The 54,347-nt window shown below is 31.1% G+C and carries 49 protein-coding genes, 1 pseudogene and 1 riboswitch; of the genes and pseudogenes, 49 read left to right on the top strand and 1 reads right to left on the bottom strand.

What is annotated here, in order from left to right; translation table 11 throughout:
* Positions 1–531: 531 nt before the first annotated feature.
* Positions 532–759: a hypothetical protein gene (locus JJD95_RS05625; protein WP_291641203.1), complete on the bottom strand. Its 228-nt coding sequence runs from the start codon at positions 757–759 to the stop codon at positions 532–534.
* 291 nt (positions 760–1,050) lie between these two features.
* On the opposite strand from JJD95_RS05625, the gene JJD95_RS05620 reads away from it, so the two are divergent.
* The 49 genes and pseudogenes from JJD95_RS05620 (at position 1,051) to JJD95_RS05380 (ending at position 54,283) form a co-directional block, all read left to right on the top strand.
* The gene (locus JJD95_RS05620; RefSeq protein WP_291641201.1) at positions 1,051–2,685 is read left to right on the top strand and encodes a dockerin type I repeat-containing protein; all 1,635 of its coding nucleotides are present in this window, start codon (positions 1,051–1,053) and stop codon (positions 2,683–2,685) included.
* Between the two features lie 48 nt (positions 2,686–2,733).
* Positions 2,734–3,684, top strand: coding sequence for a cohesin domain-containing protein (locus JJD95_RS05615; protein WP_291641199.1), 951 nt, complete (start codon positions 2,734–2,736; stop codon positions 3,682–3,684).
* A 23-nt stretch (positions 3,685–3,707) separates the two neighbouring features.
* Positions 3,708–5,246, top strand: a complete 1,539-nt coding sequence (locus tag JJD95_RS05610; protein ID WP_291641197.1) for a S8 family serine peptidase — start codon at positions 3,708–3,710, stop codon at positions 5,244–5,246.
* Between the two features lie 315 nt (positions 5,247–5,561).
* Positions 5,562–6,056 carry a DUF6241 domain-containing protein gene (locus JJD95_RS05605; protein WP_291641195.1) on the top strand — a complete coding sequence of 165 codons (495 nt, stop codon included), beginning with the start codon at positions 5,562–5,564 and terminating at the stop codon, positions 6,054–6,056.
* A 41-nt stretch (positions 6,057–6,097) separates the two neighbouring features.
* Positions 6,098–7,267 (top strand): hypothetical protein, encoded by a 1,170-nt coding sequence (locus JJD95_RS05600; RefSeq protein WP_291641193.1) that lies wholly within the window; start codon positions 6,098–6,100, stop codon positions 7,265–7,267.
* A 249-nt stretch (positions 7,268–7,516) separates the two neighbouring features.
* Positions 7,517–8,503, top strand: a complete 987-nt coding sequence (locus JJD95_RS05595) for an LCP family protein (protein ID WP_291641191.1) — start codon at positions 7,517–7,519, stop codon at positions 8,501–8,503.
* Between the two features lie 148 nt (positions 8,504–8,651).
* Entirely contained in the window at positions 8,652–10,493 is a 1,842-nt protein-coding gene (asnB, locus tag JJD95_RS05590) for an asparagine synthase (glutamine-hydrolyzing) (protein ID WP_291641190.1), read from the top strand.
* Between the two features lie 114 nt (positions 10,494–10,607).
* Positions 10,608–12,023: a LysM peptidoglycan-binding domain-containing protein gene (locus tag JJD95_RS05585; RefSeq protein WP_291641188.1), complete on the top strand. Its 1,416-nt coding sequence runs from the start codon at positions 10,608–10,610 to the stop codon at positions 12,021–12,023.
* 42 nt (positions 12,024–12,065) lie between these two features.
* On the top strand, positions 12,066–12,518 hold the full coding sequence (locus JJD95_RS05580) for an LCP family protein (protein ID WP_367114784.1): 453 nt from the start codon (positions 12,066–12,068) through the stop codon (positions 12,516–12,518).
* Between the two features lie 110 nt (positions 12,519–12,628).
* Positions 12,629–13,168, top strand: a complete 540-nt coding sequence (locus JJD95_RS05575; RefSeq protein ID WP_291641186.1) for a DUF6241 domain-containing protein — start codon at positions 12,629–12,631, stop codon at positions 13,166–13,168.
* A gap of 206 nt (positions 13,169–13,374) precedes the next feature.
* Positions 13,375–13,456, top strand: a riboswitch (cyclic di-GMP riboswitch).
* A 79-nt stretch (positions 13,457–13,535) separates the two neighbouring features.
* Positions 13,536–14,801 (top strand): bacterial transcriptional activator domain-containing protein, encoded by a 1,266-nt coding sequence (locus JJD95_RS05570; protein ID WP_291641184.1) that lies wholly within the window; start codon positions 13,536–13,538, stop codon positions 14,799–14,801.
* A 206-nt stretch (positions 14,802–15,007) separates the two neighbouring features.
* Positions 15,008–15,283 (top strand): hypothetical protein, encoded by a 276-nt coding sequence (locus JJD95_RS05565; protein WP_291641183.1) that lies wholly within the window; start codon positions 15,008–15,010, stop codon positions 15,281–15,283.
* Positions 15,232–15,528, top strand: coding sequence for a hypothetical protein (locus JJD95_RS05560; protein WP_291641181.1), 297 nt, complete (start codon positions 15,232–15,234; stop codon positions 15,526–15,528). The genes JJD95_RS05565 and JJD95_RS05560 overlap by 52 nt, the downstream gene beginning before the upstream one ends.
* A 21-nt stretch (positions 15,529–15,549) precedes the next feature.
* Entirely contained in the window at positions 15,550–15,729 is a 180-nt protein-coding gene (locus JJD95_RS05555) for a hypothetical protein (RefSeq protein ID WP_291641179.1), read from the top strand.
* 19 nt (positions 15,730–15,748) lie between these two features.
* Complete coding sequence (locus tag JJD95_RS05550; RefSeq protein WP_291641177.1) at positions 15,749–15,877, top strand: hypothetical protein; 129 nt, start codon at positions 15,749–15,751, stop codon at positions 15,875–15,877.
* A 295-nt stretch (positions 15,878–16,172) separates the two neighbouring features.
* The gene (locus tag JJD95_RS05545; protein WP_291641175.1) at positions 16,173–16,484 is read left to right on the top strand and encodes a zinc ribbon domain-containing protein; all 312 of its coding nucleotides are present in this window, start codon (positions 16,173–16,175) and stop codon (positions 16,482–16,484) included.
* Between the two features lie 52 nt (positions 16,485–16,536).
* Positions 16,537–17,244, top strand: a complete 708-nt coding sequence (locus tag JJD95_RS05540; RefSeq protein ID WP_291641173.1) for a hypothetical protein — start codon at positions 16,537–16,539, stop codon at positions 17,242–17,244.
* Between the two features lie 24 nt (positions 17,245–17,268).
* A complete protein-coding gene (locus JJD95_RS05535) occupies positions 17,269–18,966 on the top strand; it encodes an ATP-binding protein (RefSeq protein WP_291641171.1) in 1,698 nt (565 codons plus the stop codon).
* Positions 18,963–19,577 carry a response regulator transcription factor gene (locus tag JJD95_RS05530; protein ID WP_291641169.1) on the top strand — a complete coding sequence of 205 codons (615 nt, stop codon included), beginning with the start codon at positions 18,963–18,965 and terminating at the stop codon, positions 19,575–19,577. The genes JJD95_RS05535 and JJD95_RS05530 overlap by 4 nt, the downstream gene beginning before the upstream one ends.
* Before the next feature lie 64 nt (positions 19,578–19,641).
* Complete coding sequence (locus tag JJD95_RS05525) at positions 19,642–20,445, top strand: hypothetical protein (RefSeq protein ID WP_291641167.1); 804 nt, start codon at positions 19,642–19,644, stop codon at positions 20,443–20,445.
* 41 nt (positions 20,446–20,486) lie between these two features.
* Entirely contained in the window at positions 20,487–21,689 is a 1,203-nt protein-coding gene (locus JJD95_RS05520; RefSeq protein WP_291641165.1) for a signal peptidase I, read from the top strand.
* 264 nt (positions 21,690–21,953) lie between these two features.
* On the top strand, positions 21,954–22,760 hold the full coding sequence (locus JJD95_RS05515) for a SipW-dependent-type signal peptide-containing protein (RefSeq protein ID WP_291641164.1): 807 nt from the start codon (positions 21,954–21,956) through the stop codon (positions 22,758–22,760).
* A gap of 104 nt (positions 22,761–22,864) precedes the next feature.
* The gene (locus JJD95_RS05510; RefSeq protein WP_291641162.1) at positions 22,865–23,587 is read left to right on the top strand and encodes a SipW-dependent-type signal peptide-containing protein; all 723 of its coding nucleotides are present in this window, start codon (positions 22,865–22,867) and stop codon (positions 23,585–23,587) included.
* A 118-nt stretch (positions 23,588–23,705) separates the two neighbouring features.
* Positions 23,706–24,875 carry a DUF5305 family protein gene (locus JJD95_RS05505; RefSeq protein WP_291641160.1) on the top strand — a complete coding sequence of 390 codons (1,170 nt, stop codon included), beginning with the start codon at positions 23,706–23,708 and terminating at the stop codon, positions 24,873–24,875.
* A 329-nt stretch (positions 24,876–25,204) separates the two neighbouring features.
* A complete protein-coding gene (locus JJD95_RS05500) occupies positions 25,205–26,251 on the top strand; it encodes a LacI family DNA-binding transcriptional regulator (RefSeq protein ID WP_291641158.1) in 1,047 nt (348 codons plus the stop codon).
* Positions 26,244–27,185: a ribokinase gene (gene rbsK / locus JJD95_RS05495; RefSeq protein ID WP_367114782.1), complete on the top strand. Its 942-nt coding sequence runs from the start codon at positions 26,244–26,246 to the stop codon at positions 27,183–27,185. The genes JJD95_RS05500 and rbsK overlap by 8 nt, the downstream gene beginning before the upstream one ends.
* Complete coding sequence (rbsD, locus tag JJD95_RS05490) at positions 27,185–27,583, top strand: D-ribose pyranase (protein WP_291641154.1); 399 nt, start codon at positions 27,185–27,187, stop codon at positions 27,581–27,583. The genes rbsK and rbsD overlap by 1 nt, the downstream gene beginning before the upstream one ends.
* A 12-nt stretch (positions 27,584–27,595) precedes the next feature.
* Positions 27,596–29,092, top strand: a complete 1,497-nt coding sequence (locus JJD95_RS05485) for a sugar ABC transporter ATP-binding protein (RefSeq protein WP_291641152.1) — start codon at positions 27,596–27,598, stop codon at positions 29,090–29,092.
* A complete protein-coding gene (locus JJD95_RS05480) occupies positions 29,085–30,053 on the top strand; it encodes an ABC transporter permease (RefSeq protein WP_291641150.1) in 969 nt (322 codons plus the stop codon). The genes JJD95_RS05485 and JJD95_RS05480 overlap by 8 nt, the downstream gene beginning before the upstream one ends.
* Before the next feature lie 67 nt (positions 30,054–30,120).
* Positions 30,121–31,086, top strand: coding sequence for a sugar ABC transporter substrate-binding protein (locus JJD95_RS05475; protein ID WP_367114781.1), 966 nt, complete (start codon positions 30,121–30,123; stop codon positions 31,084–31,086).
* 41 nt (positions 31,087–31,127) lie between these two features.
* Positions 31,128–31,769 carry a deoxyribose-phosphate aldolase gene (gene deoC / locus JJD95_RS05470; RefSeq protein ID WP_291641148.1) on the top strand — a complete coding sequence of 214 codons (642 nt, stop codon included), beginning with the start codon at positions 31,128–31,130 and terminating at the stop codon, positions 31,767–31,769.
* Between the two features lie 270 nt (positions 31,770–32,039).
* Positions 32,040–32,893, top strand: a pseudogene (gene galE / locus JJD95_RS05465) (UDP-glucose 4-epimerase GalE).
* Positions 32,894–33,235: 342 nt separating this feature from the next.
* The gene (locus tag JJD95_RS05460) at positions 33,236–33,880 is read left to right on the top strand and encodes a sugar transferase (RefSeq protein WP_367114783.1); all 645 of its coding nucleotides are present in this window, start codon (positions 33,236–33,238) and stop codon (positions 33,878–33,880) included.
* Between the two features lie 35 nt (positions 33,881–33,915).
* Complete coding sequence (locus JJD95_RS05455; protein WP_291641144.1) at positions 33,916–35,274, top strand: nucleotide sugar dehydrogenase; 1,359 nt, start codon at positions 33,916–33,918, stop codon at positions 35,272–35,274.
* 2 nt (positions 35,275–35,276) lie between these two features.
* Positions 35,277–36,386: a glycosyltransferase gene (locus tag JJD95_RS05450; RefSeq protein ID WP_291641143.1), complete on the top strand. Its 1,110-nt coding sequence runs from the start codon at positions 35,277–35,279 to the stop codon at positions 36,384–36,386.
* Positions 36,325–37,506: a glycosyltransferase family 4 protein gene (locus JJD95_RS05445; RefSeq protein ID WP_291641141.1), complete on the top strand. Its 1,182-nt coding sequence runs from the start codon at positions 36,325–36,327 to the stop codon at positions 37,504–37,506. Before JJD95_RS05450 ends, JJD95_RS05445 begins: the two co-directional genes overlap by 62 nt.
* Complete coding sequence (locus tag JJD95_RS05440; protein ID WP_291641139.1) at positions 37,503–38,708, top strand: hypothetical protein; 1,206 nt, start codon at positions 37,503–37,505, stop codon at positions 38,706–38,708. The genes JJD95_RS05445 and JJD95_RS05440 overlap by 4 nt, the downstream gene beginning before the upstream one ends.
* 2 nt (positions 38,709–38,710) lie before the next feature.
* Positions 38,711–40,036 (top strand): O-antigen ligase, encoded by a 1,326-nt coding sequence (locus JJD95_RS05435; RefSeq protein WP_291641137.1) that lies wholly within the window; start codon positions 38,711–38,713, stop codon positions 40,034–40,036.
* Between the two features lie 16 nt (positions 40,037–40,052).
* Positions 40,053–41,435, top strand: a complete 1,383-nt coding sequence (locus JJD95_RS05430) for a phenylacetate--CoA ligase family protein (protein ID WP_291641136.1) — start codon at positions 40,053–40,055, stop codon at positions 41,433–41,435.
* Between the two features lie 7 nt (positions 41,436–41,442).
* A complete protein-coding gene (locus JJD95_RS05425) occupies positions 41,443–42,573 on the top strand; it encodes a sugar-transfer associated ATP-grasp domain-containing protein (RefSeq protein ID WP_291641134.1) in 1,131 nt (376 codons plus the stop codon).
* 9 nt (positions 42,574–42,582) lie between these two features.
* On the top strand, positions 42,583–44,262 hold the full coding sequence (locus JJD95_RS05420; RefSeq protein WP_291641132.1) for a hypothetical protein: 1,680 nt from the start codon (positions 42,583–42,585) through the stop codon (positions 44,260–44,262).
* A 5-nt stretch (positions 44,263–44,267) separates the two neighbouring features.
* Positions 44,268–45,299: a glycosyltransferase gene (locus JJD95_RS05415; protein ID WP_291641130.1), complete on the top strand. Its 1,032-nt coding sequence runs from the start codon at positions 44,268–44,270 to the stop codon at positions 45,297–45,299.
* Positions 45,296–46,756: an oligosaccharide flippase family protein gene (locus JJD95_RS05410; protein WP_291641128.1), complete on the top strand. Its 1,461-nt coding sequence runs from the start codon at positions 45,296–45,298 to the stop codon at positions 46,754–46,756. The genes JJD95_RS05415 and JJD95_RS05410 overlap by 4 nt, the downstream gene beginning before the upstream one ends.
* Before the next feature lie 114 nt (positions 46,757–46,870).
* Entirely contained in the window at positions 46,871–48,955 is a 2,085-nt protein-coding gene (locus tag JJD95_RS05405) for an alginate lyase family protein (RefSeq protein WP_291641126.1), read from the top strand.
* 34 nt (positions 48,956–48,989) lie between these two features.
* The gene (locus JJD95_RS05400) at positions 48,990–49,676 is read left to right on the top strand and encodes a Wzz/FepE/Etk N-terminal domain-containing protein (RefSeq protein WP_291641125.1); all 687 of its coding nucleotides are present in this window, start codon (positions 48,990–48,992) and stop codon (positions 49,674–49,676) included.
* Positions 49,670–50,344, top strand: coding sequence for a CpsD/CapB family tyrosine-protein kinase (locus tag JJD95_RS05395; RefSeq protein ID WP_291641123.1), 675 nt, complete (start codon positions 49,670–49,672; stop codon positions 50,342–50,344). Before JJD95_RS05400 ends, JJD95_RS05395 begins: the two co-directional genes overlap by 7 nt.
* A gap of 1 nt (position 50,345) precedes the next feature.
* A complete protein-coding gene (locus JJD95_RS05390) occupies positions 50,346–51,350 on the top strand; it encodes an LCP family protein (RefSeq protein ID WP_291641121.1) in 1,005 nt (334 codons plus the stop codon).
* Positions 51,351–51,578: 228 nt separating this feature from the next.
* Complete coding sequence (locus tag JJD95_RS05385; protein ID WP_291641119.1) at positions 51,579–52,706, top strand: betaine/proline/choline family ABC transporter ATP-binding protein; 1,128 nt, start codon at positions 51,579–51,581, stop codon at positions 52,704–52,706.
* A complete protein-coding gene (locus JJD95_RS05380; RefSeq protein ID WP_291641117.1) occupies positions 52,706–54,283 on the top strand; it encodes a glycine betaine ABC transporter substrate-binding protein in 1,578 nt (525 codons plus the stop codon). Before JJD95_RS05385 ends, JJD95_RS05380 begins: the two co-directional genes overlap by 1 nt.
* Positions 54,284–54,347 lie beyond the last annotated feature (64 nt).

Here is a 54,347-nt window from a genome sequence, read left to right as displayed (position 1 = left end):
GCTTTGTACAAACATGAGAGATTTGAAATAATAAATTGCTGATAATCAGCATGAGTGCTCCAATTTTTAAGCATAAAATAATCCTCCTTTTAAAACATGTCTCTAGGAGGGATTTTTCGAATTTTTACAGACTTGTCAAGCGTTTTATGCAGAAAAAATGGGGGAATCAACAAAAATTAATGATACTAGAAATGAGTAATCATAGGAGCTAATGAGTTTCCGTGAAAGCTCTATTACAAATAGGGGGCTAGAATTTAAGATAAGTATTTGCTACAAAACCTTGGATAATAACTTGTTTTTAAATATAAGCAATAAAGATCTACCAGTCAAAAGGAATGCTAAAAACAGAAACTACAATAAAATACGGCAAGTTCTCTTTGTACTTAACTTTATACCATTCCCCTAAGTCATCAACAATACTGAAACAATCATACTGGTGTAATTGAGTTATTGTATTGGATATATTTTTTTGATTCGGAGTTTTTCTTAAATTTAATGATTCACCAGTAACTATCCCTAAACCTAAAGAGGTCAACTCAAAGACTTACAGACCTTTGTCAGATCATAAATAGCCACTATTGAATCTTCATTTAAATCATATATTGTGTTGCTTGTATTGTATTCTTTAGCCATAGAAGATAAATCAAGTATGTCCACAACACCATCCTTGTCGAAGTCTTCAGCTAAGACCTGTGCATAACTGGAAATAAACATGTAAAATAGTACGGTTAAGGATATAGTTGTAATTATTCTCTTCATAGTACTTCCCCTAGTGTGTTTTGAACTAATTCATACAATTAAACTTAGTAAATTAGCTTGTACACATAATCATACACGGTTTGTATTATATTACAATGAATACGCATTAATGGGTGTTAATTAATGTGATAGTAGATTTAATACAGTATTATGCAAATATAATATGATCTTTGTATTCAGAAGTCATATTTTTGAACGATAATCATAGAGTATGTCTAATAAAATTTATAATATTGTAAGGAAATTGATAACTTACTTAAAAAATAAACTAAAATACAGAGGAGTGTTTTAATGTATAAAGTAAAAAAAACTAATGGTATTATTAAAAATGCATTTAGGGTGGGGTCCATAATTGTATGCATAATTTTAATAAGTTATAATCTTCCTAATTCACAAAAACTAGTTTTTGCAGATAATGGAGATACAAAAATAGATTTAAACAATGATGGCAAGGAAGAGATAGTAAAGTTTAATGGCGGTGAGCTTAAAATTTATAATTCCGATGGAAAGCTTATTTTTCAAAAGGATGAAGATAAAAGTGTTTACAGTAATATGAGTTTTATTAAAGATAAAAAAATTGACGATACAAAAGTATTAATTCAAAATAAGACAAAAGACACTTCTGGTACACTATCATATTACATATACAAAATGGATGATGGTGAAATGGTGGAAGTTGTTCATAAGGAAAACATCTATAAAGGTATTATAACTGTAAAAGATAATGAAGAAATTTTAGAGGAAATTCCTATATATGTAGAAAATGATTCTAATGCAGTCCCATCAGATACTGTTAAAAATTATTTTACTTTAGAAGATAATAAACTTGTTCTTATAAAAACAGAAAAACTTAAATATACTCCTAGCAAAGATGCTTCCATCTCTGAATATTATAACAATCCTTCTTATGCTGAAACAGAGAAAATGTTGGAAAGTATTGCCAATGAAAAGGGAATACCCACAGTAATATTTAAGGCGATTGCTTACCAGGAGTCAACTTGGAGGCAGTTTAAAGATGGACAACCATTAATAGGGTCTGACCATGTAGGAATAGGAATAATGCAAGTTTCGGATTATGGCTCCACTGATACAACTTATATTAATAGACTTAAATATGATATAGAGTTTAATATAAGGGAAGGTGCAGACATTCTTCTTAAAAAATGGGCATTACAGACTTATGATGGAGCAACTTATAAGATACCAAGAGTTGGGAATGCATCGCCAAATTATTTAGAACATTGGTATTATGCTATATGGGCTTATAATGGTTATAGCGTAAGAAATAATCCTAGAGCTAATACAGTTGACCCTAAAGGTTACCCTAATGCAACTTATCAAAAGCTTGTTATAGGACATGCTAATAATGTCTTCAAAAATCCTATGCTAGATTTATATGTGTATAACCCTAACTTGTTTCCTGTAGTACAATTACCAATAAATTTAGCGGTGAATTTACCAAGGACGGATATAGCAGAAATAAGTGGTAAACATGCTGGAAATCTTAAAGTCAAAGAAAAAAACTATAAATATATGACTACCACAAATCTAACTATAAGGGATGCTAATATGGTGGCAACTTCTATATATTATATTGAAAATGACATTGTAACAATAAAAGGTGAACCTATAATAAAGGATGGTTACGTAAACTATTATGTTGAAGGTAGCACTAAAAGTGGTTATGTGAGAGGAAATTGGTTAAAACCTGTTGGGGATACCAATGGAGATGGACAAGTAGATATATATGATTTCGTAAAGCAATCTAAGAATATCAATGGGCAAGGAACAGTTGTTAATGACACTAATAGGATATCCATTGGAAACAGCGATGTAAATGTGGACGGAATTATTGATATAAAGGATATCGCACTTACGGCTTTAAATTATAATTTTTCCTTATATAGAAGCGATATAAAAAATTAAGAAATTATTTTATTGTGAAAGCGGTGGAGAGGATAGGTATTAGATAATATGAAAAAAATAATTGCATGTTTTTTATGCTGTATATTATTTATATATGGAGGAACTGCTAAAGCTGAAGGAACAGCATCTCTAACTGTGAATGTAAAAGGAAAAATGGAAATAGGACAAACTATACAGATACTAATTAATATAGAGAACATAGATAGTCTTTATGCTGCAGCAGCTAGCTTAAAGTATGATCCTAAGGTTTTGAATATTATTAGTTTTGAAAAAGGCGATTTAATCACTAAAGATGGGACAAATACCTTTGATGTGGAAAATAAAATAGATAATATAAATGGAATAGCAAGCTTTGGAGGGTTCTCATGTTTAGGAGAAATTAATGGGTTTTCGGGTTCAGGAACTTTACTAAAGATAAATGTTGAAGTTTTAAAAAAAGATAGCTTCCATATAAAGAGTAAACCTTTTTTAGCTAGTCCGAATGATATTGATAATCTTAAGATACAGCTTTGCGACAAAAACATTAAAGAACTTACATATGGATTTATTGGATACGAATTTAATGTTAGTAGTAATAGCAGAGTTGAAGAAGTTGAGGAGGAAAGAACGAAGGTGCAACCATATACCAATAGTACTGCAAAAACTAGTACTGATTCTATTGTTATTAAAGAAAGTGAAAAAGAACAGGAAAGTACTGTTGTAAATCCAAATAGTAACACAAAAGCTAGTACTGATTCTTTAAATAATAATGAAAATGAAATAGAACAAGAACAAGAGGCTTCAACAGGTCTTTCAAACAGTAATATGGCTGATGACAAGGATATAGTGATGGCTAATAAAAGTGAAATCGTTTTTTCTGTAAAGAATGAAAATTTAAATAAGACTGGGAAAAGTCAGAGGTGGCAAAAGGGAGCGTTAACTTCTGTTGTAATTATAATAGTTTTTGCAGTTTTAGGCGGAATATATTTTCTTAGAAACAAAAACAAGAGGAAAAGTTAGTGATTATTAATTTGGAGGTATTTATGAAAAAAAAGACTATAAGTAGACTATTTATCATTTTATTTATATTTAATATATATGGATATCATGTACAAGCTACTCCGAATAATTATTTAAAAACTACTCCTCAAATTGATAAATCAAGTGCAAAATTAAAAATAATGAGTAATTTTAAAAATAATAATGGGAAGATAAAATTCAAAGAAGGCGAAATTCTAGTAAAAGCTAAAATCTCATCTATTGAGACTATAGAGAAAAAATATAGCGTTAAATCTCAGAATAATTTAAATAAGCAAGTAGATATAGTTAAATTTGATAACAATAAATATTCAATGGAAGAAATGTTATTAAATTTAAATAATGATTTAAACATCGAATATGCTGAGCCGAATTATGTTAGCAAGTTATTTGATTTGCCTGAGAATGAACCGGGGTTTAGCGATATGTGGGGACTAAATAATATTATATCTAGCGGAATAGATATTAATGTAAAGACTGCTTGGGGTATTAATACAGGAAGTCCCGATGTAGTGGTTGGCGTAATTGATACTGGAATAGATTATAATCATGAAGATTTAAAAGAAAATATTTGGATTAATGGGAGTGAAACCCCTAATAATGGAATAGATGATGATAACAATGGGTATGTGGATGACTATAATGGATGGGATTTTGCAGATATGGATAATGATTTGTACGATGATCATGGTCATGGTACTCATGTTAGTGGAATAATTGCTGCATCATCTAATGGTATTGGGATAGTAGGGGTTGCACCAACTATTAAAATAATGCCTATGAAAGCGGCTGATTTACAGGGTAATATGTATACTAGTGATATAATCAATGCTATTCAATACGGAGCCAGTAAAGGTGTGAAATTGTTTAATTGTTCTTTCGGTGGCGATGCTTTTTCTCAAGCTCAATATGATGTAATGAAAAATACAGATGCTTTATTTATGTGTGCTGCTGGGAATGGTGATATTAATGGAAATGGATTAGATAATGATAGTTATGTTAAAAGTTACCCTGCAAGTTTTGATTTACCTAACATAATTTCAGTAGCTTCAATGGATAAATACGGATACTTATCTACGTTTTCAAACTATGGTCAAGTTTCTGTGGATATTGCAGCACCGGGAAGTAGTATTCTTAGCACGGTACCGGGTGGATATGGTTATAAAAATGGTACGTCTATGGCCACTCCTTATGTTACTGGAGTAGCAGCACTTGTTTTAAGTGTTAATATGGATTTATCGTCAATTGAAGTGAAAAATTGTATTTTGAAAAGTACTCATAAGTTACCTCAGTTAGAGGATAAAATTGCTACAGGAGCTATTGTAGATGCTTATGGAGCCATGGCTGTAGCAAAACCTTCAATAGTAGTTAATATTACAGATGTGGACGATAACGGAACTACTGACATTATGGATTTAGCATTAATAGGGGTAGCCTATAATTCACGTATAGGGGAATCAAAGTATAAAAGAATATTAGACATCAATAATGATAGCATAGTTGATATTTATGATTTGGTTCTTTTATCAAAAGCTATTCAATAAGGGGACTAAATCATGCTATTTCTCGTTTATCCCAATTTTTATAATGATAAGTCAAATATCTTAAAAATAATAATGATGACAGAATTTATGGTACCAGAAAGTTTAATCACTGCACGATGAATATTATGAGTTTTTTTAGAGGAAATCATAGTAAAATAGAGCATAAAATGTTATAGTTTAATTGTATGTATTTGTATTTAGGTAGAAGGTTGATTGGTATGAAAAATAACATAGTAAGTTTATCTATAATTCTTATTATAGTATTGATAGTTGTAAAAAAAGTTAAAGAAGACGAAAATAAGGTCGATGATATCAATGAAGAAATTTATTAAAAGGGGAGCTATTGGATTAGTTATTATTATGTTCACTGGTGGGTCCATATTCCTACTTAGCAAATTTATAACTTATAAGATAGAAACCAAAGTACCAGATGGTAATGAATCTGTAGAACAAATTGTAGAAAAAAATAAGGATGATTTAGATAATACCAAAATAGATAAATCTAAAATAAGTAATTCTGAGGATATTTACGCTATGGTACACCAAATGGCAAATACTCTAATAGTTGCAGAAGATGGTTTGATAATTGGAGAGAAACCTATAAATGAAGAAAGCATTAATGAAGCTATGGTTATTGTGAAAGATACAGATTTAATATATAATGAAGAAACAGAAGTATTCTTAAACATATTGCAAGAGTGGAAGGACAACGATTATAGCCAAGGTGTACAAGCTCATAACTATGCGTGGAAATTACTCCATGGAAATATGGGTAGAGCTAAAGAACTAAGAAGTGAATATTTGAAATAATAAATTTTTACTACAATAATAACATTAGGGGGAGTTAACAAGTGAAAAGAAGAACAGAAAAAGGAGCTAAAGCCAAAACTACAAAGAGAATAGTAATAACAACAGTATTAATAGCAGTGACGCTTTTAAGTACAAGCGCTTGGATAATTACAAGTAAAGCAGAAGAACAAGCTAAAAATGAAGTTATACTTGCAAATAAAGAAGTAGCCTTAGCGGCAGTTTCTAAACAGAACAGTATAAATACTACTGCTTATAAACAAGAGGTAGTACCTAAGGAATTATTAAGAGCTGAAAAGATAGATAATGAACTAGAGGCTAAAAAAGCTAAAGAAAAAGAAGCTAAAGAAGCTAAAGAGAAAGAAGAACTAGCAAAAAAAGCAAAAGCTGATAAACTGGCAAAGATTGCCGCAGATAAAGTGAAACAGGCAGAAGCTAGCAAACTGGCAAAGATTGCTGCAGATAAAGCTAAACAAGAGGAAATTGATAGAATAGCCGCTAATAGGGCGAATAAGGCTAAAATAGATGCGGAATATAAAATAGCAAAAGCGGCATCTGATAAAGCGGAAAAAGAGAAAGAAGACAAATTACTTAAAATTGAGACAGAAAGGCTTGCTAAAATAGAAGCAGATAAGGTAGCAAATGAAGGAACACAGGTAGGGGATATAGATGAAGAGGAAGCGGCTAGACTAGCTAAGGAAGAGATAGATAGATTAGCTAAGGAAGAGGTAGACAGACTTGGAAAATTAGGGATTAAACAAACAGCAAATGGAGCAAAACTTTCAGCATACTTAAGATCAGCAGCTAATGTAACTAGTGTATTAAACGAGGCGGTTAGATTGCACAAATTATATCTTCCAGGTGACCCATATCCAGAAAAAAATAATTGTGTCTACTTTTCAAGTGAAGCAATGAGAAGGATAGGTGTAAATGTTCCACTTAGAAAGTGTAACACGGGGCAGTATTTAAGTTATCTTAGAGGAAATGGGTGGGTATCCTCTTTTAATATCAAACATCTTACACCGGGAAGTATTTGTTTTACAACTAATACTGGAGCAGGATATCCAACACATACCTTTGTATTTATGGGATGGGTTAATAGTGGGAATTATACTCTAGCATATGTTGCAGACAATCAAGGAAATGCGGTTCATGTAAGAAACATGGGAGCGACTAGAGAAACAGATGCATTTGCTTTCTTTATGCATAACTAATAGATAAATAAACTACAATTTAAAGTGAAATCAGATATTTAATAAGATATCTGATTTCTTATTGCCTAAAAAATGTAGATATATTTATAATGTATTTATGATAAATAATATTCAATATGATATAATGATATCAGTGCAATTGGGGGAACTAGCACGAATAAAAGCTTATACACTAAAAAAAAGAACGAAAATACATAGATTATAATTTAGTAGCAAATGATGCTACTTGGGATGGGAAGGTAAAAAAACATGAAAAGAAGAAAAATGAAACTTTGGAAAAAAATTATTATAGGTTTATTTGCTATTATTGTATTTGCAATTGGAGGAACTCTTGGTTACACATTTTGGCAACTTGACAAAATGGACACTACAACAATATCGAAAACAGATGAGGATTTAGGTATTAAGACTAAATCAGTTGAAGAAGAAGCATTAGAAAGCAAGGTAACAAATATTGCATTATTCGGTGTAGATAGAAGAAATAAGAATGAACCAGCTCGTTCAGATTCTATAATGATACTTTCTATAGATGAAAAGAGTAAAAAGATAAAAATGTCTTCAGTTATGAGAGATACCTACGTAAATGTAAATGGTCATGGTAAAACAAAGATAACCCATGCTTATTTTTACGGTGGACCACAGCTTGCTATAAGAACTCTTAATGAGAATTTTGAAATGGATATTAGAAATTATGTTACGGTTGATTTTTTTAATCTTGAAAAAATCATAGATGCTATTGGTGGAGTAACTGTAGACGTTCAAAAGAATGAGGTTGGTTATATAAATAGCTATATGAGTGAAACGACTGGAATTCAGAATAAATCAATAACTAGAATTACAAATTCGGGATCACAGAATTTAAACGGAATGCAGGCTGTTGCATATACTCGAATACGGTATACTGCTGGAGACGATTTTGCGAGAACTGAAAGACAAAGAACCGTATTATCAGCTATGTTAACAGAGATTCAGTCGCTAGGGGTTGCGGAATTTCCATCAGTTGTTTCCGAACTTTTACCATTGACTGAGACAAGCATGAATAGTATAGATATAATTAAACTTGGTACAAAAGTGTTTACTTCAGGTATAAAGACTTTGGATCAAGAAAGATTCCCAATAGACGGTTATTGGGAAGGTCAAACTATAGACAAGATATGGTATTTAGTTGCTAAAATGGATGCTACTGTAGACCAACTTCATAAATATATATACGAAGACATAAAGCCAAACAAGTAAGCTATGTTTAAGTTTTCAATTTAATAATTAAAAAGGGAAAGATCCTTGCTTAAGAGCTCTTAGCTTTTGTAAGGATTTTTTTGTGCGCAATTTCAGTTAAATTGCATATTATAAGGATGAATGTTTTTTAATTATAGGAGATGATAAAATGTGCGGTATTGCAGGGTGGGTTAATCTGTATGCTAATATTGAAAGTGAACGTGAAATTTTATATAAAATGACGGATACCTTGAAAAAAAGAGGACCGGATGATACCGGTTTTTATTTTTCAAAGCATGCGAATTTAGGTCATAGACGTCTGGTTGTTGTGGATCCAAAAGGTGGAGCACAGCCTATGACAAGAAAAATAGGGGATAATACCTATACGATAGTTTACAATGGTGAATTATATAATACAGAGGAAGTTCGGAAAACCTTAAAAGATAATGGATTTAGTTTTTCTTCCTATTCTGACACTGAGGTGCTTTTAGTGGCCTATATTTTCTGGGGTGAAGAGTGTGTTAAGCATATAAATGGTATTTATGCTTTCGGAGTTTGGAGTGAAAATCAACAAAAACTATTTTTAGCAAGGGATCCACTTGGAGTTAAGCCTCTTTTTTACACAATTAATGATAATTCATTAATCTTTGGTTCTGAGATAAAGACTCTTTTAGCTCATCCAAAGGTACAGCCAATTGTTGATAAAAAAGGTCTAACTGAGCTATTTGGTTTTGGACCTGCAAGACCACTTGGTAGTGGTATCTTTAAAAATATAAGTGAACTGCCACCTGCTTTTATTTTAAGCTACGATAAAGATGGCTTTAAAACAAAGGAGTACTGGAAGCTTAATGCAAAGGGACATGACGAGAACTTATCTACGACTACTGAGCACATACGTCATCTTTTGGTGGATTCAATTGAAAGGCAACTAGGTGCAGACGTACCAGTGTGTACTTTTTTATCAGGTGGGCTTGATTCGAGTATTATTTCAGCAGTAGCTTCCTCTTATTTTAAGAGGAATAATATGAGTAATTTAAATACCTATTCTATAGATTATGCTGATAATAAACAGTTTTTTAAACCTACAGAGTTCCAACCTAATACAGATTCTGACTGGGTCTATAAGATGGTAAATTATATAGGATCAGATCATCATAATATAATTCTTAATACACCTGAGCTTGCATCAGCACTTAAGGATGCTGTTATTTCTAATGATTTGCCAGGAATGGCGGATGTGGATTCTTCATTATATTTATTTTGTAAGGAAGTAAGAAAAAATTCAACTGTGGCGCTTTCAGGTGAGTGTGCCGATGAACTCTTTGGAGGATACCCTTGGTTTAGACGGGAAGAAGATATAAATGCCACTACTTTTCCTTGGTCAAAGTCAGTAAGTGATAGAAAAAGTATACTATCTAAAGATCTTCAAAGCCTTCCAATAGAGGAATATGTTCAGGCAAAATATGATGAAAGCGTAGCGCAGGTTCCAAAACTTAAGGGTGAAAGTCAAAGAGAGCATAGAATGAGGGAACTGTTCTATTTAAATATAAAGTGGTTTATGATAACCTTACTTACAAGAAAAGATAGAATGAGTATGGCTAGCGGCCTTGAGGTAAGAGTTCCTTTTGCAGACCAAAGACTTGTAGAATATGCCTTTAATATACCTATGGATATGAAATATTATAAAGATCGTGAAAAAGGACTTTTAAGAGAGGCTCTTACAGGGTTACTTCCAGATGATGTGCTTTGGAGGAAAAAGAGTCCTTATCCAAAAACCCATAATCCTGATTATACTTTAGCAGTTCAAAAGTGGATGAATAGTATATTAAAAGATAAAACTTCACCAATTCTTCAAATAATTGATAAAGATACAGTTCAGCAAATAGTTGATTCAGGTGGGAATGCTTATGGTAAGCCTTGGTATGGGCAGCTGATGGCTGGACCTCAACTTATAGCATATCTAATCCAAGTTGATACTTGGCTTAGGGAGTACAAGGTTATTTTAGAGTAAATTGGTCCCGCACATGTGGCAAGTGGCATGTTATATAAATACAAGTAAATAAGTTGATATCAACATTATATAAATCCTGCATATATTGGTAGTAATAATGAAAGGAGATATATAATGTTGATTCATATAGTAATGGCAAGAGAAACACTATGGCAAATTGCAAATAACTATGGTGTTTCAATGACAGCAATAGTAAAAGTAAATGAGCTACCCAATCCTAATCAGCTTGTAATAGGTCAGGCATTGGTCATTCCAAGCGAAGATGTATATCATACCGTTAAACAAGGTGAGTCCTTATGGAAAATCGCACAAATATATGGAACTACTGTTCAAATAATTCTGCAAAATAATCAGGTTTTAAGTCCTGACAATATATTTCCAGGATTAGTACTATATATACCTGCACTCAGACACTACATTAAGCCAGGAGAAACATTATGGATGATAGCCCAAAAGTATGGAGTTGACCTTCAAAAGTTAATAAAGGTTAATAATATTACTGATATAAACCTTGTTTACCCAGGTACTATAGTAGTTATTCCGCGCAAACTAAGACCTGCTATAAGCGTAAATGCATATATTTATTTCTTGAAAGAAGAGGCTATTCCAATTGTTAAAAAAGACGGTGAGAATTTAACATATTTGAGTCCGTTTGCTTATTTAATTAAAGAAAATGGAACCCTACAGCCGACCTATGACATTCCAGCAATACAAACTGCTAAAGCAGAAAGAGTTATACCTATGATGTCCATTACAAACTTTACTTCAACTACAAAAGGAGAAAACCTTGCACATATTGTATTAAATAGTCCCACTATTGTAGAAAGTTTACTTACTGATATCATTAATACAATGAAACAAAAGGGGTATTTGGGGATAAATATCGACTTTGAAAATGTAATTCCAGCTGACCGTGAAGCTTATAATAGTTTTCTTCGGCGCGTGGTAACTCGGTTACATTCAGAAGGCTTTTTCGTATCTACAGCAGTAGCTCCAAAAGTAAGTGGAACACAACAAGGACTGCTGTATGAAGCGCATGATTATGAGGCACATGGTAGAATAGTTGATTTTGTTGTATTAATGACTTATGAATGGGGATGGCGAAAAGGTCCTCCACAAGCCATTTCACCCCTAAATGAAATTAAGCGGGTTCTTGACTATGCAATTACGGTGATTCCTAGGCAGAAAATATATTTTGGTTTCCAAATATATGCAAGAGATTGGCTTCTCCCACATATTGAGGGGCAGGAAGCTGAAACATTCAGTTGTCAGGAAGCAATTTTAAGAACTGTAAAATATGGTGCTAATATTCAGTATGATTCAGTGGCTCAATCACCTTTCTATCGGTATACAGATGAAAAACTAAGGTCGCATGAAGTATGGTTTGAAGATGCGCGCAGTGCAAAGGCGAAGTTTGACATGGTCAAGAGTTATAATTTAAAAGGAATAAGTTATTGGGTTCTAGGATATCCATTCCCTCAAAACTGGGCTTTGCTCCAGGATAACTTCACTATTCGAAAATCTGAATAGGTGCCACCCACGTGGCAAGTGGCATGTTAGAAAACTACTGAAATTGTAGAGGTTGACCAAGATGAGATTAGTTTAATTCCTGGAGTTTCAAAAGCTGGATCTCAGAATTTAAATGGGAAACAAGCTGTAGCTTATTCACGAATACGTCATACTTCTGGTGACGATTTTAGGAGAACTGAAAGACAAAGAACGGTATTATCAGTTATGTTCACAAAGATTCAGTCCATAGGAGTAACAGATTTTCCAAGTGTTGTTTCTGAACTTTTGCCTCTTACTGAGACAAGTATGAATAGTATTGATATAATAAAACTTGGCACAAAGGTGCTAACTTCAAACACAAAAGAATTAGAACAGGAAAGATTTCCAGTTGATGGTTACTGGAGTGGTAAAATGATTAGTGGAGTGTGGTATTTGCTTGCTGATATGCAGTCTACTATAGAACAATTGCATAATTTTATTTATGAAGATATAAAGCCAGTGTCTAAAAGCAATTAGGTTTAAGAAAATAATTAGTTTGACCTCCAATACGAGAAAAACATTGTATAAATATGTATTTATGGTATATAATGCAACAAAGTATATTATATTACATATGGGGGTTGAATATGCATAAAAAATTAACAATTAAAATTATCTTGGGTTTTAGTACTGTTATTGTCATGGGGGCAATTGTGGTTCTTGTAGCAGCATTTAATGGATGGGATTATAATAAATATATGGGTGTTAAGCCAGTTAAGGCAGATACAGAAGTAGTACTAACAAAAGAAAATACTAAAGCAGATACAAAAGAAGATGCAATAGTTTATACTGCAAAACAAAACACAAAAGTTTATACTAGACTTGAAGTTGCAACAATGATACATGACATGGTTAATACTCTTATAATTGCTGAAGATAGCGAGATATGGACTAAGGTAGCAGTTAATAAGGAAAGTGTATCAGAATTATTGAATATGATTGAAAGTACTGAGGACTTTTATGAAAAAGTCGATTTTGCTGAGATTGCAAATGATTGGAAAAGTGGTAAATTCGATAATGTAGTTCAAGCCCACAATAAAGTTTGGGGAATACTAGATGGAACAGTAGGTAGAGCTAATGGGGAAAACTTAGAAGCGATAACTGAAGCTAAAGAAAATTTAAAATGAGTGAATAATTTTTCTGATTTTGCACGTCGCCTATAATGGGCGATTTTTTTTGTATAAGATATATTTATAAAACAATTTAGGAGTAATACCAATAATATGTAAAATTATTACTTTATTAGTAGTAAAATAGGTTATTGTTACTATATAAATTTTCTTGTATAAAGTATATAATGATAATTACATCTTATGGTTTACAATAAATGTAATAAAACTATGGAAGCAATGAAACGTATTCTAAATTGGTCACTTTGAATATGATGAGCTAATAGTGAACCCACTCCATTTTTATAGAGAAATCTATGAGAATGGAGTTTTATTATTTAGATATAAAAGCAGTGGTTAATTTTAATATATAGGGGGAGATTGCTTGTTAGCTAATAATTTAAATTGTGATTACAATAATGATGCAGATTGTCTTAAAGTATATACGCTAGGTTGTTTTGAAGTGAAATCAGGAAGAAAAGTGCTTTCAAATGATTGCAAACGTTCTCAGCAGCTGTGGAATTTATTTAAGTATATTCTTACGCATAGAAATAAAAGAATTGTACAAGAAAATTTTTTCGAAATTTTATGGAGTGATAAGGAATGCGACAATCCTCTAAAAGCTTTGCAAAATCTTATTTATAGACTTAGAATGCTTTTAAATTATGAAGGAGTAAATAAAGATGGAGAGTCGATTATAAATTATTCGCAAGGGTGCTATAGTTGGAATAAGGAGTTCCATTATTGGACAGACGTTGATGAGTTTGAGGAGCTTTATAAAAAAGGTAAGGCTTCTGAGAAAAATGATGATTTTCTTAATGCAATTGAACTTTATCAAAGTGCTTTATTGCTATATAAAGGTGATTATCTTTCTGAAGATGCCTACAATGAATGGATAATTCCAATTAGAAACTATTATCATCGCATATACATGGATATAATAGGTAGGCTAACAAAACTACTAAAACATTATGGAAGAACGGAGGATATTCTAAAAGTATGTGAAGAGGCATTAATGATTGAATCATTTGAAGAAAGCCTTCATATAATTTATATTGAAGCACTTCTTGAGGATGGTAATATAAAGCAAGCGCAGAGTCAATATGAATATGTAACATCTATGCTTTACAAAGAGATGGGTGTAAAACCATCAACTGATTTACGAAATTTATATCATCAGATAAAATGTAAGGAAGATAATATTTTATTAGACTTAAGTTCTATTCAAGAAATGATGATAGATAGGCCTGATTCTGATGGAGCTTTCTTCTGTGAGGTTGACACTTTTATTTCTTTATATAAATTAGAATGCCGTAGAGCAGCAAGGACTGAGGAAACTGTATTTATGGGAATGTTTACGGTATCTAGGATAAAGCATAGGAAACAGGATAGTAAAGTATTAACAAAAGTGATGGGATCAATACTTAATCTATTAATACAAGGTCTTCGAGAGGGTGATGTTGTATCTAAATGGAGTGAGACTCAAATACTGGTGCTATTACCTGGAGCAATATTTGAGCAAGCAGAAAAGGTATTAGCTCGAATTCTAAATAAATATGAAATAGACTTTGCTTCAAAAGAGATAATTGTAGAAACAATATTGAAGCCAATCAATTACTCTGACTCATTTCATGAAGAATTATTAGGGTGAAATTATGGAATTGAAAAAACATAACGTATAAAGCGTTATGTTTTTCTGATTTTTTTACATACTTGTGACTGGGTTGTGACTAATATAAGTCTTAGTTGTGATTAACATGAGAATTAAATGAGAGTAAACAAGGTTCAAGTTAAGACTGACATATGTTACCATTTATATATATACAATATAAGGTAGTAAAATAAGGAGAATTGATTATGGAAATGAAGGGCAACGAGAAGTCCTTAAAAAACAGTGGACATGGAGAAGCGGATTTTACTTTAAATGTTATAGCAAGTAACGATGGTGACTTTCATGGTAAAATTCAGCACTGTGAATCCGGTGAGACAAGGGATTTTAGAAGTTTAATTGAGCTTATCCTATTAATTAATGAGAAATTAGAACAATTAAAATTACTGAAGCCTACTGAACAGATGCGCTCATGGAACGTGCCAAAAATCCTAAGAAACTTAAAAGGTGGTGGGGTGTTATAAATGAAGTAGAAAGAATCTCAATAGAAGCATCAACATCCTTTTTATTAAGGATAAAATACAGGCAAAATAAAAGTTGGCAGGGTACAATCCAATGGCTAGAAGGTAAACAAAGAAGAAATTTCTGCAGTTGCCTAGAACTTATGATGCTGATTGAAGAGGCATTAAGTGGTACAGCAGAGGGGAAAAGAATTGAGTTTCATACATGGGAGGGGAAAGAAGAAGAGGAAGAAGGATATAATGATTAATGAAAATCTAGGGGGTTAATTATGATAAGGCTAGTTTGTGAAAAATGTGATCATATTTGGTATACGTCAAACACGAGTATTAATCAGAAGTGCGATGAGTGTGGTGAAATATTGATTGAGCTTGGGATAGAAGCTAAGGATATTGAAAATACACCAGAGGTGGTTTGTAGTGGTAATAATGTTACGATAGGAAGAAGATGAATTAAAGGTATTATTGAATATGATGAATTGGAGTAGCTTCATTTTTATAGAGGCATCTATGAGGGTGGAGTTTTTTATGTACTTATATAAATTAGAATGCCCTAGAGCAGCAGGGATAACATCTAAATTGCTTGTGACTGGGACGTGACTAGTGGAAGTTTCATTTATGATTAGCATAAGAATTAAGTGAGAGTAAGCAAGGACTAAGGTGTGACTAGCATATGATATTATTTATTTGTACTCAATAACAGATATTGAGTTAAGGGAATTCAAATCTGTTAAAGAGGTTTATACAATTCAAGAAGTTATGGCGAAACTTATGAAATGAAATGGAAGGTTCCAACAGTCATCAATGTTGCACAATAGTTAAGTATAATCACATACTATGTCTTGGTTTATAGGGTATGAGATAGTGAAGATAATTTACGAGGGGGATATTTTTAATGTTGTGTAAAACTTGTGGAAAAGAAGTGGGTGATAATGATGCATTTTGTAAACACTGTGGGGAGGAATTAAAAGAAGTAGAAAAAGATTTCACAATTTCATATAAAATCCTTTGGTATGATATGTGTTATTTTCGTTATAGAGAAAAGATAAAAGAAAAAGGTTCTTTCATTTCAACAATTAAAGTAAATAGTGTGAATAAAGCAGATGCAAGTTCAAAAGCTATGTATAAAATAAAGGAAACCTATAATGATAGATATTCCAATTATCATTGGAGAGAGTGGAGTTATATAATTATGAGTATTTATTAGTAAAAAATTAATTACATAAATTTAATAATATTGTTAAGGAGTGAGATAAACTTTGAATAAACATATAAAGAGTAGTTTTAATGCTGTTTTTATAATTAGCCTTTTTTTTAACATTATTATTTTTAGTACATTTGTTAGTGCAAATGAAAACATTCCAGAAAAGGTTTTTCATCTAAATAGTGATAAAAGTATAAATGGAACTTTATTTACCAGTGATGAGCTAATTGGACCTGGAGATAAATTGGTAAAAAAATTTTACATTGCGAATGATAATAATTTTAACTGTTTTTTAAAACAAATAGTAATTGATAGTAAGTTTTATAATAAGAACAATGTGCTACTTAAAAAAGATAATCCTCAATATTTAAATTATTTAGAGAATTTATCAATAAGCTTCTACTGTGAAGAAAATCTGATATATACAGGGAAAATGGATGAAAATTTAAAACTTAATTTTACAGGAGATAAATCTATTGAAATAGAGAACAGTGGTAAGAGGAAGTTTACAATTGAATATATGCTTAGCAGTGATGTGGATAAAATAGTGATGGGAATGCAGCATAAATTTGATATTGATTTTAACTTTGATAAAGCTAATGCGTCAGTAACTGATTTTAATAAAAAACCGATTGCAGAAAAAGTTGTAACAGGATCAGTTTTGGTACAAACGGGGTCTATTATAGATACAAAAGTTCTCATAATTTGTGGGAGCATATTGATTATACTAGGCATAATGTTTTTAAAGAAAAGAAAAATATAATTTTTCAAGAGGGAGAATCTGTATATGAGTTTCATAAGAAAAGTAATGTATTTGCCTGAAGATATGAAAATATTATATATATATAGATATGTATCATTATTGATAACTTCGATTTTTTATGTATTTGGGAATACAACATATGACGTCTCGATGAAGGTTTTTATGATAGTATGCTTAACCATATCCTCAATAATATTTAATTATATGTATGGAATAAAAGAGCATGAAAATTTACGTATATTATATATTATCATTGAGATTATTGGGAATATAGTAATATTAATACCAACTGGTGGCATTAATAGCCCATATATCTGGTATTCATTAAACAGTATATTAATTACAGTGTACTTTTATAATATATATATTAGTTTTATTGTACTCTTTAGCTATCAGCTATTATCGTTACTATTAGCTCAAATAATATTTCATAACAATAATAGTAATATATTTGAGCTGATTTCAGATAACTCAAATTTACTACTGAGCTTTATGTTGATAACTATAATAGCTCAGTTATTATTAAATCAATCAAAAAAACTCAGTATTAAAAGCAAAGATCTTTCTATATTAAATAATCAAATGTCTATAGCTAATGCTAGATTAAATGATTCTATGGAACAAATAATGAACCTGTATCAGGCAGTACACACTTTTGTTAACCTTGATAATAAGGATAGACTTCTCAATCTATTAATAAAATATACTAAGGAAATAACTAAGTCACCAGTAATACTATTTTGTGCACCTGAAGTAGACAATAAATGGACAATAAAAACAAGCAATAATATTCCAGGATATATTGAAGATAATATCTCTGAATGTATTAAAAATAAACTAAGCAAGATTAAAAATACTGCTTTGCCTTTATCTTTAGCTATTGATTCCAGGAGATTTATTGTCATATCAGTAAATTCTTCTACTAAATTTTATGGGGTATTAGGAGTTGAACTAATACAATACGAAGTTGATCCAGTATACAAACAAATGGTAGAACAGTTGAAATTTTTAGCCTCCTTAAGTTCAATTGCACTTGAAAAGTTTGACCTTGAAGAATTTAAAAAACAACTTCTAGTAAATGAAGAGCAAAATCGTATTGCTAATGAATTACATGACAGTGTAAGCCAAAGACTATTTGCAATATCATGTGGAGTTTTTGGTATAATAAGAAAAAATAAAAATACTGTTTCTAAGGAAATAGCGTCAGATTTACGTGGTATTAATTGTTCAATAAACACAACAATAAGTGAGCTAAGGGAAATCATATATGGTATGAGTTGGAATAAGCAAGGTATAAGTGTATTTCAAACGAATGTGAATAAATATATAAATGATATATCTAAGTTATATTGCATCAACATATCATTTAATATGGATGGAAATGAGGGGATAATAAGCTCCATATTAAAAAACGCATTATATAGAATTATATGTGAAGGAATTGGAAACTCCGCGCGACATGGAAAAGGTGAGAATATAACAGTATCTTTGAGGCTAGATACAAAACACATAAAACTTATAATAAAGGATGATGGAGTTGGATTTAAATTAAAGAATACTATTGAAAAAGAGAGTTCTGGCATAGGGATAAAAAATATGCACAATCTGATATACTCTTTGGAAGGTAAGATGAACGTGAATTCAAAAGTGGGCCAGGGAACTGAAATAAGTGTTTATTTACCGAACAACACGGTTAATAAAGGCGAGGGGGTAATTGCATGAAGCTACTTATAGTGGATGATCATTTTCTTGTTAGAAAAGGACTAGAAGCATTATTTAAAGAAGAATCAAATATAGAGTGCATTCAAGAAGCTTCTAATATTGATGAAGCTATAAGTATCATTACAAAGGATAAACCTGATATTGTATTAGTAGATTTAAAACTAGGTAAAGAGGATGGTCTTGATTTAGTTGTAAAAAGCAAAGTGCTAAATTCGCAATGTAAATTTATTATAATAACATCATTTATTTCACATGAGGATTTTTTAAGAGGTGAAGAAATAGGTATGGATGGATATATCATAAAAGATGCTTTTTCAGAGGACATATTTTACGCAATAAGTGCAGTAAGCAGGGGGAAAAAATATTATGATCCTTCAATTATCGATTATAAAGATACAAGTAAAAAAGACTCCATGATAGAAGCACTGACAGATAGAGAAAAGGATGTTTTAAGGGAGCTGGGAAAAGGTTATAGTAATGATAAAATTGCTAAACAGCTATATATATCACAAAATACAGTAAAAAAGCACGTAAGCAATATACTAGCCAAATTTAATATTAATCAGCGAGCGGAGGCAGTATTTTTAGTTAATAATAGTTTGAGTTTGTAAATTATTCTACAAAACAAATAATTAAAGACTAAAGGAATTATTCGTGTAAAGGGGAGGAAGATTTTTGAAAATGAATAGAAAAAGACGTTCTAAAGGCCCAGGTTATAATAAGATTATATATATATGTATTGCTGCTGTTCTCTTTTTAGTCCCAACGGGGTATGGATATTGGACTGATAAGTTACAAGTAATGAACAATATTACAACCGGATATTGTGACCTTGCGTTTACTGTGGCTGAAGTAGTTAACCCAGGAGAGAATGATGTTGTTAAAATTCAAAAACAAAATGAACATAATAATCATGAACATCATGAGGATAAACAAGAAACTGATATTGGTAATAGACTCCATATTCTTATAAAGAGTGGTGAACCTAATGAAATTGCATTTACTATAACTAACTATGGAACTGCTCCTGCTTTATTTAATACGCAAACTAAAGTAAACCAACCTTTGAATATTATATTTACTGAATTTAAGACCGTAGTAGATGGGGATAATAATAATAATAAAGTAATTATACCTCCATATAGTAGTGAAACTGGTAGAAATGGTGTTATAACTGGTGTTATAAAACTTGAAAGTATAGCTGAAGAAGAGAAAAATTATAATCTTTTAATAGATTTAAAATCTTCAGGTTGGAATAATAATGAGTTCGAAGTTGGTAAAGAAGCCATAAAACAAAAAGAAGCCATTCAACAAGTTGAAAAAGTAATTAATGAAGAAGTTAATAACGAAGTTATAAATGAAGAAGTTAATAACGAAGTTATAAATGAAGAACAAGCTAAAAAAGCAATTGAAAAAGAAGTTGAGGAGAAAGATGAAAAGAAAGTTGAAGAGAAAAAGGAAGTTGAAAATGAAAAATAAGTAAATAGATATGTAGGTAAAAAAAGGGGAGGGATAAAACTATGATTGATACACAAAAGTTAAAACCTACAAGAATTTCGAAAGCAAGATGTATTTTACTTATTATAATAATGTTAAGTATTTATTTAATTGAAAATATCCAACTCTTTTCTTTTAATAAAGGTAGTATATATATATATATTGTTAAGCCATTAATATGGGCGGCAGTGATTTTGTTAATTTATTTTTTTCCTCGAATGAAGTCAACAGGGAAAATACGATTAAATAGTTATCTTCAGTGGTGGGTAGTTTATTTAGCAATAATATATATTTTATTGATGTTAAGTGGAGGGCTTATATATGGATTTGGAAAGAGTCCTTATGATTTATCACTTGGAGGGGTATTTAGAAATATATTTTTCGTGTTTTTGCCTCTTGTTGGAAAGGAATCAATAAGAGCTTACTTAATTAATAGTATAAAGGGGAAAAAGATAGCTATAACAATTACTATATTAGCTGTATTGTATACACTGTTAAATGTTCCATTGAATAGATTAATGGATTTGAAAAGCGGACTTGAAGTATTACAATATTTGGGCGAGTATATATTACCTGAACTTTCAAAAAACATTATAGCAGGTAGTCTTGTATTTTTAGGAGGACCTTATCTTTCTATTATTTATCTGGGAATCATCCAAGCATTTAACTGGCTATCTCCAATTTTGCCTGATTTAAATTGGATTGCTAAAGCTTTAATAGGAACATTATGCCCTATATTTAGTCTCATGTTTCTTGAATATTTATATTCATCCAAAGTAAAAACTAGGAAAAAAGCTTATGTTAAAGAAGAGAACCCAATAGGTTGGATAGCAACAATATCGAGTTCACTGTTGTTTGTTTGGTTTGTAGTTGGAGTTTTTCCTGTTTACCCTTCAGTTATAGTGACTGGAAGTATGATGCCAATGATAAATCCTGGAGATGTGGTTTTAGTTAAAAAGATAGAGGGCCAAAATGCAAAACTAGAAGATATTATTCAATTTAAGAGTGATGATATATTTATCTTTCATAGAGTAATTAATATTAGTGATGAAGAAAATCAATTGAAATTTGAAACAAAAGGAGATAATAACTCAGTTGCTGATAGAGAACTTGTAGATCCAGGGCTAGTAAAGGGTAGGGTGATTAAGGTAATTCCAAAGATAGGTTGGCCTAGCTTATGGCTTAAAGATAGAAATAATATTTCAAAAGACAGAGTTGAATTTTAGAATCAAGTATTGCAGAACGAAAGCTCTGCTTTTATTTTGCCATTAATTCCTAGATGTAATCCTAAAGTAGTAGGCATATAGGCAAAATGTATTATAAATAACGGTAAAAACATATAGGTACGAAGTACTCTTTTGGGGGATTTATGGCAATACAGAGTTGGATATAATTAAGGCATAGATACGAATTAAATAGAATGTTAAATATATTAAGGTTCTATTGATTTACTTACGTATAAAATAAATTATTAAAGGGAGAGATTAATTATGAAAAAACCAAGACTTATGGCGTTAGCTTTAACAGCAGCTATTACATTATCAGGAGTAGGTTATGCTTACTGGACAGATGCATTAACAATTAATAATACAGTTACAACTGGTGAAATGAATGTAAAGTTTGTTGCAGGACAAAGTAAGACAAGAGGTGGAGATGACCAAACAGGAAAACTTGCTGGAGATGAAAATAAAAGTAATGCATATTGGAGTGCCTACGTAAACCATGAAGGACTAGAAGCAGGCCATAATGGTCCGGCAACCATAATATCTGAAAATGGGAAAACAGTAACTACACAAGTTAATAATATGTATCCGGGTTCTTATGCACAATATTATGGAGTTATAGAAAATGACGGAACTATACCAGTAGTATTTGATAACGCAACGATTAAATTTGATGGTGCTGAAGCTAATAAACTTAGCCAAGTTGAAAAAATATTTAAAAATAATCTTAAATTTGCTTTTGGTTATGTAATAACTGATGCTGATGGAAATAAAATAACTCCTAATACAGGTTCGTGTGATGGAAGATATTATGCTTCAGGTAAAGTAGAAGACTTAGAGGTAAAATTAAATACATTGTTAACAGGAGTAAGATTAGAGCCAGGTCAAAAATTATCACTAGACTTCCCAACTATTGAGGATGCCAAAGCAGCTATGGAATCCATTGGCTATCAATGGAATGAGGATATGCATTGCATTACCTATACATTATCAACAGATGCTAAAGATAATATAGAAGATCAGAAATTAGGAATCCATATGACAATTAATTGGAAACAACATAACGCAAAATAATTTCATAACAAATAAAAAACAATATTTAATAAAGCAGGGATGTAATTCTCTGCTTTTAAATAGAATTAAAGTATATAATAAATTATTAAAGGATGTTGGTTAGGATGAAGAAATTTAAGTTTTTAATCCTAATATTATATTTAACTCTTATGAATATTGGAGTTGGATATGCGTATTGGAGTGATAGTCTAACTATAAATAACACAGTATCAACAGGTGAATTATCAGTTAGATTTGAAGAAGGTAAGGCAGATAGCTTGAATTTTCCCGAAGTGAAAAATTCGAAATATATATCGAATTCAGAAGTAAAGATAGGCAATGATAATAATGTGCTGACAGACAATAATGTTGCTACAGTTAATATTGCAAACATGTATCCAGGTTCTTTCGCAGCATTTAGATTAGGGGCAATTAACACTGGTACAATTCCAGTAAAGATTAGCGATGTTACTTTTGGAGAATTCTCTGGAGATATTGGAGAGAAAGGTCTTTTAAATTATTTAACATTTGAAGCTGGATTTGGGATAGACTTAGATGGTGATAAGAAAATTGACAGGCACATTGCATTTAGTGGTGATTTGGAAGAAATTCAATCTAGTTTTAATAGAGCATTAGAATCAAAGAGTTTAGAAAATACTCAAATTAACCCTGGTGGAGGAATTTACTTTTATATTCCAGAAGGAGAGGAAGCACCTGATCTTGATAAGGATGATATTTCTGACAGATTTATTATAATCAAGTTTAGTGAGAATGCTCCGGATTCAACACAGAATAAAAAACTGACATTTAAAATGACTGTAAATTTTAAACAATTCAATAAAAAATAGATTTAAATCGGTAGAGCCAATAAAAAACTCTACCGATTTTTAGTTTTATAATCAAAAGATGTATAGACATTTTATTACAATAATTGTATAATAAGTATATATAAAGGGGGTGGTGAATATGCAAAGTAATAAAAAGAAAATTAAATATATAAAGAACCTAAAATATAAAAAAATATTAATCAATAAAAGAATAAGATTGGTTACTATATGTAGTACAAGTGTCTTATTAATCACTATGGGTATATTGCTTACGACTACAATGACAGGGGGGAAATTTATAGATCAAAAAACTCCTGAGTATTCCTATAATAATAAGGCGGAGGTTAACTACCAGGTATTTTTAAAACCTAACAGCTTATATCCTACTGATCAAAAGAGTATTGGAGAAGGAAATATCTATGTGAAAAAGTTAGTAGATTACATAGATACAAATTTTGTGTATGAGTTTAAGGGTCAGTCACCAACGGAAGTAAAGGGTAAATATAGTATTAAGGCAGTAATGGAAGGTCAATTAGGTAGTGATAAGGCAAAAAAGACTATATGGAAGCATGAAGAGCAACTTCTACCTGAAAAGAGTTTTAGTTTAAATAGTGCTAAACATGTATTGGAAGCCAAATCACAAATAAATCCACAGCATTTTCAAGACATTGCAGATGCTAAATCGTTAGAAAGTGATATTGCATTTGAAACAAAACTTACAATTTATTGGAACGTTGAGATTGATGGAAAAACGGATAAGGGAGTTTTCAATGAGAAATTAATGCCAACTATGGATATCCCCATTAGCTCAGAAAAGTACTTTGAAATTAATGGTGATTTGGTTTCAGAAAAAAAAGGAGCAATAGAAACTACAACAAAAATAGTATCACCTACATATAAAAGTAAGTTGTTATTGTATAGTTTAGGTGGTTTAATTTGGATTTGCTTATTATTATTTACATTGTTTTTTACTGAAGTAAAACCTGCGGGAGATGTATTGCAACTTAAACTCAAAAGGATATTCAAAGATCATGGAGATAGACTAGTTCGTTTAGTTGATGAAAAATTTATTGGTATGGTTGATCTAATTTATGTGAAAGAGTTTGAAGATTTAGTTCGTATTGCTGATGATGTTGGTAGACCGATATTTTACAAGGATAGAGAAGATATAGGTGGAATATCTATTTTTTATGTATTAGATGATAGGTACGTATACACTCTTGAACTTAAGGAAGCTACGCAGTTAGCTATAACACTTGAGGATGGAAAACAACAACCTTCTAAATCTGGTATGTTTATAAGGTATTAAAAAAAGATCGTTTTATATTTTCTGATTTTGCTCGTCGCCTATAATGGGCGATTTTTTTTGCCTGTAATTAGGGGATTGTATTGTAGAGTGATACATTTTGAAATGATTTACATGATTATGAAAATATTTTCATAAGTATATAAAATTTATATATTCAAAGAAAAAAGACAACAATGCCTTTGTTCATAGCCTAAAATGAAAGGTTGCAAATTGAATGAATATTTTGATTGTAAAAAGATTGACATATAAATTCAATATGGTACAATGATGTTAATAACAAACAAATGTAAAGAAAATATTTTCATAAAATTAACAATGGAGTGATCGTTATGACAATTGTTGAGATTGCAAAAAAAGCTGGAGTTTCATGTGCAACTGTTTCTCGGGTAATAAATAATACAGCACCTGTAAAAAAAGAAACAAGAGCCAAAATACAAGCAGTAATCAATGAATTTAATTTTTCTCCAAATTCTATATCTAATGAAATTGCAAAAATAGCTCAAAACACAATTGCAGTTATCGTTCCTGATATAACCAATCCTTTCTTCGCAGAAGTTATTAAAGGTATTAATTTAGAGGCTGATATTCACAACTTTGACACAACATTTTACGACACGGATGAAAATCAAGAAAAAGAAGTAATGATTTTAAAAAAGCTGAAAACTATGAGTATAAAAGGACTTATCATATCTCCAACAACTGATACAAATGAATTTAATGGTGAATATTTGAAGCTTTTAGAAAGTATTGGAATACCTATTTATCTTGTAGATAGAGATGTTAAGTACTCAAACTTTGATGGGGTCTTTGTTGATAATGTAAAAGGAGCATTTGATGCGACGTGTGCACTTATAAATGAGGGACATAGGGATATAGCAATTATTGCAGGTCCTAAATCTTCTAAGCCAGGACGAGATAGGCTAAGGGGTTATAAAAAAGCTTTTTTGATGAATAACATTGAACTAAAAGAGAATTTAATATTCTATGGAGATTATCGAATGGAAAGTGGATATGAACTGACAGATGAAATTTTAAGTCTCAAAAAAAGACCAACTGCTATATTTGCATGTAACAATCTTATGAGTTTGGGAGCACTAAAAAGTATCAATGAAAATCAATTAAAAATTCCGGATGACATTGCACTTATAATCTTTGATGAGATAGAAATCCTAAATATATTAGGGATGAAAATTTCCAATGTTTATCGTCCAACTCAAGAGATGGGTAGAATTGCAATGGATAATCTTTCTGAAAAAATTAAAAATACAAACAATATTGTTAAAAATCAAACTGATACAGTTACACTTATTCCGACACTAAAATTATTAGGTTCAGAAAAGTTAATTGTAAAAAAGGAGCATGAAATATATGAATAACATTATAGTTTTTGGAAGTTTTGTTGTGGATTTAATGTCAAGAGCTCCACATCTTCCGGTACCAGGTGAAACAGTGAAAAGTCAAATGTTTAAAATGGGACCTGGTGGAAAAGGCTTTAACCAAGGAATCGCAGCACATAAATCAGGTGGAAAAGTAACAATGGTGACTAAGCTGGGTAATGATGCTTTTGCTAATGTTGCACTGGATATGTTAAATGAACAAAATATGTCAACAGAGTTTGTTTTTAGAACAGATGAAGCTCCAACCGGAATAGCTCTAATTATGGTAGATGAAAATACAAGTGAAAATGCTATTATGGTTGCGGCGGGTGCATGTGATACATTTAATGATGAAGATATATCAAAAATTGAACCTATAGTAAAGTCTTCTGAGATTCTTCTTACTCAACTTGAAACAAACATGGATGCAGTTGAAAAGGTAATTGATATAGCATATAAAAATGGTGTAAAAGTGATTCTAAATCCCGCTCCAATTCAACCTATAAAAGATGAACTTTTGAAAAAGATAGATATTATAACACCAAATGAAGTAGAGGCAGAAATATTAACAGGCATTAAAATATCCAATACTTCTGATGCTCATAAAGCTGCCAAGTTTTTCTTAGATAAGGGAGTAAAAGAGGTTGTTATTACATTAGGCAAAAATGGAGTTTTAGCAGTTACAAAGCAAAAACAGGAACTTTTTAAGAACTACAATGTAAACGTTGTAGATACAACAGGAGCGGGAGATGCATTTAATGGTGGATTTGTAACAGCATTAGCAGAGGGTAAGGATATTTTTGAAGCTTGCAGGTTTGGAAATGTTGTTGCAAATCTTGCAGTAACAAAACTAGGAACATCTGTTGCTATGCCAACGAGAGAAGAAGTAGATAAATTTATTGAAGAAAATTTACAGAAAAGGAGTGATATCTAATGTTAAAGGGTGGAATTTTGAATCCTCAAATGGCAAGAGTTTTTGCTGAAACAGGCCATATGGAAACTATCGTTGTAAGTGATGCGGGACTTCCAATGCCTATGAATGTTGAGAGAATAGACCTTGCATGGAAACCAAATGAGCCTGCATATCTTGATGTTCTTGCTGAAGTTTTGGTGCATATTGTAGTTGAAAAAGCCATACTTGCAGATGAGATAAAACTTGTAAGTCCGGAAATCCATGAACAAATCCTTAGGATGCTCCCAAAGAATATACCTATCGAATATGTTCCTCATATTCAGCTTAAAGAACAAACAAAAAGTGCAAGAGCAATAATAAGAACTGGCGAATTTACCCCATATCCAAGTATAATACTTGTTGCTGGATGTGCTTATTGAGGGGATGATTATATGAATAACAACTATATTTTAGAGCTTAGGGATGTTGTAAAAAAGTTTTCCGGTGTGACCGCACTAAATAATGTACACTTAGAAATTAAAAAAGGTGAGATACATGCACTATGCGGGGAAAATGGAGCAGGAAAATCTACTCTTATGAAAATAATATCAGGAGCACAAAACGCAACTTCTGGCCAAATTATTTTCGAGGGCAATAAGGTGGAGTATAATTCCATAAAAGATGCCCAAAATCTTGGCATATCAATGATATATCAAGAATTAAATCTGGTACCTCAGTTAACTGTTGCTGAAAACATATTTTTAGGAAAACTCCCAATTAAAATGGGAATGGTAGATTGGGTAAAATTATTTAAAGATACTCAAAAACTCCTAGATACTCTCGGCCTTAAAATAAGTCCAAAAACTAAAATTGCTAAACTGTCAGTTGCTCAAAAGCAAATGGTAGAAATTGCAAAGTGTCTTTCATTCAATTCAAAGGTTATTATTATGGACGAGCCTACTGCAGCTTTGACCAATGAGGAAATTGACACTCTTTTTAAAATCATTAGGGGATTAGTTGCTAAATCAATTTCTATAATATATATATCGCATAGAATGGATGAAATATTTAGTATTTCTGACAGTATTACAGTATTTCGTGATGGGAAGCATGTTAAGACACTTGAAACAAAAAATACAGACTATGATGAAATTGTTTCTTTAATGGTCGGCCAAAACATACAAAACCTTTATCCTCAAAGAGATGAAGTAAAAGAAGATAAGATTTTTGAGGTGAAAGGGATTACAGGACAAGATGTTAACGATGTTAGTTTCATACTTAACAAATCGGAAATTTTAGCGATTTATGGCTTAATGGGTTCTGGAAATATTGAACTTTCAAAAATTATATATGGTGCAATAAAAAAAATATCTGGTGATATTATAATAAACGAAAAAAGAATAAAGAAACCTAGTCCACTAAATTCTATTAAAGCAGGGATTGGTCTGGTGCCAGATGACAGGAAGAATGAGGGGTTAGTGTTAGTGAGAAGCATCAAAGAAAATATTTCGCTAGCGTCAATCAAGAAGATTACGCGGTTTGGAGTAATTAATAACAGTATGGAAAAAAATATAGTTAATGAATCTGTAGATGCAATGAGAATTAAAATCAGCTCTCAGAACCAGATTGTAGGAAAGTTAAGTGGCGGAAATCAGCAAAAAGTTGTACTCAGCAAAATACTTAGAACTAGTCCAGAAGTTCTTTTTTTAGATGAGCCAACACGTGGGGTTGATGTTGGTGCAAAAACCGAAATATATCAAATTATGAATAAGCTCACTAAAAAAGGTAAAAGTATAATTCTCATATCAACTGATTTGCCAGAAGTAATTGGAATGGCTGATAGGATACTAATAATGCGAGAAGGCAAAATAGTAAAAGAAGTAATGAAAAAAGATGCGTCGCAAGAATTGGTACTTACACATGCATCTGGAGGTGTGACAAATGAATAAACCAAATATAGCAAAAAAAATTAAATCTATAGATTTCACGCAATATAGAGCATTACTAATATTATTAATAATAACTATTGCTGCTTCGTTTATGGCACCAAGGTTTTTAACCTTTAGTAATTTAACAAATGTAACTAGACAGGTTTCAATGTCAGCTATTCTTGCTTGTGGAATGACTTTTGTTATTTTGACAGGTGGAATTGATCTTTCAGTTGGTGCGATACTTGGACTTTCAGGTGCGTTATCAGCAGCAGTTCTTAGCTCAACGGGATCATTGCTACTAGCGATAGCAACAGGGCTTATAGTGGGACTAATATGTGGACTTATAAATGCGTTTTTTATTACACATTATGATTTGCCACCATTTATTGTAACTCTCGCTACAATGACATTACTATCCGGTTCAACTTTGCTATTTACAAAAGGGGCTCCGATTGCAATTAAAAATGAAGCTTATAAATTCATTGGTAAGGGTGAAATTTTGGGAATACCATTACCTATCATAATACTAATTGTAATTTATGTAATCGCTTTCTTCGTACTTTCACATACTAGTTTCGGAAGAAATGTTTATGCTATTGGCGGAAACAAAGAGGCAACAAGACTTTCCGGAATAAATATTAAGTTAAATGAAGCATCTGTATATGCTATAACTGGATTGCTTTGTGGTATAGCAGGAATTATACTGACTGCAAGACTTGGTTCAGCAGGTCCTGCGGCGGGTAAAGGGTATGAGCTTGATGCGATTGCTGCTGTAATACTCGGAGGTACAAGCTTATCAGGCGGGCAAGGGTTTATTTTACCAACCGTTGTTGGTGCATTAATACTTGGTATGTTATCAAATATATTGACACTTATGAATGTAAACCCATTTGTTTCTGGAATAGTAAAAGGTGTAGTTATTCTAGTAGCTATAGTTATAGATAAAAAATTTAAACTAATCTCATCAAAAGGTGAGTAGCCTCATCTAAAGGTGAGTGCCTCATCTAAAGATGAGTAGTAAATAAAATTTTAGGAGGAATATAAAAATGAAAAAGACTTTTAAAAACCTTACTTTAGTTATGTGCCTGGCATTAACAGCAACAGCATTTACAGGGTGCGGTGCAAAAGAAAATACAGAAAGCGAAAAGAGCACAGATAAAATTGTAATTGGGCTATCGATGAATACGCAAAGTAATCCATTCTTTGTTGACGTAAAGGATGGAGTACAAAAGGCAGCAGACGATAATGGAGTAACATTAATTGTAACTGATGCCCAAAACAATTCTGCAACGCAGGTTGCTGATGTAGAAAATTTATTGCAAAAAGGGGTAGATGCAATCATTATCGATCCCACTGATTCAGATGCAATTGTTGCTGCAATAGAAGAGTGTAATGATGCAGGCATTCCGGTAATTACAATGGATCGTAAAGCTAACGGTGGAGAGGTTGCCTCTCATATTGGATACAATGCAATTAAGTCTGGTACAATTGCTGGAAACTATTTGATTGATACTTTTAAGGAAAACAAAGAAGTTAATGTAGTTGAAATTCAAGGTATTATGGGTACAAATGTAGCACAAGAAAGATCAAAAGGTTTCAATGACACAATTGCGACTGCTTCAAACCTTAAAAAGGTAGCAACGCAAGCTGCTGACTTTGATAGAGCAAAGGCAATGTCAGTAATGGAAAATATTTTACAAGCTAACCCAAAAATTGATGCAGTATATGCTGCAAACGATGAAATGGGACTTGGGGTAATTGAGGCTATATCAGCTGCTGGTAGATTAGATGAAATCACTGTTATTAGTTGTGATGCTATCGACCCTGCAATTGAGAAAATAAAATCTGGTGAGCTAGAAGCAACAATTGCTGAACCTCCATTCTTCTTGGGAAAAGAGGGGCTTATAATTGCTCTAGACGTTCTTAATAAAAAAACAGTTGAAGAAGTAATTCAACTTGATAACCAGTTAGTAACTAAAGAGAATGTTGATACTTTAAAAACTAGGGACTAATAAACTGAATTTTGCTAGATATAAACAGAAAGGGGTATTTTATGATTTTAAATAAGTACATTGACCACACAATACTTAAAGCAGATGCAACAACAAGTGAAGTTATAAGGCTTTGCGAAGAAGCTAAAGATTATAATTTTGCATCTGTTTGTATTAATACATGTTTTACAAAAGTAGTAAGTAAGGAGCTTAAAGGTTCAGATGTTAAAGTTTGTGTTGTTGTTGGTTTTCCTTTAGGAGCAATGGCCACAGAAGCAAAGGCATACGAAGCGAAATCAGCTGTTGAAAATGGTGCACAAGAAGTTGATATGGTTATCAATGTTGGCGCATTAAAAGAAAAAAACTTTGATTTTGTATTTAAGGACATTAAAGCTGTTGTTGATGCATCTGGTTCTGCAATAGTAAAAGTTATTCTTGAAACCTGTATTCTAACAAATGATGAAAAGGTTAAAGCTTGTGAACTTTCTGTTGAGGCAGGGGCAGACTTTGTTAAAACATCAACTGGTTTTTCAACAGGCGGAGCAACAAGCGATGATGTAGAACTGATGAGGAAAATAGTAGGAAAAGATATTGGCGTTAAGGCCTCAGGCGGAATTAGAACAAAGGCTGATGCACTTAAAATGATCAATGCAGGAGCATCAAGAATTGGTGCTAGTGCATCAATAAAAATAGTTACTGAGTAGATATACTACTGTGTTGTTTCTAATAAAAGTATAAGAGAACCGTGATTTTTAAATCATGGTTCTTTTTTTTCGCCTGTAATTAGACTAGCATATTAATTTATGTAGTAAGATGAGCATTATTAGAAATCTAGTTATTTAATAATAATTATTATTATGTAAGAAGATTTAAAAATTCATATATTGTAACGTTATAAATAAAAGTGAATACTTATAGAGAGAGAAATTAAAATGGGCGACTATATTTTGAATGTATATGAAAGGGGTAATTAAATGAAAATTTTAGTTGCTGGAGGGGCGGGATATATCGGAAGTCATGCCTGCGTAGAACTATTAAATGCAGGTTATGAAATCATTGTAGTTGATAATTTCTCCAATAGTAAACCAGAATCATTAAAGCGAATACAAGAAATAACAAATAAAAAATTAGTGTTTTATGAACTTGATATTTTAGAAGAGACTGCACTTGAAAGTGTTTTTTCTGAAAATAAAGTTGAAGCTGTAATCCATTTTGCTGGACTAAAAGCAGTAGGTGAATCTGTGCAGGTTCCTATTTCATACTATCATAATAATATTACAGGAACACTAATGCTCTGTAAAGTTATGAAGAAGTTTAATGTATTAAAAATGGTGTTCAGTTCTTCCGCAACAGTATATGGAATAGCAAAGAGTGTGCCTATTTGTGAAGATTCGCCTTTAAGTGCTACTAATCCTTATGGCCATACCAAATTAATGATAGAACAAATTCTTAGGGATGTTTATATATCCGATAATAATTGGAGCATTGCACTATTAAGATACTTTAATCCAATAGGAGCACATGACAGTGGTAGAATCGGAGAGAATCCAAATGGCACACCGAATAATTTAATGCCATATATTACTCAAGTTGCTGCTGGGAAAAGAGAAATATTAAATGTTTTTGGTAATGATTATGAAACCCACGATGGAACAGGTGTTAGAGATTATATACATGTAGTAGACCTTGAGATATTGGTGAATGTTATGCAAATCCAACTAAGGCAAATGAAATCCTAAATTGGTTTTCTACAAAGGACATTGAGGACATGTGCCTAGATGCTTGGCGTTTTCAAGTTAATAATCCAAATGGATACGAAATCGATTGAGTTATAACTGTGAACTCATCTACAAGGACTGATAAAGTATTTTATAACAGCATTTTTTTATTATTTGATTTTATGTAACATAAAGTTTTCTCCGCTTTTGTTACCTCCTTATTTCTTAAATAAAAGGATTGGATGTTTTTTTGTGCGTCAAAATAGAAGTAACCATTGTTGAGAACATGCCATAGGATAAGATACAAACAATTAATTATAATTACACAATAACAATTAGCAATGCTCAATGGGAAACGTTGAAATATATCCTGTATTTGGGCATTTTTACGTTAATAGGTATCATTCATTCGAACCGTAAAGGAGAGTTTAATGAATAGTGTAAAAAATTCAATGGATATAGAAGGGTTAGAAATCAAGAAACAAACAAAACGTATGTATGGAATTTTAAAAAGATGCTTTGATGTAATAGCTTCTATAATTGCGGTTATAGTGATTTCACCTCTTTATTTAGTAATAGCTGTATTAGTTAAATTAGACTCTCCAGGCAGCATTTTTTTTAAGCATGAACGCTTAGGAAGAGACGGGAAGATAATAAAAGTTTATAAATTCAGAACTATGGTGGTTAATGCGCAGCAAATACTAAATAATATGCCTGAAGAAAAGAAAATGGAATTTGAAGAGAATTTTAAATTTGAAGATGACCCTAGAATAACAAAAGTGGGTAAATTTCTGAGGCAATCAAGTTTGGATGAGCTACCACAGTTAATTAATATTATTAAGGGCGAAATGAGTGTTGTGGGGCCAAGGCCAATAGTTGTGAAGGAACTAGAAAAGTATGGGGTCTATGGAGATAAGTTATTAACTATTAAGCCAGGTCTTACAGGGAATTGGCAAGTTAACGGTAGGAGCAATACGACCTATGAGGAAAGAGTTAAATTTGATATGGATTATATAGATACAAGAAATTTTTTAGGGGACATGGTGATTATTGCAAAGACTGTGTGGGTTGTGTATAAAAAGGTTGGAGCTAAATAGAAAATTTAGAGTACTAAAATAGGGAGAAAAATATTATGGAAGATAGATTATATGCTTTAAGAGATTTAAATGAAAGTAAAACGCTTAATGAAATCAATACAAAAGTATGTATATTTGGTCAAGGATTTGTAGGACTGCCACTTGCTTTAAGTTTTGCCTTAAGGGGCTGTTCGGTTGTGGGGGTAGATGTAGATGATGTACTCGTTGAAAATATAAATAAAGGTATAACACATCATCTTGAAAAATTCCATGGCATAACTATAGTGGAAATATTACAAAGTAAGCTAAAGGAAAGAAGATACTTAGCTACTACAGATGCAGGAAAAGCAGTTAGAGGTTGTAACAATATTATAGTAACTGTGGGAATACCTATTAAAAACGGTGACTTTATAATGGACTATTTGGAGTATGCATGCAGAAATATAGGAAGAAATATAAAAAAAGATGATTTAGTTATTATAAGAAGTACAGTTATTCCGGGAACTACTGAAGACTTTGTGTTACCTATACTTGAGAGTGAATCGGGTATGAAAGCGGGCATAGATTTCTATCTAGCCTATGCGTCAGAGCGTATAGCTGAAGGAAATGCATTTGAAGAGTTTGCAAATATGGTTACATTAGTTGGAGGGGTAAATAAGGCTAGTTTATATAGGGCTATAGATCTACTCGGCGTAGTTTGCATGGCTGAAGTAATTGCAGCAAGTGGTATCAAAGAAGTTGAAACTGCAAAAGTTTTTGAAAATATTCAAAGAGACGTTAATATAGCTATGTCACAAGAATTTGCTAGATTTACGGAGGCTTTAGGTATAGATATAAATGAAGTAATTAAACTCTCCAATACTCATAAGAGGGTGAATTTATTAACCCCTGGGGCAGGCGTAGGAGGGTACTGTATTCCTAATGCTTATCATTATCTAGCGCCAAAGGCTGAAGAATTTGGATTAAATATGGGTTTATTGAAACTTGCTAGGGATAAAAATGCGCGAGTGCCAGAGTTTATAGTTGATAAAACAGAAGAACTACTAAAGCAAGTAGGTAAAAAACTTAAAGGCTCTAAAGTAGCAGTGCTAGGGATTGCTATGAAAGATTATTCTAACGATGATAGGAATAGCCCTAGCGTGGATATATGTAAGTTGCTTATAGAGAGAGGGGCTAATATAAGTGCATTTGATCCTATGGTACAAGAGGAGTATAAGTTTAAGAAGTCAACTCAAAATGATGCGTTAAATGGAGCTGATGCAGTATTAATCATTACAAAACAGCAGGGTATAGATTTTAGTGATGTTTACGGCATGGCGAAAAAAATGAATGATTCTCCGGTGTGTATAGATGTAAAAGCAGCTATTGATAGAGAAGAAGCACTAAAATTCGGCTTTGTGTATTGGAGAATATAATTATGAAAAAAGTAGTTTATGTTGTTGAATCTTTTGCAGCTGGAGTATATTCATTATTACATGACCTCTGTAATGCTGCTTCTGAGGACTATGAAGTAGTAATTATTTACTCATTAAGAAAACGGACACCAGAAAACTTTGTGGATGATTTTAATCCTAAAATTAGATTTATTGAAACTAATATGTGTAGAGGGTTAAATCCACGTGAGAATATAAGGTCTTTGATCCAACTTAAAAAAATCTTAAAGGCGGAGCATCCAGATATTATTCATTTACACTCATCTAAAGCTGGATTTTTAGGAAGGCTTGCATGTTTTGCAAATAGGTTTGATATGGATAAAGTCTTTTATAATCCACATGGATTTTCGTTCCTCCAGATCAATGAATCAAAATTTAAGAGGAGAATATTTTATGGACTCGAGTGGTTTGCAAGTAAGCTTGGCGGGTATATCGTAGCTTGCTCCAAAGGAGAATTTGATGAGGCGCTGAAAATATCAAAACAATGTATAAAGATTAATAATGGAATTGATACAAATAAAATAGATGAAATTATGAGTGAAAATAATTTAAATGAATTCCGTAGCAAAATTAATAATAAACGTAAAAAGCTTAAGATAGCTACTGTAGGTAGAATTTGTCATCAAAAAAATCCAGAGTTATTTAATGAAATAGCAAAGTATTTTAAACACTATGATTTTCTTTGGATAGGTGATGGTGAGTTAATGGAAAAACTAACAGCAGATAATATAAAAATTACTGGTTGGACTGAGAGAAAACAGGTTATAAAAGAACTTATAGATATAGATATCTTTGTTTTGACGTCGCGATGGGAAGGGCTACCGATTTCACTCCTTGAGGCAATGTATATAGGAAAACCATCGATAGTAACAAACGTTATGGGTAATAAAGATGTTGTGAGGCATAATTTTAATGGTTATATAGCAAATGACTTGAGTGAATTTATACACGAAATTAAGCATATCGCCTCAAATAATATTATTCTGGATACTGAATTTGTGAATAGAGTTAGAGCTAGTATTTTAGAGGAATATGATAAAAATAGAATGGTTAAAAAGTATATTTATATATATGAGTTCAATAAAGATTATTAGTAAGGATGGGTTTAAAATGGTATGTAAAGTCATGCATCTATTATCAACTAAAACACTAAATGGCGCTGAAAAGGTGGCATTAGATATTTGTACAAATTTAGAAAGTGAAAATTTCCTTCCAATAGTAGTATGTGCAGGAGATGAGCTGAAGGGATATTTTGAGAGAGAGGGCATTGAAAGCTTTAAAACTAATATAGGTAAACTGAATATTATAGAGGTTTTAAAGCTTAAAAAATTAATAAAAAGTGAAAATATAAATTTAATACATGCACATGATGTTCGCGCATCTATAGCAGCAAAACTTGCAAGTGTTAATTTGGATATTCCAGTGATATCGCATATTCACGTAGAATATGATTGGCTAAAAACAAGATCTATATTAAGGATAATTGATAGATTTTTTAGAAATAAATATGATTTAACAGTGGCTTGTTCAAAAAAAGTTAAAGAATTTTATTGTAAATATAATAGTAAATGTGGCGGTTCGAAAGTCGTTGCGCTACCTAATAGTTTTAATTTTAGTGAATTTAATAAAATCCATATTACTTGTAATATGGATTTTAAAGTTATAAATAGTATACCAGTTGAACCTTATGTTTTCGGATATATTGGGAGATTAATAGATGTAAAAGGAATAGATTTACTTATAGAAACCTTTGATTTATTCCATAAGGAATATACTAATTCAATTCTAGTTATAGTTGGGGAAGGCATAGAAAGAGAAAACTTAGTTAGACTTGCAATCAAATACAATTTGTCATCGGTAATTTATTTTATGGGATATAGGGTGGATGTATACAACTGGTTAAATATATTTGACTCATTTATATTACCTTCTAAAAGGGAGGGTCTTCCACTTACTATATTAGAAGCAATGGCTATGAAAAAGATTGTTATATCTACAAATATAGGGGGGATACCAGAACTTATACGTAATAAATATAATGGAATATTACTTGAGGAGCGGAACACTGGGAATTTATTAAAGTCTATGAAATATGTTTATGAAAATAGAGATGAAGTTCATGAAATTGAAGAAAATGCATATAAACACCTTATTTCGAATTATAGTATTGAGGATTATATTATGAGACTTCAGGAGGTATATAAGGGGTTATGATTATTTATTATATTAATTATGATGGTGTAAATTGCAGCGTGTACGACTCCCAGATATATACCTATTGTGCCTTGCTAAGTGAAGCTAATCTTACGGTTACACTTGTAAATTGTGACATAAATATAGGCTCAAAAGAATATAAACATAAAATAGATAATAATAAAAATTATGATAATCTAAAGATTATATCCCTTCAAAAAAATAAAAAGTTCGACTTTTTTATAAGAAAAAAGTTGATTAGTGATTTAATTAATGTAATTAATTTAGTGAGTGACCAGGGTATACAGGATGAAAAGATAATTATTCATTGCAGAGGTCTCTTTGGTAGTTTTATTGGTTTAAAGGTAAAGTCAAAACTAAAAAGTCACTTTAATATAAAAGTAATCTCAGATATTAGAGGGGCTGTCATTGATGAATATTTAATGCGGCATAAGGACAAAGGCATTATATACAAGATGGTGCTTAGGATACTTATACTTAAAATAAATAGTATTCAATCTAATGTATGTAAAAAATCAGATTATATATTGTGTGTCTCTAAAAAATTAAAGGAATATTTAAGCAATAAACATAGAGTCGATTGTAATGTTACAGTAATCCCAACCTGCATAGAGGCTAGTAAAAATGCATTCGATTTGAAGCAAAGGGAGTGCATTAGATCAGAACTTAATCTTGAAGATAAATTCATTGTTGCATATTGTGGTGGAGGACAAAGCTACCAGAAACCAGGTGATCTGGTAAACGCTTTTATTAAGATAAGTGAAAGTATAAAGGATGCATTCTTTTTAATACTTACTAGGGATAGTGAGGTATTCGAAACAGCTTTAAGCAAATATAAGGCTTCTAAATCTAAGTACTTAATTAGGTCCGTTTCTCATAATGAAGTATACAAATATTTAAGTGCTGCGGATTGTGCCATCCTTCTTAGAGATTATAATAATGTAAATATTGTTTCCAGCCCAACAAAATTTGCTGAGTATATAAATTGCAATCTACCTGTTTTTATTAGTCGTAATATTGGGGATATAGATGAGATAAATGATAGATATAATGTATGCATTTATGAAGATGAAACTTATAGTATAAGAAATAGAGTTAACGAAATAAGAGTGAATGAGGGGAAATTTGAGCTATTAATTCAGGAACACTACGGATGGGATAGAAATATTAAAAAAATCATTTCAATATATAAGGAGCTATAGATATGAAAACAATACTTGCGGGTTCAATTATTATATGTGGGATCTACTTGTGCATGGTAGAAAATATAGTGAAGAACTCTTTTTATAAAGAAATCACAGAAAAGCTTTTGCTATTTCTTATTATTCTGTGCTCCATATTTAATTTAGTTTTAATAAAATTAGATATAGGCTCTTATAATATTGAAATTGGTATTCTTACAATATTACTTCTAACTTATTTATATACTTTTTATATTATGTATAAAAAGAGGCTTATAAAAAAGAGTGTGGATAAAAAAAATATTATTATGCTTATTTGCTTATCTCTAATTAATATATATATATTAATTGAGCCAATGCTTATAAATATGTATTCTGCTGAATCATATTCGTTATATTTGTTTACTTATTTTAATGTTGAGTTAATTCTAATATTTTTTTTGGTTTTAAGAAAATTTAATTACAAAAATAAAACTATTATTAGTGTTGTTTCTGTATTTAGCATAATGAATGCGACGTTAGGCTTGTTACAATTTATAACTGGTAGAGTTCTTATCAATTTTAAAGATTCAAGCCAACAGATAACAGAGCTATATGTAGGAATAAGAGTATCTGGATTTGTAATAGGTGACAATGGTGGAGGTAATCTTGGAGCAATATTATTTCCTCTACTTTTATATAAATATAATAAAGATAAAAACATATTAAATTTTAGCTTAATTTTAGCTGATATTTTATTTGTTATCTTTACCTTTACGAGAATTGCATATTTAGCAATATTTGTAGAAGTGATTATTTTTATACTTTTCTCAGGGGAAAGTGATATCAAAGGCATTATAAAAAATATAGCAACCACTATTGGCGCTTTAGGGGTAGGGATATATGTTTATTTAAATTATTATACTGAAATTATATATATCTTTTTTTTGCAAAGAGGAGAAACCCAGTATGATAGATTTACACAGTTTACTATAGCTATAAAAACCTTTTTTTCTACACCTTTTTTCGGGACTGGTCATGGACAATATAATGATTACGCAATGAGTAAATTAGGACTAAGTGATGATTTGGTGATACATTCTCAGTTTCTAAATATGATTGTAGAGGAAGGCATAATAATTTTCATATTATTTGTTATTTTTAATATCTGTTTAATTTATATGTTAATAAAAAAATATAGTGGAAAAATGGAGAGATTATTTATTATCATGTTATTTATAGGTAATTTAATATGTGTTAATTTTAATCCTAATCAAACCTATGAAATTGTTATATACATATATTATTTTATACTATTTGGATTGTTATTTGCGAAAGATGAAATAACACATGATTATTTATTGGAGTAATTTAAGGGGGTAATTAGTGATAAAACAGCTTATAAAGAAAATGCCTAATATAATCAAAGCACCAATATTTAATGCTTATAATTCATTGCCAGATGCTTATAAATATGGACGAACATTCAACAGTACTTATAAATTTTTAAAGAATTCAGAGTGGTGGAGTGAAGTGCAGCATAGTGAATATCAATTAAAAAAAATTAAAGGAATAATAAAATATTCCTATGAGAACGTACCTTACTACACCAGATTATTTAATGAAAACAATATAAAGCCAGAAGATATCCAAAGTTTTGATGATTTAAAGAAGATACCTTATTTAACTAAGGATATAATTCGTAATAACACAGATGATTTAGTTTCTAGAAAGTATAACAAAGAAAAATTGGATTATGTAACAACAGGGGGAACCACAGGAATTCCTATGGGATTCTACCAAGATAAACATAGAGAGTGGGAAGTAGAGTGCGCTTATACTGCAAATCTATGGTCAAGAATAGGCTATGACAAAGGTAAAAGCTACAAAATGGTCATACTTCGGGGAAATATACCTAAAGACGGGGATTATGAATACATTGGTAAAAATCTAATATTATCTTCTTTTAATTTAATAGAAGGAAAAATGAATAGTTACATTAGAAGGATGATAGATTTTAACCCTGATTTCATACAAGCATACCCTTCAGCTATAGGTTTATTATCTAATTATATAATAGCTAACAAATTAAATATAAGAATAACGAATCTAAAAGCAATAATATGTGCCTCGGAAAACATTTATGATTTTCAGAGAAAAAAGCTGGAGAAGTCATTTAATACAAAGGTGTATAGTTTCTATGGCCATACTGAACATAGCTGCCTTGCAGGCGAGTGTGAAGTGAGCAATTACTATCATCTACAGAGTGAATATGGATACACAGAGTTGATTAATAAAAATGGATTTGATGCCTTAAAGGAAGATGAAGCAGGGGAAGTAGTATGTACAGGATTCAATAATTATGCATTTCCTTTTATTAGATATAGGACAGGTGATATCGCAATTAATAGCAATAAAAAATGCGCATGCAAACGGAACTATAAGTTGATTAAAAAAATAGGGGGAAGAGAGCAAGATTATTTTATTGATAAGTCGGGTTCGAAAGTAACTTTTACTTGTTCTGATGATGCGCTATGGAATGTATCCCATAAAATATTTCTATATCAATATGTACAAAATGAGCCTGGATCAGTTGTGTTATATATTCAGCGTAAAAGCGAGTTTACCAAGGATGATGAAAACTGTGTGATTAGAGATTTTAAAAGGTTTTATCAAAGATTTGACATTGAGTTAAGGTTTATAGATCAAATCGAAAAGTCAGTGACAGGTAAATTCAGATACTTAGTTCAAAATATAAAGTCGAGGTGAGTTTATTATGAATACTAGTTTTAAGGAGACTTATATAGGAGTAAAACTAAGACAACTTAAACATATAGTAATATTCAGAAGTAAAAACCCAAGAATGAAAAGTGCTATTAAAAGGTATAAAGATTGCAAGGACAAGAAGAGTAAAGGGCAAATTAAAACAGAGGTAGATATTTGTAAGAGGTTCTGGGGTATTTATCCACTTCATTACTTTAGATATGATTTATATAAAAAAAGTGTGCAGATTACTAAAAATGAACTAGTTAATTATATACCAGAGTTTTTCTTCTATAATATATATTTGCCATATTACGATGGTGACAAATATTCAGTACTTCTAATGGATAAAAACATTTTAGAACAATTATTCAGAAGTGTGGATATTTCTCAACCACGAACTATATGTAAACTGATTAAGGGTGAAATCCGTACAAGAGATTTAAAAAAGATGGATTTTCATGCAATTAAATTGGAACTTACAAGGGAACAGTGCAAAAAAATATTTATAAAACCAGTAGACGGCGAAGGTGGCTATGGCATAATGGTTTTTCATTTAAGGGAAAATCAAAAGTATATAAATAATAATAACGTGGAACTTACTGAAACATTTCTATTAAATATAGGTAAGGAGAACGATTATATAATTCAAGAAGGCATAATTCAAGATGAGAGTATTACAAAAATATATCCAAGTTCCGTAAATACATTTAGGATTGCAACTGAAAATATAAAGGGATGCGTTAGAGTAGTATGCTCAGTATTAAGGATGGGTAGGCAGGGAAATGAAGTCGATAATGCCTGCCAGAATGGAATTGTACTTGGAATAGATTCTAATACAGGAGAATTCAACAATTATGCTATTGATGAAATGGGTGGAATTTTCTATAAACACCCAGATACAAATTTTATTTTCAAAGGCCATATGATTTCAGATTGGAATAAGATAGTGAATTTTACACTTGAGTGTGCAAAAAAGTTGCCAGAGTTTACGCATTTGGGATGGGACATAGCATTAACAAAAAAAGGACCCATGGCAATTGAAACAAATTTAGAATTCGGACTTGACCTTTATCAACTTGCTTTAGGTGGGTTAAAAGAAGCTTTTAAAATTAATGATCCTAATAAGTATTTAAAAAGGTAGGCGGAAATTATGAATAACAATATGGTATTACATTTTAGAGACAAGTGGAACAAAGTGGACAATACTTTTGCAAGAGGTAGAGCCTTTGTTCAGGGAGATTTATTTGAAGAAGAAATGCTGGCAGAATTCTTTAGCAAGACAAAATGCGAAGATACTATTAATTCTGCTAATGGATTTTGGGGGCTAGTAAAAATACATGATAATTCTATTTTTATTGCAGCAGATAGAAATAGAAGCTATCCATTATTTTATGCGATTATTGATAATATCGCGTATATAAGTGATGATGCATATTGGATAAAAGATAAAACTAAAGAGACTGAATTTGATGAAATTTCAAAACATGAGTTCTTAGTAACTGGGTATGTTACAGGTAGTGATACCTTATATAAAAAGGTTAAACAAATTCGGCCAGGAGAAATAATTTCTATAGCGGTTGATGAACAAAATAATATTGTGGTGAATTCATCAAAATACTATAGTTTTATACATGGGGATTATTTTGAAGAGTTATCAAGGGAAGAATTATTAAAGGAGCATGAACTCAGTTTATTTAGATCTGTTAATAGACTTATTAAATATGCAAATGGAAAAACCATAGTAGTGCCTCTCAGCGGGGGTTATGACTCAAGGCTTGTTGCCACAGTACTTAAGAAGTTGAATTACAGTAATGTTATAACTTTTACCTATGGAAGAGTAAATAATCCTGAGTGTCTAGTTAGCAAGGAAGTTGCAAAGCTTTTAGGTTATAAATGGATTTTTATTCCTTATGATAATGAGAAATCATATGAATGGTATAACTCAGACGAGAGAGCAAACTTTAGTACTTATGCTGATAACCTTAGCACAATATTACCTGATCGAGAATGGCCAGCAGTCTTAGAACTTAAAAAACGAAACCTGATTCCGAAAGACTCTATTTTTGTTCCAGGACATTCAGGAGATTTTATTTCCGGGGGACATATACCAAAAAAATTATATAACCCAAATGTAAGTGCTAAACAAATTGTTGATGAAATTTTAAAAAATCATTATATAATGTGGAACTTTGATGCGGTTAAAAAGGAATGGAAAAATGATTTTGCAAAGAAAATATTAAAATGCGCTGAAATTAAAATGTTCGATAGAAAAGATTACGCATCAAATGAATTTGCTGCAAATCTATATGAAAAATGGAATTTCGAAGAAAATCAAATTAAGAGGATGATAAATTCAGTTAAAATTTATGATTTTTTTGGATATAAGTATTGGTTACCCTTATGGGATTATGAATATATGAACTTTTGGTGTAAAGTTCCTTTAAGTTATAGAATCAATAAAAATTTATATGATGAGTATGTTGTAAAACTATATTCACAAACTGCTAATATCACTACCTATGAGGCACAGAAAAGAGAGCCTGCCCTGGCTAATAAAAATATCTTGAAAAAGGTCTGGAATAAAATCACAAGCACGTTATATTTTTTAGTATTTACAGGTGCAAATAACTTATCCGAAGAGGAACTTAGGGATATGGATTGGGAGCAGTCTTCTGGTAGATTAACAGTGGAAGTTTATAATAAATTATTACCTTATATGATTGGTAGAAGTTCCTGTGCTACGCTTCAAAGACTTGGCTATATTAAATATACAAGTAAAGATGTGCCTGCAGCTACTTTAGATATGTTAAAAAGTCTAAGGGGGAAATAAATTTTATGATAGTCCAAGTTGGACCATATCCAGAACCTATGGGCGGAATTTCAATATATATTAAAAGAATGAAGAAATATTTGGACCTTTTAGGAATTCCAAATGAAGTTTGGGATTTGAGTAATATAAACAAAGATATAAAGAGTGTAACCAATATAAGATTTAGATATGTTCCTTTTGTGTATTTATTTAGAAGAGACATTAAGCTAATTCACTATAATATTTGTGGTGTAAATTATAAAGTTTATATTGGATTTTTTAATAAATTGTTGTTTAAAAAAAGAAAAAAAATATTGACAATTCATGGGGAAAGTAAAGATTTATTTAATAATAATTATAATATTATTATTAAATCACTTAATAGTTTTGATGCAATTATTTGTGTGAAAGCAGGTGATAGAGAGTACCTTTCTGAAAAAGGCGTGAATAAACCGATATATGAAATACCAGCCTTTATATTTCCAACAGAAGACGATATTACAATAATACCGCCATATATTTTAGATTTTATAGATAGTAAAAGTTTTATAATATCTGCAAATGCATCATCTATACAGTTTTATGATGATAATGATTTATATGGTATAGATATGTGTATTAATTTAGTGGAAAAACTAATTAAAAATAGACAAGACGTAGGGCTCATATTTTGCATATCAGAAATTAATGATAGGTCGTATTTCAATAAATTAAAGGCTATGATAAAAGATAAGAACCTTTTAGAAAGTTTCCTATTTGTTAATGAAAAAATGGAGTTATTTCCTATTATAAAAAAATCCCAATTGTTTTTACGGCCAACTAACAGTGATGGATATGGTGTTTCTATTGCAGAGGCTATCTATTGTAATGTACCTGCAATAGCAAGTGATGTATGCCAAAGGCCTGAAGGCTCAATACTTTTTAACACAAGAGATATGGAGGACCTATACAATAAAACTATAGAGGTAATAGAAAATTATGAGGAGTTTAAGAATAAAATAGTGAATATCGTATTTGACGACAATGCTAAAAAAATATTAGAGGTTTATAATTTATGAGTATAAATTCAAAGAAATTATTAAAAATAAGTTTGGTATATGCTGCAGGACAGATATTTGTTCAAGGACTTAATTTCTTGCTTCTGCCCATATATACAAACAAATTAGGTGTAATTGAATATGGAAAAATCTCTACAATAACAGCTTTTACAGGGTTTATTAGCTCTTTTTTAATATTATCCATTCAGTCAGGCCTCTGCAGATTTTATAAGGATGAGGATAATAAAAATAAAATTGTTAATACTGCTTTAAATTTTGCTTACTTATTTAGTGGGATAATGCTTCTTTTGGTGTGGGCTTTAGGTAGTCCACTTTCAAAGCTAATTTTCGATTTTGGAGATGGCTATAAAATATTATGCATCATAGTTATAACATCAATATTTAGCCAAATTAGCAGTATATATACCGGTAAATATAGCATGGAGTATAGTGCATTAAAGGTTTCTATTATCCAAGTATCACAATTAACTTTGCAATTCATAATAATTATTTATTTGGTTTTGAAAATGGAAATTGGATTAATGGGAGTGCTGTATGGTCAACTAATAGCTACTAGCACAGTATTTCTAATTTTAACTATAATTGAGATTAAGAATTATAAATTTGAGATAGATAAAATATTATTAAAGAGTATGATGATCTTTAGCTTAGGCCTACTACCAGTAAATTTGTCTGGATGGGTTTTGACTTTATCTGATAGGTATTTTATAAAACATTTCAATGGATTTGCGCAGACAGGCATATATAATCTTGGGTATCAATTTGGTATGCTTATTAATCCGATTTTCATAACTCCATTTCTCAGCTCATTTACAGCTTATAAGTTTGAGATTTATAAAAACGTAGATGCAAAAGAGAAATTTAAGAATCTATTTAGGAAATATAATGTTATAGGATGCTTTATCATGCTAGGCATTGCAATATATAGTAAGTTCGGCATTATGATATTTGCAAATAGTGATTTTGCTAATGCTTATAAGGTGGTACCACTTATACTATATTCATATTTTTTGTATGGGAAAATAGGATATTATGCACTGGGATTTCAAATTGAAAATAAGACCTACAAAATTGGTTTGTATATGGGATTTGCTGCTGTGCTTAATATTGTTTTGAATTTCTTTCTTGTTCCTGCATGGGGAATTATAGGTGCCGGAATATCTACTATAATTTCATATGTTGTATTAAATTCAATATTTATTAAAACATCAAATAAATATTACAAAATTGATTTGGATACTAAATTTCAATCCAAGGTACAGATTGTAACGCTAGCTTTATACGGAATATATTATATAATCTCAATAAGAAATATTGGTATAGTAAAAGAATTTGTAATTAATATATTTATAATGATATTTTATTTGTACTTATTAGTGAAAATCAAATGCATTGATGTGGATTTTATATATAATAATACGCTGGGACTTTTGAAAAGAAAAACTGAGGTTAAATAAAAGAATAAATGTGTTTAGGTGGTGTCAGTTACGGATAATTATAAGTTAAAAAAACTTTACGCCTTGTCACTATCCAAAGTAGTTAAAAAAACAATAAATAAATTATATCAAATCATGAAAAATATATTTATTAGGTTTATAGATTTGTGGACAGATACTCATATAACTAAAGTTAAATATATAGACTTTAGTTATATTGATATGAGTGATATTGATCTATCTAATATTAACATGCAATCATCTGAATACTTATGTGATATGTACTTATCCCACTGTTTTGATTTACTAGGAAGTGGATATGTAAATGTTACCTATGACATGAATTGCCAAGGGCTGGATGGTAATATTTACGAGGGATCACTGCATATAACTAATTTTGATATACAAGGGAATTGGCTTAATAAAGTACTCCGAATGAGTCATTTAAAATTTGCGAAAAATATTTGGCATCAAATGGATAGAGAATATGTTCCTATAGACTGGCAGATGGATTTCAAAAGTGGGTTTAGATACTCCCAGAAAAAATGGTATTTAGATCAGCCTATAGGTGAAAAAATAGGTGTGGATATTAAGGTGCCTTGGGAACTAGGCAGGCTTCAGCACTTGCCACAACTTGCAGTATTTGCTATTTTATTTCCTGATAAAAGAAAAGCTATTTTAAGAGAATTTAGGAACCAAGTATCAGATTTTATTATGGCAAATCCTCCTAGGATGGGGGTGCAATGGAGATGTACCATGGATGTTTCAATAAGGGCTGCTAATATGCTTATAGCTTTTGATATGTTAGGTCAACTTGACGAATTTAACATTTTAGATGAGGATTTTAAAATACTATTTAATGCAATCATTTATGAACATGGATCATTTATAATGAAAAATCTTGAATGGTATGACGGATTAACTTCCAATCATTATTTATCTGATATTTGCGGACTAGCATTCGTGGGTGCTTATTTAAGACGGGACGAGAAGACGGATTCATGGCTTGCATTTTCAGTGCAGGAGATTATATCTGAGACTTTTAAGCAGTTTAATGAGGATGGAAGCAATTTTGAAGGGTCTACTAGTTATCATAGATTAAGTGGTGAACTTTTGGTATATACTACGGCGCTTATATATGGATTTTTGAAAACCACTAAGAGAAAAGCGCTTATTGAATATAAATCTAATAGTGTTAAGAGGTTACTGCCCATATCAAAACAAAGCTATGATGTATTTTCACAGGAATTCTTTCCAAAAGAATACATTGAAAGAATATATAGATCTGCTTTATTTACAGTGGATATAACAAAGCGAAATGGGAACATATGTCAGATAGGAGACAATGATAGTGGGAGGTTTTTTAAATTTAGTCCCAGTGGTGAGTTCTTATCGCATAGTGATGCCATTAAAAAATATACTAATTTAAAGTATAACAAACCAATCAAGGATATATATTTTGATGAAAATATTCTAAATCATGATACCTTTATTTCTGCCGTAAATGGATTTTTTGAAGATGAGAAATTTTGCAGAGGAGATAAATTTAGTCTTGAAAAAAGTATAATCGTGAGTTTATACAAAGGTAAAAAACTTAAATCAGATCCCTTCTGTAATGATGTGAATATAAATAAAGGTATGGTGCCGGCTTTAAAATATAATTTTGAACAGAAAATACAATTTAGTGATTATACAAGTGAAGTAATAGACACAAATAACATACAATATAAACATTATCCATATTTTGGAATATATATATTTAGAAGTGAAAATTTTTATTTATCTGTTATGGCAGGAGAAAGAGGTCAAAATGGAAGCGGTGGGCACGGTCATAATGATGTGCTTTCCTATGAACTAAGTATTGCTGGTATTGATATTTATGTTGATCCAGGAACTTATTTATATACCCCTGAGCCTAAGATAAGAAATAAATTTCGTAGTGTTAAAGCCCATAATGTTCCCATAATAGAAGACGCAGAACAGTGTAAGTTTACAGGGATATTTTCAAGGAAAAATGAAATTGTGTGTGAGGTTTTAAAATGTGACTGCCATAATTTAACCTTATACGCAACTTATAGAGATACTAAAATACTAAGAGAATTTATAATAAATACTGATAATCTTATTATAATTGATAAATGTAACAGTAAATTTTATGAAAATGACATCATAGGTGAAGCTGTCTCTAATGGATATGGTAAGCTAATGCAGCAAATATAGAAGCAATATATAAGTACTTGGAGAGGAGAAAAAAATGGAGCTAAAAGATCGTTTTTATATACTAAAAAAGCGAATTGGTTTAGTAATATTAATAACTGTTATTGCAACATTTACTATTGGTCTTTTAAATTTCTATGTATTTATGCCAAAGTATAAGGCAGACACTTCTGTAATAATTGGTAAAGAGGCACAGACGGATGACTCTGGGGCTGATTATTATGATGTTATGTTGTACCAAACAATGGTTAAAACCTATAGTAAACTAGCGATATCAAGGACCGTTGTAGAGGATGTTATAGCAAAATTAGATTTAAAGTCATTATTGGCTTCAGATTTGTTATCAATGATAGAGGTTATCCCAGATAAGGAGACTCAATTTTTAACATTCACTGTAACCTCACCTAATCCCAAACAGGCTATGGATATTGCAAATCAGTTTGTTAAATCATTAAGAACTGTTAGTTTAGAAGTTTATAAAGTTGATAGTGTTAATCTAATAGAGGAGGCGAGGCTACCTATAAACCCAGATAGTCCTAAACCAATTCGCAATACTTTGATGGCGTTTTTAATGGGAGTTATATTTTCTGTTGGTTTAGCTTTCACATTAGAGTATTTGGATAATACAATAAAAATTAAGGAAGATGTTGAAATCATAGGACTTCCTGTTATTGGATCAATTTCCCTAATTGATATTAAGGGGGAGGGTGGAATTATATGGTGAAAAAATCTGTTGCAATAAATAACTTTAAGTCTCAAGTGGCAGAGCAATTTAGAGTTCTTAGAACAAATATACGTTTTTCTTTTGCTGGAGATGCAGTTAAAACCATTGTTGTTACCTCTTGTGCGTCTGGTGAAGGGAAGAGTACTATTACTTGTAATTTAGCAATATCAATGGCTAAAGGTGGTAAAAAAATAGTTGTTGTGGATTGTGATCTTAGAAAACCAACTATTCACAAAAAATTCTTGATATCAAATAATATAGGGCTTACAAATGTACTCATTAAAGATAAAATAGTTGATGAGGTTATTATTGATACTTGTATTCCGAATTTATATGTTATACCCTCTGGGCCATTGCCCCCAAATTCATCAGAGCTTTTAAGCAGCAAAAACATCAAAGACATTTTGACTGAACTTGCTGAGCAGTTTGATGTTGTATTAATAGATACACCTCCGGTTCTCTATATATCCGATGCTAAAATTATGTCTGCCTTAGCAGAGGGAACCATAATAGTTACTTCTTATGGGAAAACGGAAAAAAATCAATTATTAAATGCAAAGGAAAACATTGAAAAGACTGGGGGCAGGATTTTAGGAGTTGTGATTAACAAAATACCGGATAAATACAATGGAAGTTATGGTAATTATTATGGTGGTGAGGAGAAATAAATTGAAATTATGGATTAAAATAATTTTAAGTGTAATTATCATTATTGTACTAGGTGCTTTTGTAACGCTTGGTTACACCTTTTATCAATTTAATAAAATAAACACTACAATAATATCAAAAACCGATGAAAATTTAGGAATTAAACCTGAAGTGACGCTAAAAGAAGAAGTAAATATTGAACCTGAAGTGCCACTAAAAGAAGAAGTAAATATTATACCTAAAATAACAAATATTGCTTTCTTTGGGTTAGATAGGTCGAATAAGAATGATGCAAGTCGTTCAGATTCTATAATGATAATTTCTATAGATGAAAAGCACAAGAAAATAAAAATGTCCTCTATTATGAGGGATACCTATGTAAAAATTAACAATCATGGTTACACAAAGATTAACCATGCTTATGCTTATGGTGGGCCGCAGCTTGCAATTAGAACTCTCAATGAGAATTTTAATTTAAACATTAGAGATTATGTTGCTGTTGATTTTATTAATCTTGAGAAAATTATAGATGCTCTTGGAGGAGTAACTATACAAGTTAATAAAGATGAAATTAGTTTTCTAAACAGCTATATGATTGGAGTTGCTTTTAGCGAGAAAAAACCGGTACCAAAGGTTACTGAACCTGGGGAGCAGAATTTAAACGGACTTCAGGCTGTAGCATACTCGCGAATACGTTATACTGCAGGTGGTGACTATCGAAGAACTGAAAGACAAAGGACAGTTTTGTCATCTATGTTTACAAAAATTCAGTCATTAGGGATAAGAAAATTACCATCTATTGTTTCTGAATTTCTACCTTATACTGAAACAAGTATGAGTAGTATTGACATAATGAAGCTTGGTTCAAAAGTGTTCACTTCAAATATAAAGACTTTGGATCAGGAGAGATTTCCAGTGGATGGCTACTGCACAGGGAAGATAATTAACAAAGTTTGGTATTTGGTTGCTGATATGAAGGCAACTGTGGATCAACTCCATAAATTTATTTACGAGGACATAAAGTAAAATAGCAACTAGCAGCTATGTATAAAAAAAAGATGTAGAATTAGCTATAGTTGTTAAAGAATTTATGTTGTATTCTTCTGGTAGATTAACAGTGGAAAGTATGGAAATTATTATAACGAATAGTAGGAAGCTGGATTCCAAAGATTGAACAAGTAACAACTTTATGATACACTTAAGATGTTACTTTAACGATATGTTAAAAAATGGAATGCGTAGGGGGAAGAATAAATGATTGAATTTGTAAATGTAAAGAAATCCTTTAAGGATAAAGTTGTAATTAAAGATATGAGTTTAAAAATAAATAAAGGTGAACTAGTAGTCTTTATAGGACTTAGCGGATGTGGGAAAACAACTTCATTAAAAATGATAAATAAACTCACTAAAATAACATCAGGAAAAATACTTATAGATGGTAAAGACATAGAAAATGGAGATACCATAGAACTACGACGTAATATGGGGTACATAATACAACAAACCGGAGTATTTCCACATATGACAGTTAAAGAAAATATAGAACTAATTCCTAGACTTCAAAAATTAGATGTTGATAAGATTGAAAAAAGAACTTTAGAATTATTAGAAATGGTTGGATTAAATGCAGAAGAATATATGGATAGATATCCAGGTCAATTAAGTGGTGGACAACAACAAAGAATTGGAGTTGCTAGAGCTTTTGCAACAGAGCCAGATATAATACTTATGGATGAACCTTTTAGTGCATTAGATCCTATAACTAGAAATGAACTTCAAGAGGAATTGTTCAATTTACAACAGGAAGTAAAGAAAACAATTGTTTTTGTTACCCACGATATGGATGAAGCATTGAAGCTTGCAGATAGAATATGTATACTTAAAGACGGAGAAATAGTTCAATATGATACACCAGAAAATATTCTAAGGAATCCAGCTGGTGCATATGTTGAGGAGTTTATAGGTAAAAACAGAATATGGAGTAATCCAGAATTTATTAAGGCTAAGGATATTATGATAGAAGATCCTGTAGCTATAAGTTGTAAAAGAACCATACTTCAAGGCATTGATATAATGAAAAAAAATAAAGTGGATAGTTTGCTAATTACAGATAGAGATGGGAAATTATCAGGAATCGTTACATTAAAGGATATAAAAAAGGATGTAACTAAAAATTCTAAGTTAGAAGAAATAATGGAAGAAGAAGTTATAACAATTAAAGAGACTGATAATTTAATCAATATATTAGAAACAATGAATAAGTTCAATATTGGGTATGTTCCAGTTGTTAATGTGGATAAAAAACTTGTAGGGTTAGTTACTAGAAGTAGCTTACTTTCAATACTTAGTGAACAGTTTATTGACATGGAGGTGAAGTCTTAATGAAAGTATTTGTTGATTTTATTGATTTCGTAATTTCTAGAAATGAACAGCTGTTAGATTTAATAGTACAACATATACAGTTAACTGTTGTAGCAGTTGTAATCGCTATAGCTATCGGAGTTCCTCTAGGTATTTTTATTACTAGAGTAAAAAAACTATCCAAGCCAATAATTGGATTAGCGAATGTCATACAGGCTGTTCCGAGCTTAGCACTTCTAGGGTTTTTAATACCAGTACTAGGAATAGGTAGTAAGCCAGCTATTATTATGGTGGTACTATACTCACTTCTTCCAATTATAAAAAACACTTATACAGGACTAAATAATATAAATCCAGATATGTTAGAGGCTGCAAAGGGTATAGGAATGACTAATGCACAAATACTTAAAATGATACAAATACCTTTAGCTCTGCCAATAATAATGGCAGGTATAAGGATATCAGCAGTTACAGCAGTAGGTCTTATGACTATTGCAGCCTTTATTGGAGCTGGTGGACTAGGTTATATGGTATTTGCAGGTATTCAAACTGTTGATAATAATATGATTCTAGCAGGAGCTATTCCAGCATGTATATTAGCACTACTAATTGATTTTATAGTAGGCCGAATTGAGAAGGCAGTATCTCCAAATGGTATTAAAAATACAGAGGGATATATGAAAGTTGGTAAAAGAAAAAAAATCAATTCTAAAGTAGCAGTAGCAGTTGTTGTATTAATATTAGCAGGTACAGTTGTAGGTACTGGTATGTTTAAACCTAAGGAAGAAACAATTGTTGTAGGATCAAAAAATTTCACAGAACAATTGATTTTAGGTAATATTTTAGCTGATTTGATAGAAGGAAATACAGACATTAAAGTGGAAAGACAATTGAATTTAGGTGGTACTTCAGTGGCCTTTGCTGCATTAGAAGCAGGAGACCTTGATATGTATGTGGAGTATACAGGAACTGGCCTGGTTAATATATTAAACCAAGAATCAGTAAATGATCCAGACGAGGCATACGACATAGTAAAAACTCAATTCAAGGAGAAATATGGGTTAGTTTGGCTTGATACTTTAGGATTTAATAACACATTTACAATAGCCATTAGAAAAGACACAGCAGAAAAATATAATATAGAAAATTATTCGGATCTTGCAAAAGTAAGTGATAAATTAATAATAGGGCCAACATTAGAATTTAGTAACAGACAGGATGGATATATAGGGCTTATAGAAACATATAACATGAAATTTAAAGATATTAAAGCTGTAGACGCAGGACTAAGATATACCGCTATAGATACTAAAAAAAGTGATGTAATAAATGCCTTCTCAACAGATGGACTGTTAAAAGGATATGATTTAAAGGTATTAGTGGATGATAAAAAGTTCTTTCCACCGTACTATGCAGCTCCTCTAGTTAGACAAGAAACTCTCGATAAATATCCAGAACTTAAAGAAGTTTTAAATAAATTAGCAGGTAAAATGGATGATGAAACAATGAGAGGTTTAAATTATAAAGTTGCTAGGTTAGAGGAGTCTCCACAGGATGTTGCTACAGAGTTCTTAAAAGAACAAGGACTGATAAAGTAATTTAGGAAATCTATAAAAAATGCTGTATTAGAATACTTATAAGTATTCTAATACAGCATTTTTT

Source organism: Clostridium sp. (assembly GCF_016650035.1).
In the GTDB taxonomy this organism is placed as follows: Bacteria; Bacillota; Clostridia; order Clostridiales; family Clostridiaceae; genus Clostridium_AD.
The sequence above is the reverse complement of the archived record's forward strand: the minus strand, read 5'-3'. Positions and strand labels throughout refer to the sequence as shown.

Excerpts from the sequence above, each read along its gene's own strand:
- JJD95_RS05625 (WP_291641203.1), bottom strand. The coding sequence starts at position 759 with ATGAAGAGAATAATTACAACTATATCCTTAACCGTACTATTTTACATG.
- JJD95_RS05620 (WP_291641201.1), top strand. The coding sequence starts at position 1,051 with ATGTATAAAGTAAAAAAAACTAATGGTATTATTAAAAATGCATTTAGG.
- JJD95_RS05615 (WP_291641199.1), top strand. The coding sequence starts at position 2,734 with ATGAAAAAAATAATTGCATGTTTTTTATGCTGTATATTATTTATATAT.
- JJD95_RS05610 (WP_291641197.1), top strand. The coding sequence starts at position 3,708 with ATGAAAAAAAAGACTATAAGTAGACTATTTATCATTTTATTTATATTT.
- JJD95_RS05605 (WP_291641195.1), top strand. The coding sequence starts at position 5,562 with ATGAAGAAATTTATTAAAAGGGGAGCTATTGGATTAGTTATTATTATG.
- JJD95_RS05595 (WP_291641191.1), top strand. The coding sequence starts at position 7,517 with ATGAAAAGAAGAAAAATGAAACTTTGGAAAAAAATTATTATAGGTTTA.
- asnB (WP_291641190.1), top strand. The coding sequence starts at position 8,652 with ATGTGCGGTATTGCAGGGTGGGTTAATCTGTATGCTAATATTGAAAGT.
- JJD95_RS05585 (WP_291641188.1), top strand. The coding sequence starts at position 10,608 with ATGTTGATTCATATAGTAATGGCAAGAGAAACACTATGGCAAATTGCA.
- JJD95_RS05575 (WP_291641186.1), top strand. The coding sequence starts at position 12,629 with ATGCATAAAAAATTAACAATTAAAATTATCTTGGGTTTTAGTACTGTT.
- JJD95_RS05565 (WP_291641183.1), top strand. The coding sequence starts at position 15,008 with ATGGAAATGAAGGGCAACGAGAAGTCCTTAAAAAACAGTGGACATGGA.
- JJD95_RS05560 (WP_291641181.1), top strand. The coding sequence starts at position 15,232 with ATGGAACGTGCCAAAAATCCTAAGAAACTTAAAAGGTGGTGGGGTGTT.
- JJD95_RS05555 (WP_291641179.1), top strand. The coding sequence starts at position 15,550 with ATGATAAGGCTAGTTTGTGAAAAATGTGATCATATTTGGTATACGTCA.
- JJD95_RS05550 (WP_291641177.1), top strand. The coding sequence starts at position 15,749 with ATGATGAATTGGAGTAGCTTCATTTTTATAGAGGCATCTATGAGGGTG.
- JJD95_RS05545 (WP_291641175.1), top strand. The coding sequence starts at position 16,173 with ATGTTGTGTAAAACTTGTGGAAAAGAAGTGGGTGATAATGATGCATTT.
- JJD95_RS05535 (WP_291641171.1), top strand. The coding sequence starts at position 17,269 with ATGAGTTTCATAAGAAAAGTAATGTATTTGCCTGAAGATATGAAAATA.
- JJD95_RS05530 (WP_291641169.1), top strand. The coding sequence starts at position 18,963 with ATGAAGCTACTTATAGTGGATGATCATTTTCTTGTTAGAAAAGGACTA.
- JJD95_RS05520 (WP_291641165.1), top strand. The coding sequence starts at position 20,487 with ATGATTGATACACAAAAGTTAAAACCTACAAGAATTTCGAAAGCAAGA.
- JJD95_RS05515 (WP_291641164.1), top strand. The coding sequence starts at position 21,954 with ATGAAAAAACCAAGACTTATGGCGTTAGCTTTAACAGCAGCTATTACA.
- JJD95_RS05510 (WP_291641162.1), top strand. The coding sequence starts at position 22,865 with ATGAAGAAATTTAAGTTTTTAATCCTAATATTATATTTAACTCTTATG.
- JJD95_RS05505 (WP_291641160.1), top strand. The coding sequence starts at position 23,706 with ATGCAAAGTAATAAAAAGAAAATTAAATATATAAAGAACCTAAAATAT.
- JJD95_RS05500 (WP_291641158.1), top strand. The coding sequence starts at position 25,205 with ATGACAATTGTTGAGATTGCAAAAAAAGCTGGAGTTTCATGTGCAACT.
- rbsK (WP_367114782.1), top strand. The coding sequence starts at position 26,244 with ATGAATAACATTATAGTTTTTGGAAGTTTTGTTGTGGATTTAATGTCA.
- rbsD (WP_291641154.1), top strand. The coding sequence starts at position 27,185 with ATGTTAAAGGGTGGAATTTTGAATCCTCAAATGGCAAGAGTTTTTGCT.
- JJD95_RS05485 (WP_291641152.1), top strand. The coding sequence starts at position 27,596 with ATGAATAACAACTATATTTTAGAGCTTAGGGATGTTGTAAAAAAGTTT.
- JJD95_RS05480 (WP_291641150.1), top strand. The coding sequence starts at position 29,085 with ATGAATAAACCAAATATAGCAAAAAAAATTAAATCTATAGATTTCACG.
- JJD95_RS05475 (WP_367114781.1), top strand. The coding sequence starts at position 30,121 with ATGAAAAAGACTTTTAAAAACCTTACTTTAGTTATGTGCCTGGCATTA.
- deoC (WP_291641148.1), top strand. The coding sequence starts at position 31,128 with ATGATTTTAAATAAGTACATTGACCACACAATACTTAAAGCAGATGCA.
- JJD95_RS05460 (WP_367114783.1), top strand. The coding sequence starts at position 33,236 with ATGGATATAGAAGGGTTAGAAATCAAGAAACAAACAAAACGTATGTAT.
- JJD95_RS05455 (WP_291641144.1), top strand. The coding sequence starts at position 33,916 with ATGGAAGATAGATTATATGCTTTAAGAGATTTAAATGAAAGTAAAACG.
- JJD95_RS05450 (WP_291641143.1), top strand. The coding sequence starts at position 35,277 with ATGAAAAAAGTAGTTTATGTTGTTGAATCTTTTGCAGCTGGAGTATAT.
- JJD95_RS05445 (WP_291641141.1), top strand. The coding sequence starts at position 36,325 with ATGATAAAAATAGAATGGTTAAAAAGTATATTTATATATATGAGTTCA.
- JJD95_RS05440 (WP_291641139.1), top strand. The coding sequence starts at position 37,503 with ATGATTATTTATTATATTAATTATGATGGTGTAAATTGCAGCGTGTAC.
- JJD95_RS05435 (WP_291641137.1), top strand. The coding sequence starts at position 38,711 with ATGAAAACAATACTTGCGGGTTCAATTATTATATGTGGGATCTACTTG.
- JJD95_RS05425 (WP_291641134.1), top strand. The coding sequence starts at position 41,443 with ATGAATACTAGTTTTAAGGAGACTTATATAGGAGTAAAACTAAGACAA.
- JJD95_RS05420 (WP_291641132.1), top strand. The coding sequence starts at position 42,583 with ATGAATAACAATATGGTATTACATTTTAGAGACAAGTGGAACAAAGTG.
- JJD95_RS05415 (WP_291641130.1), top strand. The coding sequence starts at position 44,268 with ATGATAGTCCAAGTTGGACCATATCCAGAACCTATGGGCGGAATTTCA.
- JJD95_RS05410 (WP_291641128.1), top strand. The coding sequence starts at position 45,296 with ATGAGTATAAATTCAAAGAAATTATTAAAAATAAGTTTGGTATATGCT.
- JJD95_RS05405 (WP_291641126.1), top strand. The coding sequence starts at position 46,871 with ATGAAAAATATATTTATTAGGTTTATAGATTTGTGGACAGATACTCAT.
- JJD95_RS05400 (WP_291641125.1), top strand. The coding sequence starts at position 48,990 with ATGGAGCTAAAAGATCGTTTTTATATACTAAAAAAGCGAATTGGTTTA.
- JJD95_RS05395 (WP_291641123.1), top strand. The coding sequence starts at position 49,670 with ATGGTGAAAAAATCTGTTGCAATAAATAACTTTAAGTCTCAAGTGGCA.
- JJD95_RS05385 (WP_291641119.1), top strand. The coding sequence starts at position 51,579 with ATGATTGAATTTGTAAATGTAAAGAAATCCTTTAAGGATAAAGTTGTA.
- JJD95_RS05380 (WP_291641117.1), top strand. The coding sequence starts at position 52,706 with ATGAAAGTATTTGTTGATTTTATTGATTTCGTAATTTCTAGAAATGAA.